Origin of the sequence: Paraburkholderia lacunae (assembly GCF_003353175.1) — a bacterium.
GTDB classification, from domain to species: domain Bacteria; phylum Pseudomonadota; class Gammaproteobacteria; order Burkholderiales; family Burkholderiaceae; genus Paraburkholderia; species Paraburkholderia lacunae.
On record NZ_QHKS01000001.1, the window covers coordinates 514,064 to 570,584 of the forward strand.

A 56,521-nucleotide genomic window follows, 5' to 3' on the forward strand; every position below is an offset into this window, starting at 1 on the left:
GATCGCGGCGATCGCGTTCATCCGGTTGTGCTCCCCCTGCACTTGCCACTCGACCACGCCGACGCGCTCGCTGTTGTGATACACCGCAAAACGTTCGTCGACCGGCACGCCGTCTTCCGCCGGCAAGGTTTCCCAGCCGCCTTGCACGCCGAACCGCTCGACTTCGCTCCAGCAACCGCGCGCCAGCACGCGTTCCAATGCGTCTTCACGGCCGTTCGTCACAATCCGGCCAAGGCGCGGCACCGTGCGGATCAGGTGATGGAATTGCGTTTCGATCGCAGCGAGATCCGGGAAGATGTCAGCGTGATCGTATTCGAGATTGTTCAGAACCGCGGTCTTGGGACGGTAGTGAACGAACTTCGAGCGCTTGTCGAAGAAGGCCGTGTCATACTCATCGGCCTCGATCACGAAGAAGCTGGAATCGGTCAGCCGCGCCGACACGCCGAAATTCAGCGGCACGCCGCCGATCAGGAAGCCCGGGTTCAGGCCGGCGTCTTCGAGCAGCCAGGTCAGCATCGAGCTGGTGGTGGTCTTGCCGTGCGTGCCCGCCACCGCCAGCACCCATTTGCCGTTCAGCACATGCTCGCCGAGCCATTGCGGGCCGGACACATACGGCAGGCCGCGGTCGAGAATCGCTTCCATCAGCGGATTGCCGCGCGAGACCACATTGCCGATCACGAACAGATCCGCGTTCAAGCCGTTCAGTTGCTCGGCGTCGTACCCTTCGATCAGACGAATGCCTTGCGCCTCGAGCTGCGTGCTCATGGGCGGATAGACGCCGGCATCGCAACCCGTCACGGTGTGGCCCGCGCCGCGCGCGAGTACCGCGAGACCGCCCATGAAGGTGCCGCAGATGCCGAGGATGTGGATGTGCATAAGCCTGTCGTGCCGCGCGGGCGTTTTTTTGCGTGGGATGGGAGAGCGCAGGAGCGGCCGGAAAGACCGTCTGCAAAGGACGCTATTGTAACCGACGCCTTCACATCGCCCTAAGCCGGGCCGCCCGCCTTGGCCTGCGCGGAACGGACGCCGGGAGCCGCCCACAAAGGCGTGTCATCAATCTCTAGTATGATTGAGAGATGGTTCGCAAATCACATTTCGATCCGCAGCGCGTGCGCGAGGAAATCGCCATTGCGGCTGCGCGGCTGGTCGCCGAAGACGGTCTGGACTACGCAACGGCCAAGCGTAAAGCGGCGCGGCAAGTGGTCGGCGAGAGCCGTGTTGCCGGCGAATGGCTACCGGATAACGACCAGATCGAAGAAGAAATCCGCGAATATCAGTCGCTGTTCCAGGGCGACAGCCAGCCGGCGTTGTTGCGCCGGCTCAGGCGCGTCGCGATCGACTGGATGCAGCGCCTCGCGCCGTTCAATCCCTATCTGACGGGCGCGGTGCTCGGCGGCACGGCCGGCGAACATTCGGACATTCATCTTCAGGCGTTCTGCGACAACCCGAAGGAAGTCGCGATCTACTTTCTGAACGCCAACATCCAGTACGACGTCTCGGAAACACGGCATTTCGCCGGACGCGGTTATGTCGAGACGCTGAGTTTCCTGTGGCGCCCGGCGAACGAAGGGCACGATGCGGAGCCGGTCGGCATCCACGTCGCGCTGTACGAGACGGACGACTTGCGCGGCGCGGTACGTGCCGACGCGCGTGGCCGCACGGCCCGCGCGAATCTGCAGGCGGTTCAGGCGCTGCTCGACGGCAGCGACGTCGCTCCTTCAACTAATTAGACAGACCCACGATGAACATGAGACGGATTCTGGCAGGGGCGCTGGTCGCGATCGTCGCGGCGGGCGGCGGGATGCTGGCCAATCATTGGCTGAACGGCGGCAACTCGGAACTCGCCCACGCCGCGCAGCCGGCATCCGCTGAAAGCGCCGTCAATCAGTTGTGGAGCGCGCCCGTCACGAACGTCGACGGCAAACCAGAATCGCTAAGTTTGCTTAAAGGCCACCCACTCGTCGTCAACTTCTGGGCCTCCTGGTGCGGTCCGTGCGTCGAAGAAATGCCGGCTCTGTCGCGACTTCAGCGCGAATACGCGAAGAAAGGCATCCAGTTCGTCGGACTTGGCGTCGATTCTGATAAAAACATCCAGGCGTTCCTGCAAAAGGTGAAGGTGGCGTACCCGATCTATGTGACCGGCTTCGGCGGCGCCGACCTTGCCCGCGCGTTCGGCAATACTGCGGGCGGGCTGCCTTTCACCGTCGTGATCGACGCCAAAGGCAACATTCGCTCGACAAAATTAGGCCAAATCGACCCGAAAGAGCTGAAACAGACGCTCGACACGCTGTAAATTTCACATTCTTTTGACGTTCAAATATCGGCGGAACGCACGATATTATGCGCAAATCGCGCAAATTTGAGAGAAGATGGGCGCCCGGAGCAGCGGCGAAGAGCCGCTGAAATCGATCCGAACGCGCGGGAAACTAGACAAGTTTCTCTAATCAGCGCTAAAGTGCGCCCAATTCCACGGAAAAAGAAGCGACCATGACGCGATTGCTGGTACTGCACGGCCCCAACCTCAACCTTCTCGGCACCCGGGAACCTGAGGTCTACGGCCGCGTGACGTTGCCGCAGATCGATCAGGCACTGGCGGACCGCGCTGCGGACGCCGGCGTCGAACTCGCGTCGTTCCAGAGCAATCACGAAGGCGCTCTGGTCGACCGCATCCAATCCGCCCGGACCGAGAAAACCGATTTCATTCTGATCAATCCCGCCGCGTACACGCACACCAGCGTGGCCATTCGGGACGCACTGGCGGGGGTCGGCATCCCGTTCGTCGAGATTCACCTGTCGAACGTGCATCGCCGCGAACCGTTCCGGCACCACTCGTATTTCTCCGACCAGGCTGAGGGCGTGATTTGCGGCCTCGGCTGGAAGGGCTATCTGTACGCGCTCGAATTCGCGCTCGACCGGCTGTCCGCCGGTTCGTCGCGCGGCTGATTCCAAACACGACTAATTTGAGCCGGCCGCGCACGCGCCGGCACTTCATGCATTGAAAGGGGCTGCCTGATGGATCTACGTAAACTGAAAACTCTGATCGACCTCGTCTCCGAGTCCGGTATTTCCGAACTCGAAGTGACCGAGGGCGAAGGCAAGGTCCGCATCGTCAAGAATGCGCCGCCGGTTTACGTGCAACCGTCCGCTTCGTACGCGCCGCAATACGCACAGCCGATGCCGGCACTGAGCGGCGAAGCGCCGGCCGCCGCGGCAGCAGGCGCGCCGGCTGTGCCGGCCGCAGCCGCGCCGCAAGGCCACGTGGTGACCTCGCCGATGGTCGGCACCTTCTACCGCGCGCCGTCCCCGGGCGCCGATCCGTTCGTCCAGGTGGGCGACACGGTCAAGGAAGGCCAGACCATCTGCATCATCGAAGCGATGAAGCTGCTCAACGAAATCGAGTCGGACAAGTCCGGCGTCGTCAAGGAAATCCTCGTCGAAAACGGCCAGGCGGTCGAGTACGGCCAACCGCTGTTCGTGGTCGGCTAACGCGGCACGCTTTGCGTTCGCCGCCCGCGCGCCTGCCCTACCCAAGGCGCGCGACCGATCCTCTGAGGCGACCCGCGTCGTAATCGACCGGGCGCCCATTGATGAGTCGAAAACCCGCTATGTTTGAAAAAATCCTCATTGCCAATCGCGGCGAGATCGCGCTGCGTATCCAGCGCGCCTGCCGCGAACTCGGCGTCAAGACGGTCGTCGTCTATTCGGAAGCCGACAAGGAAGCCAAGTACGTGAAGCTCGCCGACGAAGCGGTCTGCATCGGCCCGGCGCCTTCGAATCTGAGCTATCTGAACATGCCGGCGCTGATCAGCGCGGCCGAAGTCACGGACGCCGAAGCGATTCACCCCGGCTACGGCTTCCTGTCGGAGAACGCCGACTTTGCCGAGCGCGTCGAGCAGTCCGGCTTCACCTTCATCGGCCCGCGCCCGGAAACCATCCGCATGATGGGCGACAAGGTCACGGCCAAGCAGACCATGATCAAGACCGGCGTGCCCTGCGTGCCGGGTTCTGAAGGCGCGTTGCCGGAAGATCCGAAGGAGATCGTGAAAATTGCCCGCGCAGTCGGCTATCCGGTGATCATCAAGGCCGCCGGCGGCGGCGGTGGCCGCGGCATGCGCGTGGTGCACACGGAAGCGGCGCTGGTCAACGCGGTCAACATGACGCGCGAAGAAGCGGGCCGAGCCTTCGGCAACCCGCAGGTCTACATGGAGAAATTCCTGGAGAACCCGCGGCACATCGAAATCCAGGTGCTGTCCGATTCGTTCAAGAACGCGATCTGGCTGGGCGAGCGCGATTGCTCGATGCAGCGCCGCCATCAGAAAGTGATCGAAGAAGCGCCGGCGCCGGGTATCGCGCGTCGCCTGATCGACCGCATCGGCGATCGTTGCGCCGACGCCTGCAAGAAGATGGGCTATCTTGGCGCGGGTACGTTCGAGTTCCTGTACGAAAACGGCGAGTTCTACTTCATTGAAATGAACACGCGCGTGCAGGTCGAGCACCCGGTGACCGAACTGATCACCGGCGTCGACATCGTGCAGGAGCAGATCCGCATCGCGGCCGGCGAGAAGCTCGCTTACCGTCAGCGCGACATCGTGTTCAAGGGTCACGCGATCGAATGCCGGATCAACGCGGAAGATCCGTTCAAGTTCATCCCGTCGCCGGGACGCCTGACGTCGTGGCACATGCCGGGTGGCCCCGGCATCCGCGTCGATTCGCACGCCTACAATGGCTATTTCGTGCCGCCGAACTATGATTCGATGATCGGCAAGCTGATCGCTTACGGCGCCACGCGCGAACAGGCGATCAAGCGGATGCGCATTGCGTTGTCGGAGATGGTGGTCGAAGGCATCCAGACCAACATTCCGCTGCACCGCGAATTGATGCTGGACGCGAAGTTCGTCGAGGGCGGCACCAGCATTCACTACCTCGAAAACCGGTTGGCCGCGAAGCAGCAGGCCGCGCCGGAAGAAGCGTAAGTCATGAGCTACCGGGAACTGATCGCCGAGCTGGCACGCGAGCACGCAGAGGAATTCTCCGACGCGCTGCTCGAGTTGGGCGCGCTGTCCGTATCGGTCGAAGATGCGGACGCCGACACGCCCGACGAGCAGCCGCTGTTCGGCGAGCCCGGTCTCACGCCGGATCGCACGGCGTGGCAGCGTTCGCGCGTGATCGCGCTGCTGGCTCCCGAACACGAGCCGGCGGTGCTGCTCACCGCAGCGGCCAATGAGGTGGGGCTGGAAACCGCGCCCGCTTTCACCGTGCGTGAAGTCGAGGAACAGGATTGGGTGCGGCTCACGCAATCGCAATTCGATCCGATCCCGATCGGCGAGCGCATTTGGGTCGTGCCGTCGTGGCACGATGCACCGGACCCCGAAGCACTCGTGCTGGAACTCGATCCGGGCCTCGCATTCGGCACCGGCAGCCATCCGACTACCCGCCTGTGTATGGAATGGCTCGAGCAATCGGTCAAGCCGGAGCAATCGGTGCTCGACTATGGCTGCGGCTCCGGCATCCTCGCGATTCTCGCGAAAAAGTGCGGCGCCAACCCGGTGTACGGTATCGACATCGATCCGCAAGCGGTCGAATCGGCGCGCCACAACAGCGAGCGCAATCGTGCGGAGGTCACGTACGGTTTGCCTGACGAATGTCCCACCGGCGAGTTCGACATCGTGGTCGCCAATATTCTGTCGAATCCGCTCAAGCTGATGGCCTCGATGCTGTCGTCGAAGGTCAAGCCGGGCGGGCGGATCGCGCTGTCGGGCATTCTCGCTCGACAAGCGGACGAAGTGGCGCAGGTCTATGCGCGCTGGATCGATATCGGCGTATGGCGCGAACACGAAGGTTGGGTATGCCTGACGGGAACGCGCCGCGAAAGCCATTAGAATAAGGCGTATTGTCCAACCAACAGCCTTTCGGCTTACCGGCTCAATATGCTCCTGGCGACGCGTTGCCCTTTCTGCGAAACCGTCTTTCGCCTGCAGCCGGCGCAGCTCGCTCTGCGCCGCGGCCTCGTGCGCTGCGGGCATTGCAATGAAGTGTTCGACGCGTCGAGCAGCCTGTTCGAACTGGCCGAAGGCGGCGACTTCTCCACCGCCAAGCCGGTCGCCGCAGCAGCGGCGATCGAGGCGCTGTCGGGCGTTCGTTCCGGCGGTCCCGATTTCAGCGCCGAAGGATGGGATCCGTGGGCACCTGTGCCTGACGCCGTTATCGATAGCAGTCTGCGTCACAACGCGGGCAATGTGCCGCTCAATCCTGTCTCGACCGGCGCGGGCGTCGCGATCACGCCGCGCCACGCTACCGAGCCCGAATTGCCGTCCAGCGCCTTCACGGCGCCGCTCCCGCCCGATCACGAACCGGTGTTCGCCAGCCCACCGCCCGAACCCGCCGCCGACGAGATCGAGCCGCCGGCAGAGGACGCGCCGCGGGTGTGGCACAAGACTGAGCGCTCTTCCGAACATCCCGTCGACGAACCGGTTCTCAAGGAATCCGCCTGGCTGCACGGCATCCCCGACAGCGAGCCGTATATCGGCGCGGCCGGCTCCGGCGCGGCCGGCCCAGGTGCGGCCGGCTCCGGCGCGAGCGGATCGAACATGGCTGGCGGCGCCGCGGCTGCGTCCAGTGGCGAGCCCTTCACGGTCCACCCGGTGCATGACGGCATCGATCCGTTCCCCGTGGTACGCGAAACGCGCCCCACTGAGCCGCGCCGGCTCGGGTGGATCATTGTCGGATCCGTGGTGACGGGGCTGCTGGCCGTCGCGCTGCTCGCGCAACTCGCCTGGTGGCAGCGCGAGACGGTGATGGTCAACTTGCCGCGCTCGCAATCGCTATATGTGAAAGCCTGTGCGCAGCTCGGCTGCCAGGTTGCGCCGCCGCACGACATTGACGGCTTGCAGGTCGAGCCGTCCGATCTGCGGCAGATCGACGGTCCGCACAAGCTCGAACTGAAGATGCCGCTGCGCAACCGCTTCAATATTGCGCTAGCCTACCCGGCCATCGAACTCACTTTGCTCGACGACCAGAACAATGTCGCTGTGCGCCGCATACTGTGGCCGCAAGACTACGTCGCGCCGGGCACGCCGATCGCGGCCGGTCTGCCGCCGCACACGACTCAAACCATGATCGTGCACCTCGACACGGGCAATGCGGTCGCCTCCAATTTCCGCGTTCAGATTTTCTATCCGTAACGCGCACTCGTGCGCCCGGCATTGATCGGGCGCGTTCACCGTCATTTCTGACGAATTTTCGGAGCACAGCAACATGAGTCAAGTCACGCTGGGTGGTAACCCGATCGAAGTAGCCGGCACGTTCCCGTCGGTGGGCGACAAAGCGCCCGCCTTCTCGCTGGTCGGCAAGGATCTGAAGCCGGTCTCGCTCGCCGATTTCGCCGGCAAGCGCAAGGTGCTGAACATCGTCCCGAGCCTCGACACGCCGACCTGCGCGACGTCGACCCGCAAGTTCAACGAAGCCGCCGCCAAGCTGACCAACACGGCCGTGATCGTCGTGTCGGGCGACCTGCCGTTCGCCGCTTCGCGCTTCTGCACGACCGAAGGCATCGAGAACGTCGTGACGGCGTCCACGTTCCGCGGCCATGACTTCGCGCAAGCCTACGGCGTCGACGTGACGAGCGGCCCGCTGACGGGCCTGACGGCGCGCGCCGTGGTGGTGGTCGACGAGAACGACAAGGTCGTGCACGCCGAGCTGGTCGGCGAAATCAAGAACGAGCCGAACTACGACGCAGCACTTGCCGCGCTGAAGTAAAACCTTCGCGCACGAGCCCCCGGCGCCGCGCTTCATGCGCGGCGCTGTCACATCGTCGCGCCCTTTCTCTTTACCGATTTTTACAGGAACGCTCGCCTTGGCTACGCTGATTTGCGGCTCGCTCGCCTACGACAACATCATGACCTTCGAAGGCCGCTTCCGGGAGCACATCCTGCCGGAGCAGGTCCACATCCTGAACGTGAGCTTTCTCGTGCCGACCATGCGCCGCGAGTTCGGCGGCTGCGCGGGCAACATCGCCTACTCGCTGCATCTGCTGGGCGGCGACGCGCGCATCATGGGCACGCTCGGCGCGACCGATTCGCAGCTGTATATGGACCGCTTCGAGCAACTCGGCCTGTCGACGGAAAACGTACTCGTGGTGCCGGACACCTACTCGGCGCAGGCGATGATCACCACCGATCTGGAAAACAATCAGATCACGGCGTTCCACCCGGGCGCGATGCTGCAATCGCACCTGAACCGCGCCGATGAGGCCAAGGGCATTACGCTCGGCATCGTCGCGCCGGATGGCTACGACGGCATGATCCAGCATTCGGAGCACCTGGCCGCAGCGGGCGTGCCGTTCATCTTCGATCCGGGCCAAGGTTTGCCGCTCTTCGACGGCGCGGCGCTGCGGCGCATGATTGAACTTGCTACTTATGTAGCTGTCAACGATTACGAAGCTAAACTGGTGAGCAATAAAACGGGTTGGTCGATCGAAGAAATCGCCAGCAAGGTCGATGCGCTAATCGTCACGCTAGGCGAACACGGTGCACAGATCCATCACGCCGGCGGCGTCGAAGAGATTCCGGCGGTCAAGGCACAGCAAGTGCTCGACCCAACAGGCTGCGGTGACGCGTTTCGCGGCGGTTTGTTGTACGGTATCGAGAACAAGCTCGGCTGGGCCACCACCGGCCGTCTCGCGAGCCTGATGGGCGCGCTGAAGATCGAACACCAGGGCCCGCAAAACTACGCGCCCACCCGGGCGGAGATCAACGACCGGTTCAAGCAGGCGTTTGGTTACGACCTGCCGTAATACCGAGAGCTATTGGAGTGAGGGAATGAAAGCAATGAGTCGCCCGGTAGTGGCTGCCTTGATCGCCGGTTCGCTGGCCATGTCGGGGTGTGCCTACAACAGTAGTTCTGCTGACGTCTACACGGCGTCGCAGGCACAGCGCGAAGAAACGGTCCGCATGGGCACGGTCGACAGCGTTCGCGCAGTGAAGATCAGCTCGAACAACGGCCAGCCGAGCGGCTTGGGCGCCATCGGCGGCGGCGCACTGGGCGCGGTGGCCGGCAGCTCGATCGGCGGCGGCCGCGGCTCGATTGTGACGGGCATCATCGGCGGTCTGGCCGGTGCGGTGGCCGGCAATTCGATCGAGAACGGCGTCGCCGTGCGCAACGGCGTCGAGATCACGGTGCGACTCGATAACGGCGATATGCGTGCGATCACGCAAAGCGCCACCGGTGAATTCTTCCGCGCCGGCGACCGCGTGCGGCTGCTGTCCAGCGGCGGCGTGACGCGCGTCACCCACTAAGTTTTCCCCTCTCGCGCGGCAGCGCTTCACGCACCGCCGCGGCGACCTCACACGCATGCGCTCCCCTGTGCATGCGTTTTTTTCGTCCATGCACTTTGAAGCCGTGACGCGCACGCTTCCACCAGACGAAAAAAATCCCGCCGCCGGAAACCCGGCGACGGGACGCTGACCGAGTAGCGCTCGTCACACTGTTACTTAAGCACTACTCGATCATCGGACACGTCGTGCGACGTGTCGAAGTACTTCCACCTCTTACGGACGGCTGCCCGTCGGGAACGGCCATGCCGCTGCCGGGTTCAGCGCGGTCTTCACCGTCGCCGCCGGTGCGCTCGAGACAGAAGTCGCAGCGGGTGCAGGGGCAGCCTTCTTGGCGACAGCCTTCTTCGCAGGGGCAGCCTTCTTCGCAGGAGCTGCGGCCTTCTTCGCGGCAGCCTTCTTGGCAGGCGCAGCCTTTTTAGCAGCAGCCTTTTTCGCAGGCGCAGCTTTCTTGGCAGCAGCCTTCTTAGCAGGCGCAGCCTTCTTCGCAGCAGCCTTCTTAGCCGGTGCTGCCTTCTTTGCTGCGGCCTTCTTGGCCGGCGCTGCCTTCTTTGCTGCAACCTTCTTCACGGCGGCTTTCTTAGCCGGTGCTGCCTTCTTCGCTGCAACCTTCTTCACAGCGACTTTCTTGGCTGCAACCTTCTTGGCCGGTGCAGCTTTCTTCGCTGCAACCTTCTTGGCCGGTGCTGCCTTCTTCGCTGCAACCTTCTTCACTGCCACTTTCTTTGCAGCGACTTTCTTTGCCGGAGCGGCCTTCTTAGCCGGTGCAGCCTTCTTGGCTGCGGGTTTCTTCACGGCGGCTTTCTTTGCAGTTGCCATCATTTTCTCCTTCAGGTTTTCAGATGAGAGTCAGTTCAAACTACACCCTTCGTCAAAACCCGCTTCCCGCGGACGCTTCTCAGGGCGCGCGCTACGAAGCGGGCTATTCATCGGCGTACGCAGGTGCTGCGCGCTTACGCTAATGAATGCGGTAAGGCGCGCCGTGCCCTTGGGCACCGCGCGCCAGATCTGGTCGGCGCTGAAACTCAGCGCCGGCAATTGCTTGATCGAGCCGCCGGCGGTCGCGCCAGCGGCTTTTTCCGGGGGGAAGTTTGCCCATCCCACTGAAGGGTTCGCAAAGTGCCTGTCATGTTTGTGGGCCGCGAAGGCACGCGGCGCACCGGGCAAGCTTTGCATCAGGCGGTTCTGCTCCTAGCCAAATTTGCCGCGGCCCTTGCCGACGGCATCCCCATCGATGAATGCATCTGCGACACGAACCCGGATCACTCCCAGGTCAGCGCGCCGCCAGTTTGATATTCGATCACTCGCGTCTCGAAGAAGTTGCGTTCCTTCTTCAGGTCGATCATCTCGCTCATCCACGGGAACGGGTTTTCCTCGTTCGGGTACAGCGGATCGAGACCGATCTGCTGGCAACGGCGGTTGCAGATGAAGCGCAGATAGCTCTTGAACATCGACGCGTTGAGGCCGAGCACCCCGCGCGGCATCGTATCTTCTGCGTAACGATATTCAAGCTCGACCGCTTGCTGGAAGATCTCGCGGATTTCCGCGCGGAACTCAGCCGTCCAGAGTTGCGGGTTTTCGAGTTTGATCTGGTTGATCAGGTCGATGCCGAAGTTGCAGTGCATCGACTCGTCGCGCAGGATGTATTGGTACTGTTCCGCCGCGCCGGTCATCTTGTTCTGACGGCCGAGCGCCAGGATTTGTGTAAAGCCGACGTAGAAGAACAGTCCCTCCATCACACAGGCGAACACGATCAGCGAGCGCAGCAGGGTCTGGTCTGCCTCGAGCGTGCCGGTCTTGAAGGCCGGATCGGTCAGCACGTGGATGTACGGAATCAGGAATTCGTCTTTTGCGCGGATCGAGGAAACCTCGTGATACGCGTTGAAGATCTCGCCTTCGTCGAGGCCCAGCGATTCGACGATGTACTGGTAAGCGTGCGTGTGGATCGCCTCTTCGAACGCCTGGCGCAGCAGGAACTGGCGGCATTCGGGCGCCGTGATGTGGCGGTAGGTGCCCAGCACGATGTTGTTGGCGGCCAGCGAGTCAGCCGTCACGAAGAAGCCCAGGTTGCGCTTGACGATGCGGCGCTCGTCTTCGGTCAGACCGTTCGGGTCTTTCCAGAGGGCGATGTCGCGCGACATGTTCACTTCCTGCGGCATCCAGTGGTTGGCGCAACCAGCCAGATACTTTTCCCAAGCCCACTTGTACTTGAACGGCACCAACTGATTGACGTCGGTCTGGCCGTTGATGATGCGCTTGTCGGCGACATTGACCCGCGCTTCCGAAACGGCAGCCGCTTCAGCAGCATGGGCCACATGAGCGACGGGAGCGACAGCGATGTCGTTCGCGAAGATATCGTGAGCCGAGGGAGCATGAGGAGCGGAACGCGTTCCGACTTGCGAACCGACAGCCGATCCCGCAGCGTTGCGCAACACATTCTGTTGCGTAGCGCTCGAGGGAGTTACGGCAGTGATCTCGTCATCCCAGTTGAGCATAAATGTCACCATCAATTTAGAACGGTTTGTACCATCTTTTCACGAGCGATAAAAGAGTCCGCTGATGAAAAATCCTGTTTTCGATTCGCGTTGCTACGTTCATACAACACTTTGTTCAACAGACTGTGTGTGTCGCCTCATGTGAGGTGTGTTGAACGCGTGTCGTCGAGGCGCTTCGCGAGCTCGAAGAGCAACGTGTCGAAGCGACGTTTCGCTGCTCTATCTATCTGTATTGCGGAGCGTGCTTGCACCGTCTTGCGGTTGCTTCCTGCTGCCTCGCGCTGGCGTCGCGCTTTCGTCGCGCTTGCCTGGCGTTGGCCGCTTCGTCAGCGCTAGCGAGGTGAAGTTCAATGCAATGTCGAGCAATGCATAGGGCCGGCCGTGTCGCGATCGATCCATCGATCGAGCCGTTTGCTGAGCGCCCGACGTCGAGCGCTTCGTCTGTGCTGCCGACTGCTGACTGCTGATCTGATCTACCGCTTTGCTACTTCCTTCCGCGTCCTTCAGCTACTTCAATCTGCTGCCGCGGTTTCGACGAGCGGCGCGACTCCATCCTCATCGCCGCACCGCTCATCCGCTTCGCTACTGCTTCACTCACGCGAAGCTCGCTGCTCGCCGCATGCGGGTCATTACCTACGACCCGTCAGCAGGCAGCGATCCTGCTGCTTGCTTCCTGCTTACTGGCAAGCCTCGCACTCTTCAAAGCCAGGGTCGCCCGGACGCATCATGCACACCGGACCATCCGCTTCCGGCGCTGCTTCAACCGCGACTGCCGGCGCTACCGCTGCTGCCTGGATGCCGCCTGCCGTGCCACCCGCAGCACCGCCGCTCACGCTGAAACCACCGGCCGCGCCGCCGCCGCCCCCCCCCGAGCCTTCGCCGCCACCCGACGACACCGCGTTCAGCGCGCCGTGCGCCACCGTCGACTTCTCGACGTGGGTCGCCGCCATCGTGCGGAGGTAGTAAGTCGTCTTCAGGCCGCGCACCCAGGCGAGCTTGTAGATCTCGTCGAGCTTCTTACCCGACGCGCCGCCCATGTAAATGTTCAGCGACTGTGCCTGGTCGATCCACTTCTGACGGCGCGACGCCGCTTCGACCAGCCACTTCGGATCGACCTCGAACGCCGTAGCGTAGATCGCGCGCAGGTCGGCCGGGATGCGGTCGATGCGCGAGAGGGTGCCGTCGAAGTACTTCAGGTCGGCAACCATCACTTCGTCCCACAGGCCACGCGCCTTCAGGTCGCGCACCAGGTAGTCGTTGACCACCGTGAATTCGCCCGACAGATTCGACTTCACGTACAGGTTCTGGAAGGTCGGTTCGATGCAAGCCGACACGCCGATGATGTTCGAGATCGTCGCCGTCGGCGCGATCGCGACGCAGTTCGAGTTGCGCATGCCGTAGGTGGCGATGCGCGAACGCAATTCGGTCCAGTCCATCGACTCGCTCGAGTCGACTTCCACATAGCCGCCGCGCGCTTCGGCCAGCAGCTTCACCGAGTCTTGCGGGAGGATGCCGCGATCCCACAGCGAGCCGCGGTAGCTGGAGTAACGGCCGCGCTCCTGCGCCAGTTCGGTCGACGCGTAGTACGCGTAGTAGCAGACCGCTTCCATCGACGTGTCGGCGAACTTGACCGCCTCTTCCGACGCGTACGGCGTGCGCAGCAGGTGCAGGCAGTCCTGGAAGCCCATGATGCCCATGCCGACCGGACGATGCTTCAGGTTCGAGTTACGTGCCTTGGCGACCGCGTAGTAGTTGATGTCGATGACGTTGTCGAGCATGCGCATCGCCACGCTGACGGTGCGCTTCAGCTTGTCGTGGTCGAGCACCAGGGTGCCGTCGGCCTGTGCTTTCAAGTGGGCAACAAGATTCACCGAGCCCAGGTTGCAGACGGCGATTTCGGCGTCGCTGGTGTTCAGCGTGATTTCCGTGCACAGGTTCGACGAGTGGACGACGCCGACGTGCTGTTGCGGCGAGCGCACATTGCACGGATCCTTGAACGTGATCCACGGGTGACCGGTCTCGAACAGCATGCCCAGCATCTTGCGCCACAGCTGCGCCGCCGGGATCTTCTTGAACAGCTTGATCTCGCCGCGCGCGACCTTGTCTTCGTAAGCCGTGTAAGCCGTTTCGAACTCGGCGCCGAACTTGTCGTGCAGGTCCGGGCAGGTGGACGGCGAGAACAGCGTCCAGTCGCCGCCTTCGTGCACGCGCTTCATGAACAGGTCGGGAATCCAGTTCGCCGTGTTCATGTCGTGGGTGCGGCGACGGTCGTCGCCGGTGTTCTTACGCAGCTCGAGGAATTCCTCGATGTCCAGGTGCCACGTTTCCAGGTACGCGCACACCGCGCCTTTGCGCTTGCCGCCCTGGTTCACAGCGACCGCCGTGTCGTTGACGACCTTCAGGAACGGCACCACGCCTTGCGACTTGCCGTTGGTGCCTTTGATGTGCGAGCCGAGCGCACGCACGCGCGTCCAGTCGTTGCCCAGGCCGCCGGCGAACTTCGACAGCAGCGCGTTTTCCTTCAGCGCTTCGTAGATGCCGTCGAGGTCGTCGTCGACCGTCGTCAGGTAGCACGACGACAGTTGCGAGCGGCGCGTGCCCGAGTTGAACAAAGTGGGCGTGGACGACATGAAGTCGAAGCTCGACAGCACGTTGTAAAACTCGATCGCGCGCGCTTCGCGGTCGATCTCGTTCAGCGACAGACCCATCGCGACACGCATAAAGAATGCCTGGGGCATTTCGATACGCACGCCGTCGTGATGCAGGAAGTAACGGTCATACAGCGTTTGCAGGCCGAGGTAGCCGAATTGCAGATCGCGGTTGTTGTCGAGCGCGGCGCCGAGGCGCTTCAGGTCGAACTGCAGCAGCTTGTCGTCGAGCAGCTCGGCTTGCACGCCGCGCTTGATGAACTGCGGAAAGTATTCGGCATAGCGCTCGCCCATTTCCGCTTGCGTGACTTCGTCTTCGAGGATCTCGCGGCGGATCGTGTGCAGCAGGATGCGTGCGGTGACCTGGCTGTAGGCCGGGTCTTTTTCGATCATCGTGCGGGCGGCCAGGATCGCCGAGTCGTAGACCTGGGTCATCGGCACGCCGTCATACAGGTTCTTCACCGTTTCCGCGACGATCGGCTCGGCGCTCACGGCGTCGCCCAGGTTCGCGCAAGCGGATTCGATGATGCCGCGCAGCGCAGCCATATCCAGCGGACGCGTCACGCCGTTGTCGGTGACGTTCAGGCCCGGCGCGCCGCCGGCTGCCTGCTCGTCATGACCGCGCGCCTGAGTGCGCTTTTCGCGATACAGCACGTACGCACGCGCGACGTTGTGCTCGCCGCCGCGCATTAGCGCGAGTTCGACCTGATCCTGAATGTCTTCGATATGGAACGTGCCGCCGTTCGGGCGGCTGCGCAGCAATGCGCGCACCACGCTCTGCGTAAGTTGCTCGACCAGTTCGCGCACCCGTGCCGACGCCGCGCCTTGACCACCGTTGACGGCCAGAAATGCCTTCGTCACGGCGATGGCGATTTTCGACGGCTCGAACGACACCACGCTGCCGTTGCGGCGGATCACCTTGTAGTCGGCATACGTCGCTTGCGGCGCGAGCGCTTGTGCGCCTTGTGCCTGGCCAAAGGCCTGGCCAGTCGGTGAGCCCTCGTACCGGGTCGTCACGTTGTCGGTGGTTTGCATGTGCAAAGCTCCTGGTCTTGGAAATGTTGCGGTGAAAGCCGCGGATTAAAACGAACGCTGCGCCGCCGCGTGCGCAAGCGATGGGGTGCAGGAAAAAGGCCGGCTGAGCCGGGTGGCGGGATGCGATAGCGATGAAGCTGAATTTGATTTGAAAACGGTCTTCATCGTGTGTGTCGCGATCACTTGCTGTGCCCTTTTCCCGAATGCCTCTGGACGCTGCCGGTTCCCGTTACCAGCCGTGCCGCAGGGATTGTTTTTCGCTGCCTGGAATGCTTGCGGCGCCATGCTCAGGGAGCGGGGCGCCGCTTGTCAGCACGCTTGTCAATACACTCAGCAACACAATATGTAGTGCGGAACTGAATTTCTGGCACCAAGTATAGTGGAGTTTCAGGACAGATCAAATCGATTTATTTGCGCCTTCGGGGTTGACTTTTAGATCCCGCGGCGCGAAGCCGACTCCCCGGAGAGCAAGGCCGCGCCTAGCTCTGCTCGCATCACGCGAACTCGCGCGAAGGGTCGTTACGGCGTTTTGGAAAACTTGAGATAGGGGAAATACCGATCCGCGAGCGCGGTGTCGCGCTGCAGACGCTGCCACTCGAAATGCGGCCCTGGATCGGTCTTGCGACCGGGCGCGATGTCCGAGTGACCGGCGAGCGCTTCGACCGGATAGCGGGCCTCGAGCGCCCTCACGAGCGCGCCGAGCGTGTGGTATTGCGCCGCTTCGAAGGCCGTCGTGTCGCTGCCTTCCAGCTCGATGCCGATGGAGAAATCATTGCAGCGCTCGCGGCCGAAAAAATTCGACGGCCCGGCGTGCCAGGCGCGCTCGTCGCACGACACATATTGTTCGAGCACGCCGTCGCGGTGAATGACGAAATGCGCCGACACCCGCACGCCTCGCAGGTGCGTGTCGTAGTACGGATGGGCATCGCAGTCGAGGCGATTCTGGAACAGTTCGGCGATCGCCGTGCCGCCGAACTCGTTGGGCGGCAGGCTGATGTTATGGATGACGATCAGCGTCGGCGCGGCACCGGCGGGCCGCGCCTCGAAATTCGGCGATGGCAGTTTGTGTGCGGCGGCAACCCAACCGTCTGCATCGACGGTGAACTCGACGCTCATCGAGCGTCGCGGCCCGTCGGCCGCGCGCTGTGACGCTGCGCGTGCGCGGTGCTGCAGAACGGCTGCCCGTTCACCACGACCGAATCGCTCTTCGGCGCATGCACGCCGCACTCGACGCAACGGATCATCGGCTCGGCGAGTTGCGGCTGCGCTCCAGCGGACCCATGCGCGCCGCCATTCGAGCCTTTTGCACCCGCGGCACCATTCGCGCCAGCGCCGGCGCGCTGCGCCGAGTGCGCTTCATGACGACGCAGCGCCTTCACCAGCCACTGGCCGACGATGAACAACAGGATCAGCAAGAAAATTTGTCGCATAGGACACTCACACTACGGCACGGTGCAAAAGCACCTCGAAAACGAAACGGCTGCCGACATACGCCAGCAACAGCGCGACGAACGACGCCAGCACCCAGCGCAACGCCGCACGGCCGCGCCAGCCGGACACCTTGCGCGCGGTCAGCAGCGCGCCGAACATCACCCAGGAAAGAATCGCGAAGACGGTCTTGTGATCGAGCCGCAATGCGCGGTCGACCAGTTGCTCGCTGAACAGGATGCCCGAGACCAGGGTGAGCGTAAGCAGCACGAAGCCCGCGCCGATCAGACGGAACAGCAGCTTCTCCAGCGTCAGCAGCGGCGGCAAGGTATCGAGCCAACTGGATAGCCAGCCGTTCCCCGCTGCGGCCGCATGCCGCTGCGCGAGGCCGCCGCGCATCGCGTGCAGCCGGCGCTCGACCATCAGCATCAGAATCGCGTGCAGCGCCGCGATCGCGAACAAACCGTACGCGATGTTGGCGATCAGGAAGTGCAGCTTGAACATCGGCGCGGCCGAATACGGCAGTACACGCACGCCGCTGAACGCGAGCGGCAATAAAGACGCCACGCAGGCGAGCGGCAGCACCAGCAGGCGCAGCCCGTCGAGCGGAAAGAAAAAGCTCTCGATCCAATAGATGCCGGCGCCGAGCCAGAACATCGCCGACAGCGCGAACGCGAAGCCGAACACCATCGCGTTCTGAGGAAAGATGGTGGTATGCAGCAGCACGCCGTGCGCGAGCAGCGCGACGAACAGCAGCGCGCGGCCCGACGTGCTCATGCCTGAGGCGGCCGATGAAGCCGCTGAAGCCGGCATGCCCGCGCCGGCCGGCAGCGGCGGCACGCTCCCGAGCATGGGGCGCACGGCGGCGTGCCGGTGCGAGCGCCAGCCGGCGACGGCGAGACCGCCGTACAGGAGCGCGGTGAGGGCATACAGTACAATATCCATATTCGAAGTTTACACTAGGCCCCTGCTCCGCGACGTCTTCCACTTCGCGCGCTGCCCGGGCCGCACTGTTCATCGCTCCCCATGCTCGACAATCTCACTCAACGGATGGCGCGCGTCGTCAAGACGCTGCGCGGCGAAGCCCGGCTCACCGAGGCGAACACCCAGGAAATGCTGCGCGAAGTGCGCCTGGCGCTGCTCGAGGCGGACGTGGCGCTGCCCGTCGTGCGCGAGTTCATCGCCAAGGTGAAGGAAAAAGCGCTCGGCGAGGAAGTCATCAGCAGCCTGTCGCCGGGTCAGGCGCTGGTCGGCGTGGTGCAGCGCGAGCTGACCGCGGTGATCGGCGGCGACTACGAAGGCAAGGCTGCCGAACTCAATCTCGCCGTCACGCCGCCGGCCGTCATCCTGATGGCGGGTCTGCAAGGCGCCGGTAAGACCACCACGGTCGGCAAGCTCGCCAAGTTGCTGCGCGAGAAGTACAAGAAGAAAGTGCTGACCGTTTCGTGCGACGTCTACCGCCCGGCCGCTATCGCGCAGTTGAAGACGGTGACCGAGCAGGTCGGCGCGGAGTTCTTCCCGTCCGAACCGGATCAGAAGCCGGTCGATATCGCGCGCGCCGCGGTCGATTGGGCCAAGCGCCACTACCATGACGTGCTGCTGGTCGACACAGCCGGCCGTCTCGGTATCGACGAAGCGATGATGCAGGAAATCGCGGCGCTGCACAGCACGCTGAAGCCGGCGGAAACGCTGTTCGTGGTCGACGCGATGCTGGGTCAGGATGCGGTGAACACCGCCAAGGCCTTCAGCGACGCGCTGCCGCTCACCGGCGTTGTGCTTACCAAGCTCGACGGCGATTCGCGCGGCGGCGCGGCGCTCTCCGTGCGTCATGTAACAGGCAAGCCGATCAAGTTCGTCGGCGTCGCCGAAAAGCTCGATGGCCTCGAAGTCTTCTATCCGGACCGTATGGCGAACCGGATTCTCGGCATGGGCGACATTCTCGCCCTTGTCGAAGAAGCGCAGCGCGGTGTGGACGTGCAAGCCGCGCAGAAACTCGCGGACAAGGTCAAGAAAGGCGGCGACTTCGACCTTAACGACTTCCGCGCGCAACTCTCGCAGATGAAGAATATGGGCGGCCTGTCCACGCTGATGGACAAGCTGCCCGCGCAGTTCCAGCAGGCCGCCGCGGGCGCCGACATGGGCCAGGCCGAGAAGCAGATGCGCCGCATGGAAGGCATCATCAATTCGATGACACCGCAGGAGCGCGCCAAACCCGAACTCATCAAGGCCACCCGCAAGCGCCGCATCGCCGCGGGCGCGGGCGTGCAGGTGCAGGAAGTCAACCGCATGCTGAATCAATACGACCAGATGCGCACGATGATGAAGAAGCTCAAGGGCGGCAATCTGCAGAAGATGATGCGCGGAATGAAGGGCATGTTGCCCGGCATGCGCTAAGCTTTACCAAGACGGCGGCGCCCGCGATGCCGTACATGAACGGCTCGCGCGGCTGACTCCAGGTTTGTGCGGGTTTATTCTGTACCGCGTACCGCCGTTCTCACCCACACTATATATACAGTTATCGCCCGTCAGACGTCATGAACCGCGAAGAAGCTCTCCACATTTTTAGCCACTCCGAAGAAATCGTTTCGGCCGACGACGTCAACGCGTCGATCAGCGGCATGGCGGCCGCCATCCGCGACGAAATGAGCGAGGACTTCCCGCTCGTGCTGTCGGTGATGGGCGGCGCGGCGGTGTTCACCGGCATGCTGCTGCCGCACCTCGATTTTCCGCTCGAGTTCGACTACATCCACCTGACCCGCTACCGCAACACCACCAAGGGCGGCAACGAGATGCAGTGGCGCGTGGCGCCGGCCGAGTCGGTGAAGGATCGCGTGGTGCTGGTGCTCGACGACATTCTCGACGAAGGCGAGACGATGGCCGCGATCCGCGACCGCATCCTCGAAATGGGCGCGAAGCGCTTCCTGAGCGCGGTGCTGTGCGAGAAGATCATTCCGAAGGCCAAGCCGCTGCGCCCGGATTACTGCGGCTTCGAAGTGCCGGACCGCTATGTGTTCGGCTGCGGAATGGATGCCAAAGGCTATTGGCGCAACCTGCCGACCATCCGCGCGTTGACCGAAGGGGCGTGAGTTTCCAGTTTGTACATGCTTGCGGCTGAAGTCGCGGCGACAAAAAAAGCGGCCTTTTTGAACTGCACCCCAAAGGTTGGATCGGTGTCAAACTTTTGGGGTGCAGTTCATTTGCAGGCCGCTTTTTTTTATTGGCTGTGTGACGGTGACGCGCGTTTCATAGCTGGTGCACGAAGGTTCGAATCCCGCCGAGTATCATCTCGACCGAGATGGCCACCAGCACGAGCCCCATCAGCCGCTCGAACGCCATCATCGCGCGCTCGCCCAGCCAGTTCTGAATCCGCTCGGCGAGCATCAGCACGATCGCGCAGACGATCATCGTGACGGTCAAGGCACCGATCCACTCGAACATCTTGCCAGGCGCCTGCGACGTCAGCAGCATCACCGTCGCCAGCGCCGACGGACCCGCCAGAGCCGGAATGGCGAGCGGGACGATCAGCGGTTCGCCGCCGCGCGTGTCGCCGCCAAGCGGACCGTCCGGATGCGGAAACACCATCCGGAGCGCGATTAGAAACAGCACGATCCCGCCGCCGATGCGCAACGACTGATCCGTCAGGTTCATCATGCGCAGGAACCGGTCGCCGACCACCATGAAGACCAGCAGGATCGCGAAGGCGATCGCCACCTCACGGAGAATGACGACCGTGCGCCGCTTCGGCGCCACGCCACGCAGACAACTGATGAAGATCGGAATATTGCCGAGCGGGTCGGTGATCAGCAGCAGCAGGACCGTGGCGGACAGGAAGGTGTACTCCACCGTCCGCTCCGCTTAATGCGTCAACGCGTCGCGGATCTTCCCGATCACCGTTTGCGCGGCGTCTTCGACCGGCAGCAGCGTCGCTTCGACATCGCGACGCCCCTGGTATTCGAGCTTGCCTTCCTTCAGACCGCGATCGCCAATCACCAGGCGATGCGGCACGCCGATCAGCTCCCAGTCGGCGAACATCACGCCCGGTCGCTCGCCGCGATCGTCGAGGATCACGTCGATGCCCGCTTCAACCAAGGCCGCGTACAGCTTGTCGGCCTGCTCGCGCACGGCGTCGCTGCGGTCATATCCCATCGGACACAACACGACTTCAAACGGGGCGATCGATTCCGGCCAGATGATGCCCTTGTCGTCGAAATTCTGTTCAATCGCCGCGCCGAGAATACGCGTGATGCCAATGCCGTAGCAGCCCATTTCCATTGGCTGCGGCTTGCCGGTTTCGTCGAGGCACGTCGCGTTCATTGCTTCCGAATACTTCGTTCCGAGCTGGAACACGTGGCCGACTTCAATGCCACGGCAGATGTCGATCACGCCCTTGCCGTCCGGCGACGGATCGCCCTTCTGCACGTTGCGGATATCGGCGACCACCGGTTCCGGCAGATCGCGGCCCCAGTTCACGCCGGTTGTGTGGTAATCGATCTCGTTCGAGCCGACCACGAAGTCGCTCATGTTCGCGACCGTGCGATCCGCAACCACCTTGACCGGCTTCTTCGTGTTGATCGGGCCGAGGTAACCCGGCGGCGTGCCGAAGGTCTCGACGATCTCGGCTTCAGTGGCCATGCGGAATTCGGCCAGACCCGGCAGCTTGCTCGCCTTGATCTCGTTCAGATCGTGATCGCCGCGCAGCATCAGCAGCCAGATAGTCGGCTCGGCGCCTTCGTTTTCCGTGGCGAGGACGATCGACTTGATGGTGCGCTCGAGCGGAATGTTCAGCAGTTCAGCCACGGCCTCGCACTTGGCCTTGCCGGGCGTTGCGGTCTTCTTCATTTCCTCGGCGGGCGCTGCGCGCTCCTTGTAGAGCGGCAGTGCTTCAGCAGCTTCGACGTTCGCCGCGAAGTCGGAAGTCGGGCAGTAGGCGATCGCGTCTTCGCCGGTCTCGGCGATCACGTGGAATTCATGCGAGCCGCTGCCGCCGATCGAACCGTTGTCCGCCGCCACCGCGCGAAAGTCCAGACCGAGGCGCGTGAAGATGCGCACGTAGGCGTTGTACATCTTGCGATAAGTCTCGCGCAGGCCTTCTGGGTCCTTGTCGAACGAATACGCGTCTTTCATGATGAACTCGCGGCCGCGCATCACGCCGAAACGCGGACGGATTTCGTCGCGGAACTTCGTCTGGATCTGGTAGAAGTTCACCGGCAACTGGCGGTAGCTCTTGATCTGGTTACGCGCAATGTCCGTCACCACTTCTTCGTGGGTCGGTCCGATCACGAAATCGGATTGCTTGCGGTCCTTGATGCGCAGCAGTTCGGGGCCGTACTTTTCCCAGCGGCCCGACTCCTGCCACAGTTCAGCCGGCTGCACCGCCGGCATCAACAACTCGATCGCGCCTGCCCGGTTCATTTCTTCGCGCACGATGGCTTCCACCTTGCGGATCGAGCGCAGGCCGACCGGCAGGTAGTTATAGATGCCGCCGGCGACGCGGCGGATCATGCCGGCGCGCACCATGAGCTTGTGACTGACGATCTCGGCGTCGGCGGGCGCTTCTTTCAGGGTGCCGATAAAGAAACGGGAAGCTTTCATTCAGATTTTCCAAAAGCGGCGGCTCCGGAGGGACCGCCCGAAAGGTGAAAACGGTGGGGAATCAACGCAGACCCGGCGCAGGCCCGCCAGACCACGGCGCCGACGCTGCCGCGCAAAGCCCTTGTAGCAAGGGGTAAGGCACGGAAAGACTGACAGGCTACCGCAAACGCGGCCCTTTTGCGGCGAATCGTTCCATTCTGGTGCGAATCGGTGCGTCGGGACCGTTATCTGTTTATAATCAAAGCAATTTTAAAGGATTCGAAGGTGGTTGTATGCTGGATCGTGAAGGCTTTCGCCCGAACGTCGGCATCATCCTCTTGAACGCGCACAACGAGGTGTTTTGGGGCAAGCGGCTCCGTGAACATTCCTGGCAGTTTCCGCAAGGGGGCATCAAGTACGGTGAGACCCCCGTGCAAGCGATGTATCGGGAGTTACACGAAGAAACCGGCCTGCTTCCTGAGCACGTCAAGGTGATCGGTCGCACGCGCGACTGGTTGCGTTATGAGGTGCCTGACAAGTTCATCAAGCGCGAAGTACGCGGTCATTACCGCGGCCAGAAACAAATCTGGTTTTTGCTCCGGATGGTTGGACGCGATTGCGACATCTGCTTGCGTGCCACCGACCACCCTGAGTTCGATGCGTGGCGCTGGAACGAGTACTGGGTGCCGCTCGACTGTGTGATCGAGTTCAAGCGGGATGTGTATCAGTTGGCGCTGACGGAGCTATCCCGTTTCATGCGCCGGACTGCGCCGCGTGCGGAAAAACCTGGCGGGCACCATGGGCCGCGTTATCCCCGGATAGCGTCGTCGATGGAAGGTCCGCCGGATTCGACGGTGATGACGGTAACGTCCGTTAGCATCGAAACATCGATTCACACGACGTCGATCGTGTCCGATTGCGTGCCGGGCTCCGGGTCGGAAACCGAAGTGGGTGCCGCGTCGGGTCAAGAAGACGAACCGGAGCGCGAAACCGCCGGCTCGCTCTTTCGAAGAGGCGTGCGCAGTTAACAATCTATGCGGCTGTCCATGCCGCCTCTGCTGGCGCGGCTCGACAGCCGCGCCGGTGTTTCGAGGAAATCATATTGAAAGCACTTGCTCTCGTCGTGGCGTGCGTCGCCACCGGCGCTCTGCTGGCTGGCTGTTCGAGCGCCGGTAAATCAACCAATAAAGACGACAGCGCGTTCACCTATCTGCTGGACCGGCAGACTACCTGGGTTGAAAACAAGGTGGACACCTTGCCGCCGCTGCCGCAAGACTCGAACCTGCTGCCCTTCGAGGTTTCCGGCAACACGCCGCTGCAGTTCTCGGTCGACAAAAACGCGCTTAGCGTCGGCACCGACGGCGTGGTGCGCTATACCGTGGTCGTGACGAGCCCCAGCGGCGCGCGCAATGTGAATTACGAGGGGATTCGCTGCGATACCTACGAATGGCGTCTATATGCGGGCCTGAACGCGGATCACGACGGCTGGGACAGAGCTGTCGCGAATGACTTCACGCGCATCGAGAACGGCGCGCTGAACGCCTATCAGGCGGCGCTGTACCAGGATTATATGTGCGCGAACAAGATACCCACGGGCAGCGCGAAGCAGATCGTCGAGAACATCCGCAACAAGCGCACGGCGACCTCAACGATCCGCTGAGACGTTTTTTCGAGCGTTCTTCACATCTGAGCGACGCTTCGCAGAAGTAAAAAGGCCGTTCCGGCTCACGCTGGAACGGCTTTTTTGTATGCAGAGCAGGCCCTGCGGCGGCGGTGGATCAGATCAGCACGAGGTTGTCGCGGTGAATCAACTCCGGCTCCAGCATGTAGCCGAGTACCGATTCGATATCGCCGCTCGGACGCCGCTGGATCAGCTTGGTTTCCGCGCTGCTGTAGTTCGTCAGACCACGCGCGACTTCCCGCCCGGCGACGCTCAGACACGCGATCACTTCGCCGCGCGCAAACGCGCCCTGCACGCCGACGATGCCGATCGGCAGCAAGCTCTTGCCGCCCTCGGTCAACTTCTCGACCGCGCCGTCGTCGATCACGACGTGGCCGCGCACCTGCAGGTGATCCGCCATCCATTGCTTGCGCGCCGCCATCCGCGCGGTGCGCGCAATCAGCTGCGTGCCGATCGCTTCGCCCGAGGCGAGTCGCGACAACACATCCGCTTCGCGACCGCTCGCGATCACCGTGTCGGCGCCGCTGTGCGCCGCGCGCTTGGCGGCGAGAATCTTGGTCAGCATGCCGCCACGGCCGAGGCTCGAGCCCGCGCCGCCGGCCATCGCTTCGAGTTCCGGCGCGCCGGCGTCGGCTTGCTGGACAAGCGTGGCACTCGGATCCTTGCGCGGGTCAGCGGTGAAAAGACCTTGCTGATCAGTGAGGATAACGAGCGCGTCCCCTTCGATCAGGTTCGCGACAAGCGCACCCAAGGTGTCGTTGTCGCCGAACTTGATTTCGTCGGTCACGACAGTGTCGTTCTCGTTGATGATCGGCACGACGCCCAAGCGCAGCAGGGTCAGCAACGTGGAGCGCGCGTTCAGATAGCGTTCGCGGTCGGCCAGATCGGCATGCGTCAGCAGAATCTGTGCGGTCTGGATCGAATGCTCGGCAAAGCGGCTCTCGTAGACCTGCGCCAAGCCCATTTGACCGACGGCCGCGGCCGCCTGCAGTTCGTCGATTTCGCGTGGCCGCCGGGTCCAGCCGAGCCGCTGCATCCCTTCAGCGATGGCGCCCGAGCTGACCAGCACGACTTCCTTGCCCTGCGCGCGCAGCGCCGCAATCTGCGCGGCCCAGCGGCCGATAGCAGCATGATCGAGGCCGCGCCCGTCGTTGGTGACGAGGCTCGAGCCGACTTTCACTACCAATCGCCGTGAATCTGCGATGACGGAACGCATTGTGCGCGGTCTCCCAAGATAACGCGTGGTGTCTGCCGGCAGCCTCTTTGACGTACCGCCGGCGCTCAGGCTTGTTATTCCTGCGGGTCGACGCTGTCAGGCGCCGCAGCGGCCGGTGCTTCCGGCTTGTCGCGAAAACGCACGTCGGCGGCGAGGTCTTCGGCTTCGGCCGCGCGCTGCGCGTCCGAATGCGCGGCGATGTGGTCGAACACCGCATAGCAAAGATTCTCGCAACCCTGGCCAGTCAACGCCGAAATCTCGAACACCGGACCGTCCCAGCCGAAGCCTTCGAGGAATGCCGCGACGCGCGCTTCGCGCTCGTCTTCAGGCACCATGTCGAGCTTGTTCAGCACCAGCCAGCGCGGCTTCTCATACAGCAGCTCGTCATACTTGCGCAGCTCGTTGACGATTGCCTTGGCTTCCGCGACCGGATCGACCGCCTCGTCAAATGGCGCAAGGTCGACGATGTGCAGCAGCAAACCGGTGCGCTGCAAATGGCGCAGGAACTGATGACCGAGGCCAGCGCCTTCCGCCGCGCCCTCGATCAGCCCAGGAATATCGGCGATCACGAAGCTGCGGCTCGGTCCGACGCGCACCACGCCGAGATTCGGCGCGAGCGTGGTGAACGGGTAATCGGCGATTTTCGGCTTCGCGTTCGACACCGACGAAATGAAGGTCGACTTGCCGGCGTTCGGCATGCCGAGCAGGCCGACGTCGGCCAGCACCTTCAATTCGAGGCGAACCATGCGGCGCTCGCCGGGCTTGCCGTCGGTCTTTTGACGCGGTGCGCGGTTCGTACTGGATTTGAAATGCAGGTTGCCGAGGCCGCCTGCGCCGCCTTGCGCGATCTGCACGCTCTGATTGTGCTCGGTCAGGTCGGCGATCAGCTCGCCGGTTTCCATGTCCGTAATGGTAGTGCCGACCGGCATGCGCAACGTGATGTCGTCGCCGCCCTTGCCGTAGCAGTCCGCGCCGCGGCCGTTTTCGCCGTTGCGGGCCATATGTTTTTTCGCGTAGCGGTAGTCGATCAGCGTGTTGATGTTGCGGTCTGCCACCGCGATCACGCTGCCGCCCCGGCCGCCGTCGCCGCCATCCGGGCCGCCGAACGGAACGAATTTCTCGCGGCGCATCGACGCGCTGCCATCCCCTCCGTCGCCGGCGATGACTTCAATCCTCGCTTCGTCAATGAACTTCATGCGTAACTCCGTCCCGTGGTGTACTGCCAGATGGTGCTGCCAGGTTTGATACTGTTGGATACTGCCATTTTGCCGTGCCCGCCGCGGGCTGATCAATCAGCTGTTCGGCTAGCCGCACCGCCATGGCCGACTCAATCTCGCGAACTCGTCCGGCGTATTCGTCCGGCGAAAAGCGCTGCAATAAAAAAAGCCCCGCTAACTTCGCGGGGCCTTTTTCCGGTCCTGAAGCCCGTGCCTGATTAAACTCAGACTGCTGCCGGGACGACGTTGACCATGTGCTTCTTCGCTGCGCCTTTCGTCGAGAACTGGACGTGGCCGTCCGTCAACGCGAACAAGGTGTGATCCTTGCCGATACCGACGTTTTCACCAGCGTGCATACGCGTGCCACGTTGACGCACGATGATGCCGCCAGCGTTGATGGCCTGACCGCCGTAAACCTTCACGCCGAGACGCTTCGATTCAGAGTCGCGGCCGTTCCGGGACGATCCGCCTGCCTTTTTGTGTGCCATTTGATTTGCTCCTTAACCGGTGCGCTTACGCGTTGATCGCGTCGATGCGCAGTTCGGTATAGTTCTGGCGGTGGCCGCCATGCTTCTGGTAGTGCTTCCGGCGACGCATCTTGAAGATGGTCACTTTGGCGTGACGACCTTGCGACACGACGGTAGCCTTGACGGAAGCCCCACTGACCAGCGGCGTACCGAACTTAATCGATTCGCCTTCGCCCACTGCGAGAACCTGGTCGAGCGTGATTTCAGCGTCAATGTCTGCCGGTATCTGTTCTACTTTAAGTTTTTCGCCGACGGCAACTTTATACTGCTTGCCACCGGTTTTTATGACCGCGTACATTGAGAACCTCACTCTGTGTTCATTTTTCCCACGCACCGCGCGCGGAAACCCGTGATTATACATAGAGTTAGCTGCGCGGTCAAAACTCGTTGAAAGGCGCCGAACCCGCCGCCCAGCCGCCGTACGGCACCGGCGCACGCCCTTGCCGTGGCCCGCGTTACGGCGCGCCACAGCCTGCGACCCGGAACTGTCGCGATTCGCCTTATAATTCGCGGCACTACCCAATTCAGCCATCATGTCGTCGACTGCCACCCCCTCCTCCAACGCCGCCAGCCTGCTCGCTCCGATCGCCGAAGACATGCAGCAGGTCAATCGCGTCATACGGCACCGTCTGGCGTCCGACGTGATGCTGATCAATCAGATCTCCGAGTACATCATCAGCGCCGGCGGCAAGCGGCTGCGGCCCGCGTTGCTGCTGCTGGTGGCGGGCGCGCTGGGTGAAACCACCGGACATCGGCATGAACTGGCCGCAGTGGTCGAATTCATCCATACGGCCACGCTGCTGCACGACGACGTAGTCGACGAATCCGATCTGCGGCGCGGCCGGCAGACCGCCAACGCGCTGTTCGGCAATGCGGCGAGTGTGCTGGTCGGCGACTTTCTGTACTCGCGCTCGTTCCAGATGATGGTCGGCGTAGGCAAGATGCGCGTGATGGAAATCCTGTCGGAGGCGACCAACATCATCTCCGAAGGCGAAGTGCTACAACTGCTGAACATGCACGACGCCGACGTGGACGAAGGGCGCTACATGCAGGTGATCCGCTACAAAACGGCCAAACTGTTCGAAGCCGCCGCCCAGCTCGGCGCGGTGCTGGCCGGCTCGGATGCGAAAACCGAAGCCGCGGCGGCAGAATTCGGCCGGCGCATCGGCACAGCGTTCCAGATCATGGACGACTGGCTCGACTACACGGGTACGGCGGAATCGATGGGCAAGAACGCGGGCGACGACCTGCGCGAAGGTAAACCCACGCTCCCGCTGATCTATCTGATCGAACGCGGCACGCCGGAGCAGTCGGCGCTAGCACGCGAGGCGATCGAACACGGCGGAACCGACCGTTTCGACACGATTTTCGAGGCCATCACACGTTCCGGCGCGCTGGATCACACGCTCGAATGCGCGAAACAGGAAGCCCAGGCGGCCGCCGCCGCAATTTCTTCGTTTCCCGATTCCATTTACAAAGAAAGCCTGCTAGAATTATGTTCTTACTCGACGGCAAGACAGTCTTGAACGAGACTGAAACGCCGGAATAGTCTGAATCGAGTCCGCAGTACAAATCGGGGTGTAGCTTAGCCTGGTAGAGCGCTACGTTCGGGACGTAGAGGCCGGAGGTTCGAATCCTCTCACCCCGACCAGATTTGCCTTGTTAGCTCAAGGCTCAAAAAAACCGCCCAGCTTGCTCGGCGGTTTTTTGTTTTGGGTCGTACTTTTCTGTGCCTCTTTTCGCTTTTCATGCGAGACCCGCGCTGAAGTGTCATGTGCGTCAAGCCATCCGGCCAGGCGGCTCGCACGGCCCCCTCTGCTATATTCTCTCCATCCTGTCCCCTATCCTTCACGACGCGTGGAACAACTTCCCTTATGGGCGCAGATTGGCGCTGTCTTTCTGCTGCTCGTCTGCTCCAGTTTCTTTTCGATTTCCGAAACGGCGATGATGGCGATCAACCGCCATCGCCTGAAACATCTTGCCAATCAGAACGTGCTCGGCGCAAAGACCACGCAAGGTCTGCTCGCGCGCACCGACCAGCTGTTGAGCGTCGTCCTGATCGGCAACAATCTGTTCAACACGATCATCCCGGTGCTCACCACCTCGATCGCGCTGCACACATTCGGCCGTAACAACCTGGTGCTGTCGATCGCGACCGGCATCGTTGCGTTTCTGATCATTGTGTTCGCGGAGATCACGCCGAAAATCGTCGGCGCGACGTTCCCGGAAAAGATAGCGCTGCCGGCCAGCCTGCTGATCGCGCCGATGATGCGCGTCACGAGGCCGCTCGTCTGGTTCGTCAATCTGATCGCAAACGGCATGCTGCAGGTGCTGCATATCAACACCAAGGGCGCGCACGACCAGCGTCTTTCCACCGAAGAGCTTCGCACCATCGTGCTCGAATCGGGCAGCTTCATGCCCACCAAACACCGCAGCATTCTGCTGAACCTGTTCGACCTCGAAAACATTTCCGTCGACGACGTGATGATCCCGCGCCGCCGGATTGAAGCGCTCGACTTCGACGCGCCATTCGAGCAGATCCTGCATCAGCTCGAAACCTGCTATCACAACAAGCTGATCGTCTATCAGGGCGATATTGACCGGGTACTTGGCGTATTGCACGTACGCAAGACGCTGGCAGCGCTGCACAACCAGGAACTGGAGCGCGAAACGCTGCGCGAATTGCTGGCCGAGCCGTATTTCGTGCCGACCGGCACGCCAGTGTTCCAGCAGCTGCAGTACTTCCAGGAAAGCCGTCATCGCACGGCGCTGGTCGTCAACGAGTACGGCGAGCTACAGGGGCTGATCACGCCGGAAGACATCATCGAAGAACTGATCGGCGAATTCACCACGTCGATTCCGCGTGGCGCCAATTCGCGCGGCGGCTGGAACGAGACCGGCGAATGCATCGTCGCGGGCAGCATGCCGCTGCGCGAACTGAACCGCTGGCTGCATCTCACGCTGCCCACCGACGGACCGAAAACGCTCAACGGCCTGATCCTCGAAATTCTCGAAGACATCCCCGACGGCGACATGTGCGTGCAGATCGGCGACGTGAAACTCGAAGTGATGCGCAGCGACGATCAGGCGATCCGCACCGTCAAGCTGTTCAGGCCACCCACGCGCGCGGGCGCGAAAGCCACGAAAGCGGCGCGCAGCTGAGTCCTGCACGCTGCAGCATCGCACACGGGCACAACGCGCGCCATTAGCCGATCGGCTGAATGGCGGCGAGCGCCGCCTTACCGGATGATGAAGTCGTCGTGTTCTACAGGCGGCTCATCACCGGTCCCTCATGCAAGATTCTTTTCAAGCTGCGGCGCCGGCGTTGCGGCCCATCGCGTTCAATAGCGATATCGCCGCCAAACCGAAGCCCAACGCGTTCGCGGCGCAAGCCGGCACAAACCTCCCCGATCCCGGCGACGCTCCTGCCGTCCGGCTGCTGGCCGACACGTTGCAGGAAGCGATCCGCCGCAACGCGTCGGACCTGCACATCGAACCGGCGGAGCACGGCTGGCGCGTGCGTTTGCGGATCGACGGCGTGCTGCACGAGATCCCCGCGCCTGCAGCGCATTTGCGCGACGCGTTCATCACGCGCGTGAAAGTGCTGGCGCGCATGGACATCGCCGAGAGGCGGGTGCCGCAGGACGGCCGGCTGCGTATCGCCGCGTCGCCCGGCCGGACGGAAGACTATCGCGTCAACTCGCTGCCTACCCTGTTCGGTGAAAAGCTGGTGTTACGCAGGCTCGACGCGCTGCCCGCCGACCTTTCGCTCGACTCTCTCGGCCTCGATCCGCAACAGCGCAAAGCGGTGGACGCCGCAATCCGCGCGCCGCACGGCCTCGTGCTCGTCACCGGCCCGACTGGCAGCGGCAAAACGCTGTCGCTGTATTGCTTTCTGCAACTGCTCAATGTCGAGGCGCGCAATCTCTGTTCGGTCGAAGATCCGGCTGAGATTCAATTGGCGGGAATCAATCAGGTCAGCGTGCGCGAAAAGGCGGGACTGACCTTCGCGGTGGCGTTGCGCGCGTTTCTGCGTCAGGACCCGGACGTGATCATGGTCGGTGAAATCCGCGACGACGAAACCGCCGACGTCGCCGTAAAGGCCGCGCAAACCGGCCACCTGGTGCTGTCCACCCTGCATACGAACGACGCCCCTGCTGCCGTCGCGCGCCTGATCGACATCGGCGTCGAGCCGTACAACCTCGCCGCCGCGCTGCGGATGGTGACGGCGCAGCGGCTCGTGCGGCGGCTTTGTCCGGCGTGCCGCGCACCGGCGCCGCAATCGGCGGCGGCGCTGCGAGCAGCAGGTTTTGCCGGCCACCAGCTCGACGGCTGGCAGCCGTATGCCGCGAGCGGATGCGCGGCCTGCCACGGCATCGGCTACCGGGGCCGCGTCGGGGTTCACCAGGTGATGCCAATCTCCGATGCAATGCGCGAGCTGATCGTGACAAGCGCGAGCACGCACGAGCTTGCCCGCCTCGCGCAGGCCGAACGGGTGCCCACGCTACGCGACGCGGCGTTGGCCCGCGTCCGCGACGGCACCACGAGTCTCGCCGAAGCGCTTGCCGCAACCGAAGTCGCATGATCGCCGCCACACCTCCTCAGCCCGCGTCGGCCGATCTGCGTTTCCGATGGCGCGGCGTCGACGCCGACGGCGTCCAGAAAAACGGCGCTCTCATTGCGCCGGACGCCGATGCCGCGCGAGCGCTGCTCAAGCGCGACAAACTGTTCATCGTCGAACTGACGGCCCGCGGGCCCGCGCCGCGCCCCAAAACGCGCGCCGCCGACGTCACGATCTTCACCCGCCAGCTTGCCAGTCTGCTGCGCGCCGGTTTGCCGCTCGCGCCCGCGCTCGACCTTCTCGCCCAGACGCAGAGTTCACGTCAGCCCGGCATGCCGCGGATCGTCGGCACGCTGGCGCGTGATATCACCGCCGGCCTGCGTTTTTCGGCGGCGTTGCAGCGGCATCCGGCGCAATTCAATGCGTTGTACTGCCAGCTCGTCGAGGTCGGCGAAGCGGCCGGCGCATTGGCAACGGTCCTCGCCCGGCTCGCCGACGACCGCGAACGCGCCGCCGCGCAGCGTGCCAAGGTGCGAGCGGCGCTGACCTATCCGGTGGCGATTCTGCTGCTCGCGATTGTGATTACCGCAGCGTTGCTGATATGGGTCGTCCCCACCTTCAAGCAGATCTTCGACGGCTTCGGCGCGAAGCTGCCCGCACCGACGCAGTTCGTGCTGGCGCTCTCATCCGCTGCAGCGCGCTGGAGCCTACCCGTGGTGGTCATGTGTTTCGCTGCGGCCTGGGCCGTGACGCTGCTGCAACGGCGTTCCGAAGCGGTACGCATCTCCTTCGCCCGCCTGTCGCTGAGGATACCGGTCGCCGGTCCGTTGCTGGGCACGTTATGCGCCGCCCGCTGGAGCCGCGCGCTCGGCACGCTGCTGTCGGCCGGCACGCCGCTCGCCGACGCATTCGATTCATTGACGCACGCTACCGGCAACGCATTCTTCGACCGCGCCACCGCGGATATTGCCGCGCGGCTGCGGCGCGGCGAACGGCTCGCCGCGGCGATGCGCGCGGCGCTCTGTTTTCCGCCGGAGGTCGTCCAGCCGGTGGCGGTTGCCGAAGAATCCGGCGCGCTCGATACGATGCTGATCGACATAGCATCTCTAAGCGATCGTCAGGTAGACGAAAAGATCGGCACGCTGTCGAGCCTGTGCGAGCCGCTCGTCATCATCGTGCTCGGTACACTGGTCGGCGGCCTTGTAATCGCGATGTATCTTCCCATTATTCAACTCGGCAACGTGGTGTAGCATCGCAGCCGAATCCAACTCTTTCGCCATGCAGGCTACCGCCCAACTCGTGTCAGAAACTTCTTCCAGCGTGCTTTCGGGCTTGCTGCCCGGCCACTTCGCAGCCGGACTCAGCCTCGCGTTCGGCAGTCTGCCGGCCGGACTGCAGATTGCATTCGCCATCGTGTTCGGCCTCGTGATCGGCAGTTTCCTCAACGTGGTCGTGCATCGCGTGCCGATCATGCTCGAGCGTGCATGGCGCGAGGAAGTCAGCGAGGCAACCGACAAACCGCTCGAGGAAGACGGCCTGCCCGCGCGCTACAACCTGTGGGTGCCGCGCAGCGCCTGCCCGCACTGCGGCCACGTGCTGAGCGCCTGGGAGAACCTGCCGGTGCTGAGTTATCTGCTCCTGCGCGGGCGCTGCTCCGCATGCAAGAGACGCGTGAACCTGCGCTACCCGTTGCTCGAAATCGCCAGCGCCGCCTGCGCGGCAGGCGCGCTCGCGCTGTATGGCCCGACCGGCATGGCGCTCGCCGCTTTCGGCCTGTGCGCTGCGTTGCTGGCGATGAGCGCGATCGACATCGACACCCATCTGCTGCCGGACTCCATGACACTGCCGCTGTTGTGGGCAGGTCTGATCGTCAACTTCAACGGCATGTTCGCGAGCCTGCACGATGCGGTGCTGGGCGCGATCTTCGGCTACCTGGTACTGTGGGTCGTGCACTGGCTGTTCCGGTTGGTGCGCGGAGTCGAAGGCATGGGCTATGGCGATTTCAAACTGCTGGCCGCGCTCGGCGCGTGGCTTGGCTGGGCCGCGCTGCCGCAGATCGTGCTGATCGCGGCAGTCGCCGGCGCGGTGGTCGGTCTCGCGGCAACGTGGCGTGGACGCATGCGCTTTGAAGAACCGCTGCCGTTCGGCCCGTTTCTAGCCGCGGGCGGTGCTGTTACGCTGTTTCTAGGCACACCGCTTTATCTGGCTCTGGGAGGCTGAGGCATGTTCGCTGTGGGACTGACCGGCGGCATCGGCAGCGGCAAATCGACCGTGGCGGATCTGTTCGCCGTGCGCGGCGTGCCGCTCGTCGATACGGACCTGATCGCGCACCGCATCACCGCGCCGCAAGGCATTGCGATGCCGCAGATCGCCGCCGAGTTCGGCGACTCGTTCGTCGCGTCGGACGGCTCGCTCGACCGCGCCCGCATGCGCACCCTGGTGTTCAGCGACGACGGCGCGCGCAAGCGCCTCGAAGGCATCACGCACCCGTTGATTCGCGCGGAGACCGAGCGCGAGCAGCGCGAGGCGCACGGGCCGTATGTGATCGTGGTCGTCCCGCTGCTGGTCGAGTCGGGTAGCTGGACGAGCCGTGTGAATCGCGTGCTGACAGTCGATTGCAGTGTCGAAACGCAAATCTCGCGCGTGATGCGCCGCAACGCGTTCAGCCGCGAACAGGTGCTGGCGATCATCGCCCGGCAGGCCACGCGCGAAGCGCGCCTCGCCGCAGCCGACGACGTGATCGACAACGACAACGTGCCGCTCGATGCGCTCGTGGCGCAGGTCGACGCGCAGCATCGCGCGTATTTGGCGCTCGCAGGCGCTTGAGCAGCGAGCGCGCATGAGCGGCACGCAACATGCGCACTTTGGTGCGCACTCCGCGTTGAACCATTGAACTTTGCAGCACGGCGAGATCCGAAGCACGCAGAAAACTGCCTGACACACGTGAAAAAAGTTGCGAGTGCGTGCTGAAAAAGTGCGAGATTGCTAGGGTAGTCTCACGGCATTAGAATGTTTTACATTCCCGTCACCGACCACGCCCGAGGCGAGCCCGCTTGATCCTTTACGAGTATCCCTTCAACGAGCGAATCCGGACGCTATTGCGCCTCGAAGATCTGTTCGAGCGCTTCACGTTCTTTCTGACTCAGGAAGATGCCAGGGAACATCACGTCGCACTGACCACGTTGTTCGAAATCTCTGAAGTCGCGGGGCGCGCGGATCTGAAGTCGGATCTGATGAAGGAACTCGAGCGGCAACGGCAAACGCTGGCGCCGTTCCGCGGCAATCCGGGCATCGAACAGAATGCGCTCGAAGCCGTGCTCGGCGAAATCGAACAGACCTTGGCGGGGCTTGCGCAGATGCAGGGCAAAACCGGCCAGCATCTTGCAGACAACGAGTGGCTCGCCAGCATCCGCAGCCGCGCGATCATCCCGGGCGGCACCTGCAAGTTCGATTTGCCTTCGTACTACGCGTGGCAGCAAACGCATCCCGATCAGCGCCGCCAGGACATCGCCAAGTGGGTCACACCGCTGCTGCCGCTGCGCGACGCAGCCACAATCGTCTTGCGTCTCGCGCGCGAATCGGGCCAGGCGTCCAAAGTGATGGCGATGCAGGGCAGCTATCAGCAGATGCTGTCAGGCCGTTCCTATCAATTGATGCAGGTGCGGGTGGCACCCGAATTGCGTGTCATCCCCGAGGCAAGTGCCAACAAGTACATGCTGTGGGTGCGTTTCACGGTGCAGGACGGCGATTTGCGCCCGCGCGCAGTGGATGTCGACGTGCCATTTCAGCTCACCTTGTGCAGCCTGTAATGTCCGCCTTGTAAAACCGAAGCACGGGGCGCGCCTTTAACGCGGCGCGAAATCCCCTATATTCGAAACATGTTCCATTTGCAATTGACTGCCTGACCGTATGCCTACTGTCGTCAAATGTCCCACTTGCGGAAAGGATGTCCGCTGGACCCCTGAGAGCCGCTTCCGCCCGTTCTGCTCGGATCGTTGCAAGCAGATCGACCTCGGCGCCTGGGCCGCCGAGAAGTACAAGATCGGCGGCACGGATAAAGAAGCTTCATCCGATGAATCGCCTGGCGGGGACTACAACCCGCACTGAGTGCAACAGCGCTACGTTGGGTCACGCGGCCCAACGTAGCTAATGCAGCGCCCGCAACCGCGCTCCATTCTTCTACTTTTTCTCAGCCGCGAGCCATTCCAGCACCGGAATCGTCGCCGGCAATAACGGTGCAACATCCGCGGGCAGTGCCTGCCAGACGAACGCCTGGCCCTCACGCCCGTGCGGCTCACCGGTCCAGTGCGTCACTTTGCAGAAAAACAGCCGCACATAAGCATGCGGGTAATCGTGCTCGAGGGTGTGCCAAAGGTGGCTCGCCTTGACGTCGATCCCCAGCTCCTCGTGCAACTCGCGAGCGAGCGCTGCCTCGACCGACTCGCCCGCTTCCAGCTTGCCGCCCGGAAACTCCCAGTAGCCCTCGTACGGCTTGCCAGCCGGGCGCTGCGCCAGCAAATAGCGTCCGTCCGGCTGAATCAGCACGCCAACGGCGACTTCCGTCACCGGCCGCCCGTCAGCATTCTTTTGCGCGTCGCTCATACCGGGGTCTTCCGGCCCGACCAGTCGCGAGCGAACTGCCACGCGACGCGCCCCGAGCGCGAACCGCGCTCCAGCGCCCACACCAGCGCGTCGCCGCGCGCCGCTTCGACTTCCGCGTCGTCACAGCCGAAATGGCGAAGCCAGTGGCCGATGATCGACAGGTAGTCGTCCTGCTTGAACGGATAGAAGCTGACCCACAGCCCGAAACGCTCGGACAGCGAGATCTTTTCTTCGACCAGTTCGCCCGGATGGATCTCTCCGTCGGCCATGTGCTTGTACGTCTCGTTGTCGCTCATGTACTCGGGCAGCAGATGGCGGCGGTTCGACGTCGCGTAGATCAGCACGTTGTCCGACTGCGCGGCGATCGAACCGTCGAGCGCCACCTTCAGCGCCTTGTAGCCCGATTCGCCATCTTCGAACGACAGGTCGTCGCAGAACACCACGAAGCGCTCCGGCCGCTGCGCGATCAGATCGACGATATCGCCGAGATCGTGCAGATCGTCTTTATCCACCTCGATCAGACGCAGGCCGTCTTTCGCGTACGCGTTCAGACAAGCCTTGATCAGCGACGACTTGCCAGTGCCGCGTGCGCCCGTCAGCAACACGTTGTTGGCCGGCTGCTTGTGCACAAATTGACGCGTGTTCTGCTCGATCAGCCCTTTCTGGCGATCGATGTTTTGCAGGTCGTCGAGCGTGATCGCCGAGATGGCGGGCACCGGCTGCAGATAGCCGCGCCCCTGACGCTTGCGCCAGCGAAAGGCGAGCGCGGCTGACCAGTCGATATCCGGTGCGGTAGGCGGAAGCATCGCTTCGAGACGGCCGAGCACGGCTTCGGCCCGGCTCAGAAACTGTTCGAGTTTGTCCATGGCGGTGAAATAAGCGGTTGGAAACCGCGTAATGAACCTGGTTACGAACGATAGTCGGCGTTGATGCTCACATAGTCGTGCGACAGATCGCACGTCCAGATCGTGGCTTGCGCGTCACCGCGACCGAGCACGACACGAATGCCGATCTCACTCTTTTTCATGACGCGCTGGCCGTCTTCTTCACGGTAGGCCGGATTGCGGCCGCCGGCCGTCGCGACCAGAACGTCGTCCAGATACAGATCGATCTTGCCGACATCGAGATCGTCGACGCCGGCATAGCCGATGGCCGCGAGAATGCGGCCGAGATTCGGGTCCGACGCATAGAAGGCCGTTTTCACGAGCGGCGAATGGCCGATCGCGTACGCGATCTGTCGGCATTCGACGACGCTCGAACCTCCTTCCACGTGCACCGTCATGAATTTCGTCGCGCCTTCGCCATCGCGCACGATCAGCTGCGCGAGGGTTTGGGCGACTTCGGTCACCGCGTCGCGCAGCGCTGCATAAGCGGGCGAATCGATGGAGGTGACCGCCGGCAGGCTCGATTTGCCCGACGCGATCAGGATGAAGGAATCATTGGTCGACGTGTCGCCGTCGATCGTGATGCAGTTGAAAGAGCGGTCCGCGACGTGCTTGACCAGCGCGTCGAGCACCGGTTGCGCGACAGCGGCGTCGAACGCGAGGAAGCCGAGCATGGTTGCCATGTTCGGCTTGATCATGCCCGCACCCTTGCTGATGCCCGTGAGCGTGACCGTATGGCCGTCGATCGTCACCTGGCGCGAGGTGGCTTTGGGCAGCGTGTCCGTGGTCATGATCGCCTGCGCGGCGTCGTACCAGTTGGCTTCCTTGCGGTTTGCCAGCGCGGCAGGCAGGCCTGCCTTAAGACGATCGACCGGCAGCGGTTCCAGAATCACGCCCGTCGAAAACGGCAGCACCTGCTCCGGCGCGATATCGGCCAGACGTGCGAGTTCGGCGCAGGTTTCGCGCGCATGCGCGAGCCCCGGTTCGCCCGTACCCGCGTTCGCGTTGCCGGTGTTGATCACCAGTGCGCGAATCGGCTTTCCGCCTGCGCGCACGCGCTCCAGATTCTCGCGGCACACCGTCACCGGCGCGGCGCAAAAGCGGTTTTGCGTGAACGCGCCGGCCACCGTCGCGCCATCGGGAACGGAAATGACCAGCACGTCCTTGCGGTTCGGCTTGCGGATATTCGCCTCCGCCCAGCCCAGCGTAACGCCGGCGACAGGATGGAGTTGAGCGGGATCGATCGAAGGGAAATTGACAGCCATGGTCGCGACCTGTCGAAGAAAATGCCGGCAGGCGCCGGCATCGAGGGATCGGAAACTGATGGCCCGGGGGTGTTGCCGGGTCACCGCGAAATCACCAGCAAAGCACCGCAAAAAACGACGCGGCGCGCATGAAGCGCGCCGCCTTCGCCTTTACGCGATCTTGCCGTGGCACTGCTTGTACTTCTTGCCGCTGCCGCACGGGCACGGGTCGTTGCGGCCGACCTTCGGCACATTCTCCATGCTAACGTCCGATGCTGCGGCATGCGACGAGCCGTGGCTCATTGCCTCGCCGATCATTGCGGCGGTGGCCGCTTCCGCCGCGGCAGGCGCTGCTGCCGCTTCGGCAAATTCTGCGTGACGAAACTCGACGTTTTCGAGGTGGCTGCCCTGCTCTTCGTACTGCTCGGCAGCCTGCTCCAGCTGTTCCGGCGACTGGATCTGCACGTTCATCACCACGCGTGTGACTTCGAGCTTCACAGCGTCGAGCATCGCCGCGAATAATTCGAATGCCTCGCGCTTGTACTCCTGCTTCGGATTCTTCTGCGCATAGCCGCGCAGATGGATACCCTGACGCAGGTGATCGAGCGCCGCCAGATGTTCGCGCCAGCTGCGGTCAAGCGTTTGAAGCATGATCGAGCGCTCGAACGCGCTGAACGATTCGCGGCCGACGAGTTCGACCTTCGATTCGTACGCTTCGTCCGCCGCGACCTGCACCGCGTCGAGAATCTCGTCCGAGCTGATCGAGTTCGACTCGTTGATCATTTCCTGAACCGCCAGGTCGAGCTGCCATTCGTTACGCAGCACTTCCTCCAACTCGGGCACGTCCCATTGCTCTTCAATGCTGCCGGCCGGCACGAACTGGTGAACGATATCGCCGATCACGCCATGACGCATTGCGCCGATGGTTTCCGTGATGTCATTCGCCTCGAGCAATTCATTGCGTTGCTGATAGATCACCTTGCGCTGATCATTCGACACATCGTCGTATTCGAGCAATTGCTTGCGAATGTCGAAGTTGCGCGCTTCGACCTTGCGCTGCGCCGATTCAATCGAGCGCGAAACGATGCCTGCTTCGATCGCTTCGCCTTCCGGCATCTTCAGGCGGTCCATGATCGCGCGCACGCGGTCGCCGGCAAAAATGCGCAGCAGCGGATCTTCCAGCGACAGATAGAAGCGCGACGAGCCCGGGTCGCCCTGACGGCCGGCACGGCCGCGCAACTGGTTGTCGATCCGGCGCGATTCGTGACGCTCGGTGCCGATGATGTGCAGGCCGCCCGCGGCCTTCACCTGATCGTGCAGCGCCTGCCACTCGTCGTGCAGCTTCTGGATGCGGCGCTGTTTTTCGTCCGCAGGGACCGTTTCGTCCCGTTCGATGAAGGACGCCTGCTTTTCCGCATTGCCGCCCAGGACGATGTCGGTACCGCGACCGGCCATGTTGGTGGCGATCGTGATGCGCTTGGGACGGCCCGCTTCTGCGACGATCTCCGCTTCACGCGCGTGCTGCTTGGCGTTCAGCACTTCGTGCGGCAAACCGGTCTGCTTCAGCAGATGCGACAGCAGCTCGGAGTTTTCGATCGACGTGGTGCCGACCAGCACCGGCTGATCGCGCTCGTAACAATCGCGGATATCGCGAATCACCGCGTCGTAGCGTTCCTTCGCGGTTTTGTAGATCTGATCCTGCTTGTCGATCCGCTTCGGCGCACGGTTGGTCGGGATCACGACCGTCTCGAGACCGTAGATCTCGTTGAATTCATACGCTTCGGTGTCGGCCGTGCCGGTCATACCGGCCAGCTTCGCGTACATACGGAAATAGTTCTGGAACGTGATCGACGCGAGCGTCTGGTTCTCGCTCTGGATCTTGACGTGTTCCTTCGCCTCGACGGCCTGGTGCAGACCGTCGGACCAGCGGCGGCCGGACATCAGACGGCCGGTGAATTCGTCGACGATAATCACTTCGCCGTTTTGCACCACGTAGTGCTGGTCTTTGTAGAACAGCGTATGCGCGCGCAACGCGGCGTACACGTGGTGCATCAGCGTGATGTTCTGCGGCGCGTACAGGCTCTCGCCCTCGCCGATCAAACCCCACTCGCCGAGCAAGCGCTCGGCCTTTTCATGGCCCGATTCCGTCAGGAACACTTGACGGCCTTTCTCGTCCAGCGTGTAGTCGCCTGGCTTTTCGACGCCGGTGCCATCCGCTTTCTCTTCACCGATCTGGCGTTCGAGCAGCGGCGGCAGCGCGTTCATGCGCACGTACAGTTCGGTGTGATCTTCGGCCTGGCCGGAGATGATCAGCGGCGTACGGGCTTCGTCGATCAGGATCGAGTCGACCTCGTCGACCACCGCGAAATTCAACGCCCGCTGCACACGCGCATCGGTCTCGTAGACCATGTTGTCGCGCAGGTAGTCGAAGCCGAATTCGTTGTTGGTGCCGTACGTGATGTCCGCAGCGTACGCTTCCTGCTTCGCGGCGTGATCCATCTGCGACAAATTGATGCCGACCGACAGACCGAGGAAGTTGTAAAGGCGCCCCATCCATTCGGCGTCGCGCTGTGCAAGGTAATCGTTCACCGTGACGACGTGCACGCCACGCCCAGACAGCGCATTCAGATAGACCGGCAGCGTGGCGACCAGCGTCTTGCCTTCGCCAGTACGCATTTCGCCGATCTTGCCGTAGTGCAGAACCATGCCGCCAATCAGCTGCACGTCGAAGTGGCGCATTTTCAGCACCCGCTTGCTGGCCTCGCGGCAGACCGCGAAAGCCTCCGGCAGGAGCTTGTCGAGCGACTCGCCGCTCGCGATGCGCTGGCGGAATTCACCCGTTTTGGCGCGCAGTTGATCGTCCGTCAATTGCTCGATCTGCGGCTCGAGCGCATTGATCGCCGCGACGGTCTTTTGATATTGCTTGACCAACCGCTGGTTGCGGCTGCCAAAAATCTTCTGTAGGAAACCGGTGGTCATCGGATCGGTGTCTGCGTCGCGGCTTCGGCTGGTTCGCGGCGTGCAGTTCATGCACGTGCGCTCCGGGGTCGGAAATGCCTCGGCGGCTTAGTCCAAGAGTGAATTCGAATCGGGCATTTTAGCACGCGCCCCCGCCCGCGCTTGTGTCAGCGGTGCGACGGCGACATGGATCCAAAGCCCGCCGCAGTGCCCTTCGACGGCACCCATCGGGGCGGGTTCGCGTGCATCCTGCGCGGTACAATCGCGGCGTGAACGCGCATTGGGCGCGAACCCGCCGTCACTATCAAACATGAGCCGTTTTCCGTCCTTTTCAAGGCCGCCGCCCAAGCAGTTCAACGCGCGCCGCCCGCAGCCCGTCGCCGAAGTGCTCAATCGCACCGACGCGTTCGCGGCCCTGCGCGCGGGCGTCGAGCAGATTGCCGCGCTCGAAAAGGATCTGCGCGAATTGCTGCCCGACTATCTGGCAACCAGCGTCGAGCCGGGCTTCATTAAGGAAGGCGTACTGGCCCTGTTTGCCGGACACAACGCATTGGCGGCACGCCTGCGGCATCTCGAGCCACGGCTGTTGTCCGATCTGCAGCAGCGCGGCTGGCCGGTTAATGCGTTGCGGATTCGCGTGCGGCCGCAGCCCGCCAAGGGACCGCCGCCGGTCAAGCAGGCACGCATGACGCCTGCTGGCGCGGACGCCTTGCACGCACTCTCCGAATCGCTCGCCCCGTCGCCATTGCAGGAGGCGTTGGCGAAAATGGCCGCGCGGCATCGGAGAAATCGCTGAACAAAAAATAAGCGGCCCAGAGGGGCCGCTTATTTTTCATCCGTTCGCTTCGGACAATCCGCGCCGAAGACCAGAGACGTCAGGCAAACGCTGTCTGCGTCTCGTACGCAAAGCCGCGCGGGGCCTTCTGGGTGTCGTCGAACGTGACAATTTCGTACGCATCTTCATGCGCCAGCAGCTCGCGCAGCAGCGCATTGTTCAGCCCGTGGCCCGACTTGTATGCCGTGTACGAAGCCAGCAGCGGATGGCCGACCACGTACAGATCGCCGATTGCGTCGAGCATCTTGTGCTTCACGAATTCGTCGTCGTAACGCAGGCCGTCGTTGTTCAGAATGCGGTATTCGTCCAGCACGATCGCGTTATCCATGCTGCCGCCGCGCGCCAAACCGAGTTCACGCATCGTTTCCACTTCATGCGCAAAGCCAAACGTGCGCGCCCGGGCAATTTCCCGCACGTACGACGTATTGGCGAAATCCACTTCCAGCGCCTGGCCGGTCTTATCGACAGCCGGGTGACGGAAATCGATCGTGAATTTGAGCTTGAAACCGAAATACGGGTCGAGGCGCGCGAACTTGTCGCCGTCGCGAATTTCGACCGGCTTGGTGACCTTGATGAATTTCTTCGCCGCGTTCTGTTCTTCGATGCCGGCCGATTGAATCAGAAACACGAAGGACCCTGCACTGCCGTCCATGATCGGGATTTCTTCGGCGGTGACATCGACATACAGATTGTCGATGCCAAGACCCGCGCACGCGGACATCAAATGCTCGACCGTCGATACGCGCGCGCCGTCTTTCTGCAAAACGGAAGCGAGGCGGGTGTCGCCGATCGCCAACGCCGACGCGGGAATATCCACCGGCGTGGGCAAATCCACGCGCGAAAACACGATGCCGGTATCCGGCACCGCCGGGCGAAGCGTCAGGTCGACTTTACGGCCGGAGTGCAGCCCGATGCCGACTGTCTTGACGATCGATTTGATAGTGCGCTGCTTCAGCATGGTGATCTTCTATTCGATTGAAAATCCCAATCGGGACTTTTTATTCCATAGCGCGCATTATACTCCAATACCCTAAGGAGCGTCGTAACACGGTACGTTTCAATCTGTTTCGTTGCATTACTCGACGGGCGCCCGTCAGGGAAAGCGTGACGGGCCGATGTCCGGAACGGAGGCGTTCCCGGTCATCGGCCCGCGTAACGGCCTGTCACAAAAGCGTCTTATTCTCCGTTGCCCTGCTACAACGCGCTTACAGCGCAGGTCCAGGGCGCAGGCCTCGACGCACAGCAACTAGCTCAACGTAGCGAGAATACTACCTGCATCGCTGACTTCGAATTTGCCGGCAGCCTCGACGTTCAACGTCTTGACCACGCCATCGTCGACCACCATCGCGTAGCGCTGGGAACGGATTCCCATGCCACGCGCCGACAAATCCTGCTCGAGACCGAGCGCTCGTGTAAAAGCCGCACTGCCGTCCGCCATCATGCGCACCTTGCCCGAGGCGTGCAGATCGCGTCCCCACACGCCCATTACGAACGCGTCGTTGACGGACACGCACCAGATTTCGTCGATGCCGAGAGCGCGCAACTGCTCGGCGTGCTCGACGTAACCCGGTACATGCTTGGCCGAACAGGTCGGCGTGAACGCGCCCGGCAATCCGAAGATCACCACACGCTTGCCCGCCGTCTGCTCGCGCACGTCGAAGCTGTTAGGTCCGATCGTGCAACCCGCCCGCTCGTCTTCGACCAACTCGAAGAGCGTCGCGTCGGGCAGCTTTTCACCCACTTGAATCATGCTCAGTCCTTTGCATCGATGCGAAGCACGCTCGCACGTTGTCGTGTCGCAGTGAAATGCAGCGATTGCCCGATTGAAGGCTCCGCCGTCCGGCGACAGTCGCCCAATCCGCTTCGCGAATCCGAAGAGGGCACTTGTCCTTGCCGCGAATCTGACGATACGCGACCTGTTTGCCGTTCACCCGCCACGCTCGTGCATTCGTCTGCCGGCGCTGGAAGACCGCGCCGCAGCGAAAGCCTGCTCGCGCGCTCAGTCCGCCTGCTTGCGCAGGAACGCCGGAATGTCGTACGTATCGACGCCTTTTTCCTGCAGCGCCTGCACGTGCGAAGCCGCCGTGTCGCGCGACGTGCGCCACACTGCCGGCGTATCCAGCGCGCCGTAATCGGCGGTGCTGGCGTGCGCCGGTGCGTAGGCAGCGTGTTGCATCGTGCTGATCGGCTGGTTGTCCGTGCCGGTGCGCAGCAGCGTCATCGGTGCCGATTGCTGCTTCTTCGCCGCACGGCCCAGACCCGTTGCCACGACTGTCACGCGCAGCGCGTCGCCCATGGCATCGTCGTACACCGCGCCGAAGATCACGGTTGCATCTTCTGCAGCGTAGCTCTTGATGGTGTTCATCACTTCGCGCGTTTCCGACAGACGCAGCGAACGGCTCGACGTGATGTTGACCAGCACGCCACGCGCGCCCGACAGATCCACACCTTCCAGCAGCGGGCTGGCGACAGCCTGCTCGGCGGCCAGACGCGCGCGATCGACGCCGGCAACCGTCGCCGTGCCCATCATCGCCTTGCCCTGCTCGCCCATCACCGTCTTCACGTCTTCGAAGTCGACGTTCACCAGACCGTCGACGTTGATGATTTCAGCGATACCGGCTACTGCGTTGTTCAGAACGTCGTCGGCGCACTGGAAGCACTTGTCCATTTCGGCGTCATCGCCCATCACCTCGAACAGCTTGTCGTTCAGAACGACGATCAGCGAGTCGACGTGATCCTCCAGTTGCTGCGAACCAGCTTCTGCCACACGCATGCGCTTGCCGCCTTCGAATTCGAACGGCTTGCTGACCACGCCAACAGTCAAGATACCCATTTCCTTGGCGATCTGCGCGACCACCGGCGCGGCTCCCGTACCCGTGCCGCCACCCATGCCCGCGGTGATGAACACCATGTGCGCGCCAAGCAGTGCATCGGCGATGCGCTCACGTGCTTCTTCTGCTGCCGCGCGGCCCATTTCCGGCTTGGCACCAGCGCCAAGACCCGTATTGCCGAGCTGGATCACCGCAGTTGCGCGCGAACGCGACAGTGCCTGGGCGTCCGTGTTCATCACGATGAAGTCGACGCCTTGTACGCCCTTGTTGATCATGTGCTGAACGGCATTGCCGCCAGCGCCACCTACTCCGACCACCTTGATGATGGTGCCGTTCGTTTCGGTTTCCAGCATCTGGAATTCCATGTTGCCTCCGTCAAGATAAAAAATTGCAGCCACTCGGCCGTTATTCGGCAGGAGATCGGGCAACCCCCTGTCGCGCGCCGGCCGCCGGCACCAGCGCGTATTTCGTCAACTGATTCGTAATCTTTAGAAGTTGCCGAGGAACCAGTCCTTCATTCTCGAGAAGACCTGTCCCATCGACCCCGACTGCACCGCGACCTTGCGGCCGCGCATCCGTTGCGAGCGTCCTTCGAAGAGCAGACCCATCGCCGTCGAATAACGCGGGTTGCGTACCACGTCCGCAAGACCGCCTGCGTATTCCGGCACGCCGATGCGCACCGGCTTCAGGAAAATGTCCTCGCCGAGCTCGACCATGCCGAGCATCATCGACGCGCCGCCGGTCAGCACTACGCCGGAGCTCAGCAGTTCCTCGTAACCCGACTCGCGCACCACCTGCTGCACGAGCGAAAACAGTTCTTCGACGCGCGGCTCGATCACCGCTGCGAGTGCCTGGCGCGACAGCGTGCGCGGACCGCGCTCGCCAAGACCCGGCACTTCGATCATCTCGTCCGGATCGGCCAACGCCTGCTTGGCAATGCCGTAATCGACCTTGATGTCTTCCGCGTCCGGCGTCGGCGTGCGCAAGGCCATCGCGATGTCGCTCGTGATCTGGTCGCCGGCGATGGGAATCACCGCCGTGTGGCGAATCGCGCCTTCGCTGAAAATCGCGATGTCCGTCGTGCCGCCGCCGATATCGACCAGCACCACGCCGAGTTCTTTTTCGTCTTCCGTCAGCACCGCCAGCGACGACGCCAGCGGCTGCAAGATCAGATCGTTCACTTCGAGCCCGCAGCGGCGCACGCACTTCACGATGTTCTGCGCCGCGCTCACCGCGCCGGTCACGATGTGCACCTTCACTTCCAGACGAATGCCGCTCATGCCGATCGGCTCGCGCACGTCCTCCTGGCCGTCAATGATGAATTCCTGCGTCAGGATGTGCAGGACCTGCTGATCGGTCGGGATGTTGATCGCCTTGGCCGTCTCGATCACGCGCGCCACGTCGGTCTGCGTGACTTCCTTCTCCTTGATCGCCACCATGCCGCTCGAATTGAAACTGCGGATATGACTGCCGGCGATCCCGGTAAATACGTTGGTGATCTTGCAGTCGGCCATCAGTTCGGCCTCTTCGAGCGCACGCTGAATGGACTGCACGGTGGCTTCGATGTTCACCACCACGCCCTTCTTGAGCCCTTTCGATTCGCTCTGGCCGAGACCGATCACCTCGTAGTGACCCTCGCCCTTCAACTCGGCGACGATGGCCACCACCTTCGACGTCCCAATGTCGAGGGCGACCAGCAGATCTTTATAGTCTTTACTCATAGCGTGCTCATTGCGTGTGATGTCCGTTTACTTCTTGCCCTTGTCGGGTTCGCTGATAAAGCGCATGCCAGCGGCACGAATCGCGAAACCGTTCGGATAGCGCAAGTCCGCATACTCGATAGCCTTTCCCCAACGTTGCGTCACCGCGTTCCACGCCGCAGTCAGGCGCCGGCTGCGATCGAGCAGCGTGTCCTGATTGCGTTCGCGCCCCAGTTCCACTTGCGTGCCGTTCGACAGTTTCACCGTCCACGCGTAGCGCGGCGACAGCGTCACTTCATCCGGCGTCGCGCCCAAAGGCGCAAACCACTTCTTGAAGTCGCGATATCGCGCGACGACTTCCTTTGCCGTGCCGTCCGGGCCGTCGAATGCGGGCAGTTCCTGGTCGAGCTCGCCCTGATTCGCGGTGAACAGCTCGCCGTCGACGCTCACCAGTTGATCGCTGCCCCACGTCCCAAGCGGTTTGTACTCCTCGAGCGTGACAGCCAGCGCATTGGGCCAGACGCGCCGCACGCTCGCGTGACGCACCCACGGCATCTGTTCGAACGCCTGACGCGCGACGTCGAGATCCACCGTGAAAAAGTTGCCCTTCAAGCGTCCGACTACGCCGGCGCGCACCGTCGGCGAATTGATGTGCTCGGTGTCGCCGTCGATCTTGATTTCGCGCAGCGCGAAATTCGGGCGCTGGATCAGCCAGTAACCGCCTGCCGCCAGCAGCGCGAGCACCAGCAACGCATGCAAGGCGTTGGCGGCGAGATTGAGCTGGCGAACGTTGTTCCACATGGTGTTGCTTTCGGGTCGCCCCGGTTAGTCCTTAAGCGTCAGCGCCAACACGCCGACAACCAGTTCCTGATAGCTGATGCCCACCGCACGCGCTGCCTTCGGCGGCAGTGAGTGATCGGTCATGCCGGGCGCTGTGTTCACTTCGAGGAAATACGGGTTGCCGTCCGCGTCCAGCATGAAATCGGCGCGCCCCCAATCGGTGCAGCCGAGCACGTCGAATGCGCGGCGCGCCAGTGCCTTCAAACGCTGCTCCTCGTCCGACGCGAGACCGCAAGGAATCAGGTACTGCGTGTCGTTGGCGATGTACTTCGCGTGGTAGTCGTAGAACTCGCCGGCCGGCACGATACGGATCACCGGCAGATCGAGATCGCCGGCGATGCACGCGGTGTACTCGCCGCCGCCTTCGATGCTCTTTTCGACCACGACGATCCTGTCGTACTTGACCGCTTCGATCAGCGCCGCGGGCAGTGCATCGACGCTCTTCACCTTGATGACCGCGACGCTCGAACCTTCACTCGCCGGCTTCACGAAGAGCGGCAAGCCAAGTTTCGCGACGATGTCTTTCGCACGCGCGTCGTAGTCGTCGCCACGCAGCACGGCTTCGAACGGCGGTGTCGGAATACCGAGTTGCTGCCACACGAGCTTGGTGCGGAATTTGTCCAGACCGAGCGCCGAACCGAGCACGCCGCTCCCCGTGTAGCGGATGCCGTAAAAATCGAGCGCGCCCTGGATCTGGCCGTTTTCGCCATAGCCGCCATGCAGCGCATTGAACGCTCGCACGAAGCCTTCATCCTTCAACGCGGCGAGCGGACGCTCGGCCGGGTCGAACGGATGCGCGTCGATACCGGCGTCGCGCAGACCTTGCAGCACGAGCCGCCCGGAATTGAGCGACACCTCACGCTCGGCGGAATCGCCACCGAGCAGCACTGCCACCTTGCCGAAATGTTTGGGGTCGATACCGCTCATCTCACACCTTCGTTTCTTGCGCAAGGCGAACCGGCACACCGCCGATCGAACCTGCGCCCATCGTGATCACCACATCGCCGTCGCGCACTACTGCCGAGAGCGCATCCGGCACTTCATCCACCGTATCGACAAACACCGGCTCGACCTTGCCCGCCACGCGCAACGCCCGCGCCAACGCGCGGCCGTCCGCCGCGACGATCGGCGCTTCGCCGGCCGAATAGACTTCGGTCAGCACGAGTGCATCGACCGTCGACAGCACCTTCACAAAATCTTCGAAGCAATCGCGCGTGCGCGTAAAACGGTGTGGCTGGAACGCCAGCACCAGACGCCGCCCCGGAAACGCGCCGCGCGCCGCCGCCACCGTGGCCGCCATTTCGACCGGGTGGTGGCCGTAGTCGTCGACCAGCGTGTACGCGCCGGCGGCCTTGCCTTCCGACACGACCGGCACTTCGCCGTAGCGCTGGAAGCGCCGGCCCACGCCGTTGAAATCCGCCAGCGCTCGCTGGATATCGGCATCTTTCACTTCAAGTTCAGTCGCAATGGCAATGGCGGCCAAGGCGTTCTGCACGTTGTGCTCGCCCGGCAGGTTCAGCACGATGTCGATCGGCGGAGCGTCTTCGCGCATTGCCGTGAAATGCATCTTGCCGCCGCGCGCTTCGACGTTGACCGCGCGCACTTGCGCATCCGGCGCGAAGCCGTAGCGGATGATCGGCTTCGACACGAACGGCAGGATTTCCTTCACGTTCGGATCATCGACGCACAGCACCGCGATTCCGTAGAACGGCAGGCGGTGCGTGAATTCGATGAACGCCTGCTTGAGCCGCGCGAAGTCGTGGCCGTAGGTGTCCATGTGATCGGCGTCGATGTTCGTGATGACTTCGATCACCGGGAACAAGTTCAGGAACGATGCATCCGACTCGTCCGCTTCGGCGACAATGAAGTCGCCCGTACCGAGCCGCGCATTCGCGCCCGCGCTGATCAGGCGGCCGCCGATCACGAAAGTCGGATCGAGGCCGCCGGCCGCCAGCACGCTCGCCACCAGCGAGGTGGTCGTAGTCTTGCCGTGCGTGCCGGCAATCGCGATGCCTTGCTTCAGGCGCATCAGTTCCGCGAGCATTACGGCGCGCGGCACGATCGGAATCCGTCGATGGCGCGCGGCCAGCACCTCCGGGTTGTCGCTGCGCACCGCGGTCGAGACGACCACCGCGTTCGCGCCTTCGATGTTCTCGGCTGCGTGGCCAATAGCGGTCCGCGCGCCGAGCGCGGCGAGGCGATCGGTGACCGGGTTGCTCGCGAGATCCGAGCCGCTCACCTGATAGCCGAGATTGACCAGCACCTCTGCGATGCCGCTCATGCCGACACCGCCGATGCCGACAAAGTGAATGTGTTTGACGATGTGTTTCATTGCTTTCCTTCCAGGCTCGGGCTCGGGGTCCAACCCGCCACGGTCGCGCAAATCTGCGCAACCTGTTCCGTGGCGTCGGGTTTCGCGAGCGAGCGCGAACGCTCCGCCATCTCCGCGAGGGTCTCTCGCGTCTGGCTGCGCAACCAGTCGGCGAGCGTTTCCGCCGACAAATCGCGTTGCTGCACGAGCAGCGCCGCGCCGTGGTCGGCGAGGAACGCTGCATTTGTTGTTTGGTGATCGTCTACTGCAAACGGGAATGGCACGAAGAACGCCGCCACGCCCACCGCTGAAATCTCCGACACCGTCATCGCGCCCGAACGGCAGATCACCAGATCCGCGTTCGCGTAAGCGCTCGCCATGTCGTCGATGAACGGCACGAGCTGCACGTCGGTACCGGTTTGCAAACCGGCCGACGCATAGTGCTCGCGCAGCGCGTCGATATGCTTCGCGCCCGCCTGATGCACGATGCGCGGACGTTCGTTCGGCGCGAGCCGAGCAACCGCTCGCGGCACCACTTCGTTCAATGCCGCCGCGCCCAGACTGCCGCCCACCACCAGCACATTCAGCGGACCGCTGCGCTGCGCGTAGCGTGCTTTGGGTGCGATTGCGCGCGCAAGTTCCGCACGAATCGGGTTTCCGGTCCACTCGCCGTGCGGCAGCGCGTTCGGGAACGCAACCAGCACGCGTTTGGCGAGTTTCGCGAGCACCTTGTTCGCGAGACCCGCAATCGAATTCTGTTCATGCAGTACGAGCGGGCAGCCGCTCAACGCGGTCATCAGGCCCGCCGGAAACGTGATGTAACCGCCCATGCCGAGCACGACGTCGGGCTTCACGCGACGCAGCACGCTCAGGCTCTGCATACAGGCGCGCAGCAGATTCAGCGGCAGCATCAGCTTGGTCTTCATGCCCTTGCCGCGCAGACCGCCGAAGCGCACGTATTCCATCGGGATGCCGTGTTTCGGTACCAGCGTCGCTTCCATGCCTGCGGGGTTGCCGAGCCAGACCACCTTCCAACCCCACGCCTGCATCAGGTGCGCGACCGCGAGCCCCGGGAACACGTGTCCCCCGGTGCCGCCGGCCATCACCATCAGCGTGCGTTGCGGCAGAGCGGTCATACCTTCCCCCCACGCATCAACACGAATGACAACGACGCGTTTTGGCTCCGGCCGCTGCGCTTAACTTCGCGCGCGCTGCGCACGAAGTTAGCCTTCGCCGAAATCGTGTGTTGCTGCGCGGGGGTCATACCTTCCCCCCACGCATCAACACACGATTTTCATAATCCACCCGCATCAGCACCGCCACCGCGACGCAGTTCAGCACGATGCCCGAGCCGCCGTAGCTGACGAGCGGCAATGTGAGACCCTTGGTCGGCAGCAGGCCGAGATTCACACCCATGTTGATGAAGGTCTGCGCGCCGAACCAGATGCCGACGCCCTTCGCCACCAAGCCCGCAAACGTGCGGTCGAGTGCGAGCGCCTGACGGCCGATCTCGAATGAACGGCGCACGATCCAATAGAACATCAGGATCACCACCAGCACGCCGACAAAACCCAGCTCCTCGCCGATCACCGCGAGGATGAAGTCGGTGTGCGCCTCCGGCAGGTAGTTGAGCTTCTCTACACTGCCGCCGAGACCCACGCCGAACCACTCGCCGCGGCCGAACGCGATCAGCGAGTGCGTCAATTGATAAGCCTTGCCTTGCGCGTAACGGTCGTCCCACGGATCGAGGTAGGCGAAGATCCGCTCTCGACGCCACGGCGATGCCCACACCAGCAAGCTGAACGTGCCCACCGCCGTCGCTACGAGCCCGCCGAACAGCTTGCCGTTCACGCCGCCCAGAAACAGCAGGCCCATCGCGATCGCGGCGATCACCATGAACGCCCCCATATCCGGCTCGAGCAGCAGCAACGCGCCGACGAGCCCCACCGCCACCGCCATCGGCAAAAAGCCCTTGGCGAGACTGTGCATGTACTCCTGTTTGCGCACGGTGTAGTTCGCTGCGTAGATCGTCACGGCGAGCTTCATGATTTCCGACGGCTGCATGTTCGTGATGCCGAGCGGAATCCAGCGGCGCGCGCCGTTCACGCCCTTGCCGACATGCGGAATCAGCACGATCACCAGCGCGACCAGCGAAATCAGGAAGAGCTTCGGCGCGTATTTGTCCCACGTCGAGATCGGGATGCGGAACGACACGACACCGATCACCGAGCCCATCACCACGAAAATGATCTGCCGCACGAGGAACGCGTAATCGCGATACGACGCGTACTTCGGCGAATCGGGCATCGCGATCGACGCCGAATACACCATCACGACACCGAGGCCGAGCAACGCGACGACCACCCACAGCAGCGAGTGATCGTAGTCCAACATCCGCGAGCGCAGCGGACGCACGCCGTTGACGGCGCTCGCGAGACCGCTGCCGCCGGTGCGGCCGGACGTGCGGCCCGTGTGGCCTGAACTGCCTGCATCGCCTTGACCGGCCCGTGACCCGGCGAGGCGCGACCCGAAGCGTTCCGACCAGCTCATATCATCGTCCCCCGTTCGGCAGCGATGTCTTCCACCGTGCTGCGGAACACCGCCGCACGATGCGCGTAACCCTTGAACATGTCGAAACTCGCGCAAGCCGGCGACAGCAGCACGGCGTCGCCCGGTTGCGCCAATGCCGTTGCGGCGCGCGTGGCTTCTTCGAGCGTGGCGTGATCGCTCAGCGCGATGCCGGTATGTTCGAGCGCGGTACGAATCTGCGGCGCGTCGCGGCCGATCAGCATCACGGCGCGGCACCAGCGCGTCACCGGCTCGGCGAGCGGCTCGAAATCCTGGCCCTTGCCGTCGCCGCCGGCGATCAGCACGGCGCGTTGCGCGAGGCCATCGAGCGCGGCAACCGTCGCGCCGACATTCGTGCCCTTGCTGTCGTCGACGTAATCGATGCCTTCGATCGATGCGATCAACTCCACCCGATGCGGCTCGCCGCGGTATTCACGCAGACCGTGCAGCAGCGGCGCGCCCGGCAGACCGATCGCACGCGCCAACGCATACGCGGCGAGCGCATTCGCGGCGTTGTGCAGACCGCGAATCCGCAAGGCGTCGGCGGGCATCAAACGCTTGAGCGCGATGCTCGGCGGCGCGACCGTTTCGTTCTTGCGACGGCGCTTCGGCTGCGGCTCGTCGCTCGCGTCGCGATCGTGCGCTTCGACCAGCCACACGATGCCGTTGTCGCGCAGCAGACCGTAGTCGCCGTCGCTCTTCGGCTCGGTGACGCCGAAGGTGATCACCTCAGCGTCGCTGTCCGCAGAAGGCGCGAGCGCCATCACGCGCGTGTCGTCGCGATTCAGCACGCGCACGGTTTGTGTACCAAAGATTCGGCCCTTCGCAGCGGCATACGCGTCGAGGCCGCCGTGCCAGTCCAGGTGATCCTGGGTGATGTTCAGAATGACCGCGGCGTCGGGACTAAACGTGTGCGCGGTTTCCAGCTGGAAGCTGGACAACTCGAGTACCCACACGTCGGGCAACGCGGTGTTGTCGATCGCTTCGGTCAGCTTGTCCAGCGCGGCCGGGCTGATGTTGCCCGCCACGGCGACCCGCTTGCCAGCGCGTTCGCACAGCAGGCCGGTCAGGCTCGTCGTGGTGGTCTTGCCGTTGGTGCCGGTGATCGCGATCACCTTCGGCGCGTAGCCGCTCTCGCCGAGCGTCTTCAGCGCTTGCGAAAAGAACTCGAGTTCGCCCCACACGGGAATGTCCCGCTCACGCGCCGCCGTGATCAGCGGCAGCAGATCGTCGGCGAGCGGCGACAACCCCGGGCTGATCGCAAGCAGTTCAACGCCTTCGAGCAGCACCGGCGCAAACGGGCCGCCGACGAAATCGGCGTCGACGCCGTGCGCTTCGAGCGCGGACAGGTTCGGCGGCACCTCGCGCGTATCGGCCACACGCAGCCGACAGCCGTGCCGCGCGCACCAGCGCGCCATCGCGAGACCGGATTCACCCAGTCCCAGCACGAGCACCATCGGCTTTTGCCGATCCCGAAACTTCTCGCCAAACATCGCCTGCTTCCCCTAAATACCGCTTAACGCAACTTGAGCGTGGACAAACCGAACAGACACAACATCAGCGTGATGATCCAGAAACGCACGACCACCTGCGTTTCCTTCCAACCCGACAATTCAAAATGGTGATGCAGCGGCGCCATCTTGAAGAGCCGCCGCCCTTCGCCGAAACGCCGCTTGGTGAACTTGAACCACGCAACCTGCAACATCACGGAGAGCGTCTCCGCGACGAAAATGCCGCCCATGATGAACAGCACGATTTCCTGACGCACGATCACCGCGACCGTGCCAAGCGCGCCGCCGAGCGCCAGCGCGCCGACGTCGCCCATGAACATCTGCGCCGGGTGCGTGTTGAACCACAGAAACGCGAGCCCCGCTCCGCCCATCGCCGAGCAGAAAATCAGCAGTTCGCCCGCGCCGGCGATATGCGGAAACAGCAGGTACTTCGAGTAGACCGAACTGCCCATCACATACGCGAACACGCCGAGCGACGCGCCGACCAGCACGACCGGCATGATCACGAGGCCGTCGAGACCGTCGGTGAGATTCACCGCATTGCTCGCGCCGACGATCACCAGATACGTCAGCACGATGAAGCCCCACACGCCGAGCGGATAGCTGATCGATTTGACGAACGGCAGCATCAGGTCGGCACGCGCCGGCAAGCCCATTGACAAGCCGCTGCGCACCCACGCCATGAACAGGTCGAACACACGCACATTGCTGGCTTCGGACACGCTGAAGGCCAGATAAACAGCGGCAAACAGACCGATCACCGACTGCCAGAAATACTTTTCACGCGACGACATGCCGCGCGGATCCTTGTAGACCACCTTGCGGTAATCGTCGACCCAGCCGATCACGCCGAAACCGAACGTGACGAGCATCACGATCCAGATGAAGCGGTTGGTCAGATCGGCCCACAACAGCGTCGCCACGGCGATACCGAGCAGAATCAGCACGCCGCCCATGGTCGGCGTACCGGATTTGACGAGGTGCGTTTGCGGGCCGTCCTTGCGCACGGCCTGGCCGACCTTCATCGCGGTCAGCTTGCGAATCACCCACGGGCCACAGACGAGCCCGATCAGCAGTGCGGTGATGGTTGCCATCACCGCACGGAAAGTCAGATAACTGAACACGCGCAAGAAGCTTGCGTCATTCTGCAGCCATTGCGCCAGCGCCAGTAGCATGCTTCGGTCCTTCTATTTCAATGTGCGGCGGGCGCATTGCCCGCTGCGTTGGGTTGTGGACTCGTTACGGCGTCCACCACGCGCTCCATTTGCATGAAGCGCGAGCCTTTCACGAGAAGCGTTGCAGCGGAACCGAAACCGGCCTGCTGCAATTGCGCGATCAGCGTGCCGACATCGGCGACGTGATGCGCATTGGCGCCGTACGCGGCGCAGGCGTCGCGCGAGGCGTCGCCCAATGCGTACAGCGCGTCGATACCGCGTTCTTTCGCGTATGCACCGATCTCGCGGTGAAACGCCGGACCGCTATCGCCGACTTCACCCATATCGCCCATCACCAGCACGCGCGGCGAGGCTTGCGACGCGAGCACGTCGATCGCGGCGCGCATCGAGTCGGGGTTCGCGTTATAGGTGTCGTCAATCACGGTTGCGCCGGCGAGCGTGCCGAGCGCGGCGCGCTTCACCTGCAACCGGCCCTTCACCGCGCCGAACGATTCGAGGCCACGCTTGATCGCGTCGAGCGAAACGCCTGCGGCAAGCGCCGCTGCGGTCGCGGCCAGCGCGTTGTGGGCGTTGTGGTTGCCGAGCACCTGCAACGTGACGTCGATATGGCCTTCCGGTGTATCGACGCTCAGAAGATTGCCGGCGAACGTGCCTGTTACCGCGGCCTCGGTCGTCCGGTCATCCGAGTTCAACGCGAAATCGAAGATCCGGTTGCCGGTTGCGGCGACGCTCCAGATGCTCGCGTAGGCGTCGTCAGCCGGGAACACGGCAACGCCTTCCGGGGACAGCGCGTGAATCACGCTTGCGTGTTCAAGCGCGACCGCTTCGACCGTCGCCATGAATTCCTGATGCTCGCGCTGCGCGTTGTTCACGACCGCGACGGTCGGCTCAGCGATCTTCGCGAGCACCGAGGTTTCACCCGGATGGTTCATGCCGAGCTCGACCACCGCCAGTCGATGCGCGGCGTTCAGGCGGAACAGCGTCAGCGGCAGGCCGACGTCGTTATTGAAATTGCCCGCGGTCGCGAGGCGAGCGTCCGCGCCGACCGCAGCGGCGAAAATCGCCGCGATCATTTCCTTGACCGTCGTCTTGCCGTTGCTGCCCGTCACCGCGACGAGCGGCGCGCTGAACCTGCGACGCCAGCCGCGTGCAAGCGCGCCCAACGCAACGCGGGTATCGGCCACGTGCAAGGCGGGGATACGCCAGTCGCTGGGACTGCGCGCGACCAATGCGGCCGTGACGTTGCGCGACGCGACATCCGGCAGGAAGTCGTGCGCATCGAAACGCTCACCCTTCAACGCGACGAACAGATCGCCCGGACCGGCGCTGCGGCTATCGGTCGACACGCGCTCGA

The 56,521-nt window shown here is 63.1% G+C and carries 53 protein-coding genes and 1 tRNA gene (2 of these 54 cut by a window edge); 24 read left to right on the forward strand and 30 right to left on the reverse strand.

All coding sequences use genetic code 11. From position 1 onward, the window contains the following. A protein-coding gene (gene mpl / locus DLM46_RS02495; protein ID WP_115099109.1) for a UDP-N-acetylmuramate:L-alanyl-gamma-D-glutamyl-meso-diaminopimelate ligase crosses the window boundary here: on the reverse strand, positions 1 to 876 show its 5' portion. It extends 519 nt beyond the left edge of the window; only the first 876 of its 1,395 coding nucleotides appear in the window; the start codon lies at positions 874 to 876; its stop codon lies beyond the left edge, outside the window. Positions 877 to 1,076: 200 nt separating this feature from the next. On the opposite strand from mpl, the gene DLM46_RS02500 reads away from it, so the two are divergent. From DLM46_RS02500 to DLM46_RS02545, 10 genes are all read left to right on the forward strand, one after another. Then, on the forward strand, positions 1,077 to 1,730 hold the full coding sequence (locus DLM46_RS02500; RefSeq protein WP_115099111.1) for a UDP-N-acetylmuramate--alanine ligase: 654 nt from the start codon (positions 1,077 to 1,079) through the stop codon (positions 1,728 to 1,730). An 11-nt stretch (positions 1,731 to 1,741) separates the two neighbouring features. Beyond that, entirely contained in the window at positions 1,742 to 2,293 is a 552-nt protein-coding gene (locus tag DLM46_RS02505; RefSeq protein ID WP_165847897.1) for a TlpA family protein disulfide reductase, read from the forward strand. Positions 2,294 to 2,487: 194 nt separating this feature from the next. Then, on the forward strand, positions 2,488 to 2,943 hold the full coding sequence (aroQ, locus tag DLM46_RS02510) for a type II 3-dehydroquinate dehydratase (protein WP_063497372.1): 456 nt from the start codon (positions 2,488 to 2,490) through the stop codon (positions 2,941 to 2,943). A gap of 69 nt (positions 2,944 to 3,012) precedes the next feature. Next, positions 3,013 to 3,486 carry an acetyl-CoA carboxylase biotin carboxyl carrier protein gene (gene accB, locus DLM46_RS02515; RefSeq protein WP_115099113.1) on the forward strand — a complete coding sequence of 158 codons (474 nt, stop codon included), beginning with the start codon at positions 3,013 to 3,015 and terminating at the stop codon, positions 3,484 to 3,486. Between the two features lie 119 nt (positions 3,487 to 3,605). After that, the gene (gene accC, locus DLM46_RS02520) at positions 3,606 to 4,973 is read left to right on the forward strand and encodes an acetyl-CoA carboxylase biotin carboxylase subunit (protein WP_115099115.1); all 1,368 of its coding nucleotides are present in this window, start codon (positions 3,606 to 3,608) and stop codon (positions 4,971 to 4,973) included. Between the two features lie 3 nt (positions 4,974 to 4,976). Continuing rightward, a complete protein-coding gene (gene prmA, locus DLM46_RS02525; protein ID WP_115099117.1) occupies positions 4,977 to 5,879 on the forward strand; it encodes a 50S ribosomal protein L11 methyltransferase in 903 nt (300 codons plus the stop codon). Positions 5,880 to 5,927: 48 nt separating this feature from the next. Next, positions 5,928 to 7,181: a zinc-ribbon and DUF3426 domain-containing protein gene (locus DLM46_RS02530; protein ID WP_115099119.1), complete on the forward strand. Its 1,254-nt coding sequence runs from the start codon at positions 5,928 to 5,930 to the stop codon at positions 7,179 to 7,181. Between the two features lie 73 nt (positions 7,182 to 7,254). Then, positions 7,255 to 7,755: a thiol peroxidase gene (gene tpx, locus DLM46_RS02535; RefSeq protein WP_115099122.1), complete on the forward strand. Its 501-nt coding sequence runs from the start codon at positions 7,255 to 7,257 to the stop codon at positions 7,753 to 7,755. 97 nt (positions 7,756 to 7,852) lie between these two features. Further along, positions 7,853 to 8,791 (forward strand): carbohydrate kinase family protein, encoded by a 939-nt coding sequence (locus tag DLM46_RS02540; protein WP_115099124.1) that lies wholly within the window; start codon positions 7,853 to 7,855, stop codon positions 8,789 to 8,791. 25 nt (positions 8,792 to 8,816) lie between these two features. Then, complete coding sequence (locus tag DLM46_RS02545) at positions 8,817 to 9,293, forward strand: outer membrane lipoprotein (protein WP_115099127.1); 477 nt, start codon at positions 8,817 to 8,819, stop codon at positions 9,291 to 9,293. A 252-nt stretch (positions 9,294 to 9,545) separates the two neighbouring features. Here DLM46_RS02545 and DLM46_RS02550 read toward each other — a convergent pair whose 3' ends face one another. From DLM46_RS02550 to DLM46_RS02580, 7 genes are all read right to left on the reverse strand, one after another. After that, entirely contained in the window at positions 9,546 to 10,148 is a 603-nt protein-coding gene (locus DLM46_RS02550) for a histone H1-like DNA-binding protein (RefSeq protein ID WP_115099281.1), read from the reverse strand. Between the two features lie 30 nt (positions 10,149 to 10,178). Next, the gene (locus DLM46_RS02555; protein ID WP_115099129.1) at positions 10,179 to 10,505 is read right to left on the reverse strand and encodes a hypothetical protein; all 327 of its coding nucleotides are present in this window, start codon (positions 10,503 to 10,505) and stop codon (positions 10,179 to 10,181) included. Between the two features lie 86 nt (positions 10,506 to 10,591). Then, the gene (locus DLM46_RS02560) at positions 10,592 to 11,824 is read right to left on the reverse strand and encodes a ribonucleotide-diphosphate reductase subunit beta (protein ID WP_115099131.1); all 1,233 of its coding nucleotides are present in this window, start codon (positions 11,822 to 11,824) and stop codon (positions 10,592 to 10,594) included. A 677-nt stretch (positions 11,825 to 12,501) separates the two neighbouring features. After that, the gene (locus tag DLM46_RS02565) at positions 12,502 to 15,507 is read right to left on the reverse strand and encodes a ribonucleoside-diphosphate reductase subunit alpha (protein ID WP_115099133.1); all 3,006 of its coding nucleotides are present in this window, start codon (positions 15,505 to 15,507) and stop codon (positions 12,502 to 12,504) included. Between the two features lie 519 nt (positions 15,508 to 16,026). Continuing rightward, positions 16,027 to 16,623, reverse strand: a complete 597-nt coding sequence (gene ampD / locus DLM46_RS02570; protein WP_115099136.1) for a 1,6-anhydro-N-acetylmuramyl-L-alanine amidase AmpD — start codon at positions 16,621 to 16,623, stop codon at positions 16,027 to 16,029. After that, complete coding sequence (locus DLM46_RS02575) at positions 16,620 to 16,937, reverse strand: PP0621 family protein (RefSeq protein ID WP_115099137.1); 318 nt, start codon at positions 16,935 to 16,937, stop codon at positions 16,620 to 16,622. Before DLM46_RS02575 ends, ampD begins: the two co-directional genes overlap by 4 nt. A 7-nt stretch (positions 16,938 to 16,944) precedes the next feature. After that, a complete protein-coding gene (locus DLM46_RS02580) occupies positions 16,945 to 17,880 on the reverse strand; it encodes a cytochrome C assembly family protein (RefSeq protein ID WP_115099140.1) in 936 nt (311 codons plus the stop codon). A gap of 81 nt (positions 17,881 to 17,961) precedes the next feature. Between DLM46_RS02580 and ffh the strand changes: the two genes are divergently transcribed. After that, entirely contained in the window at positions 17,962 to 19,329 is a 1,368-nt protein-coding gene (gene ffh, locus DLM46_RS02585) for a signal recognition particle protein (RefSeq protein WP_115099142.1), read from the forward strand. 140 nt (positions 19,330 to 19,469) lie between these two features. Next, entirely contained in the window at positions 19,470 to 20,021 is a 552-nt protein-coding gene (locus DLM46_RS02590; protein ID WP_115099144.1) for a hypoxanthine-guanine phosphoribosyltransferase, read from the forward strand. 157 nt (positions 20,022 to 20,178) lie between these two features. Here the strand turns inward: DLM46_RS02590 and DLM46_RS02595 are convergent, their stop codons facing one another. Then, a complete protein-coding gene (locus DLM46_RS02595; protein WP_115099146.1) occupies positions 20,179 to 20,778 on the reverse strand; it encodes a MarC family protein in 600 nt (199 codons plus the stop codon). Between the two features lie 12 nt (positions 20,779 to 20,790). After that, positions 20,791 to 22,527, reverse strand: coding sequence for a proline--tRNA ligase (locus DLM46_RS02600; RefSeq protein ID WP_115099148.1), 1,737 nt, complete (start codon positions 22,525 to 22,527; stop codon positions 20,791 to 20,793). Positions 22,528 to 22,799: 272 nt separating this feature from the next. Between DLM46_RS02600 and DLM46_RS02605 the strand changes: the two genes are divergently transcribed. Together DLM46_RS02605 and DLM46_RS02610 are read left to right on the forward strand one after the other, a co-directional pair. Next, a complete protein-coding gene (locus DLM46_RS02605) occupies positions 22,800 to 23,534 on the forward strand; it encodes an RNA pyrophosphohydrolase (protein ID WP_115099150.1) in 735 nt (244 codons plus the stop codon). 74 nt (positions 23,535 to 23,608) lie between these two features. Next, a complete protein-coding gene (locus DLM46_RS02610) occupies positions 23,609 to 24,166 on the forward strand; it encodes a CNP1-like family protein (protein WP_115099152.1) in 558 nt (185 codons plus the stop codon). Between the two features lie 118 nt (positions 24,167 to 24,284). Here DLM46_RS02610 and proB read toward each other — a convergent pair whose 3' ends face one another. The 4 genes from proB to rplU all read right to left on the reverse strand — a co-directional run bounded on the left by proB (position 24,285) and on the right by rplU (position 27,445). Continuing rightward, positions 24,285 to 25,403: a glutamate 5-kinase gene (gene proB, locus DLM46_RS02615; protein ID WP_115099155.1), complete on the reverse strand. Its 1,119-nt coding sequence runs from the start codon at positions 25,401 to 25,403 to the stop codon at positions 24,285 to 24,287. Positions 25,404 to 25,477: 74 nt separating this feature from the next. Then, positions 25,478 to 26,599 carry an Obg family GTPase CgtA gene (gene cgtA / locus DLM46_RS02620; RefSeq protein ID WP_115099158.1) on the reverse strand — a complete coding sequence of 374 codons (1,122 nt, stop codon included), beginning with the start codon at positions 26,597 to 26,599 and terminating at the stop codon, positions 25,478 to 25,480. Between the two features lie 245 nt (positions 26,600 to 26,844). Continuing rightward, the gene (gene rpmA / locus DLM46_RS02625; RefSeq protein WP_020071242.1) at positions 26,845 to 27,108 is read right to left on the reverse strand and encodes a 50S ribosomal protein L27; all 264 of its coding nucleotides are present in this window, start codon (positions 27,106 to 27,108) and stop codon (positions 26,845 to 26,847) included. Positions 27,109 to 27,133: 25 nt separating this feature from the next. Further along, complete coding sequence (gene rplU / locus DLM46_RS02630) at positions 27,134 to 27,445, reverse strand: 50S ribosomal protein L21 (RefSeq protein WP_007180329.1); 312 nt, start codon at positions 27,443 to 27,445, stop codon at positions 27,134 to 27,136. Between the two features lie 235 nt (positions 27,446 to 27,680). Between rplU and DLM46_RS02635 the strand changes: the two genes are divergently transcribed. The 9 genes from DLM46_RS02635 (at position 27,681) to yacG (ending at position 35,815) form a co-directional block, all read left to right on the forward strand. After that, complete coding sequence (locus DLM46_RS02635; RefSeq protein WP_115099161.1) at positions 27,681 to 28,673, forward strand: polyprenyl synthetase family protein; 993 nt, start codon at positions 27,681 to 27,683, stop codon at positions 28,671 to 28,673. Positions 28,674 to 28,721: 48 nt separating this feature from the next. Beyond that, positions 28,722 to 28,798 (forward strand) — tRNA-Pro (locus tag DLM46_RS02640). Positions 28,799 to 29,004: 206 nt separating this feature from the next. Beyond that, positions 29,005 to 30,309, forward strand: a complete 1,305-nt coding sequence (locus DLM46_RS02645) for an HlyC/CorC family transporter (protein WP_208866226.1) — start codon at positions 29,005 to 29,007, stop codon at positions 30,307 to 30,309. Positions 30,310 to 30,439: 130 nt separating this feature from the next. Beyond that, positions 30,440 to 31,732: a GspE/PulE family protein gene (locus tag DLM46_RS02650; protein WP_115099165.1), complete on the forward strand. Its 1,293-nt coding sequence runs from the start codon at positions 30,440 to 30,442 to the stop codon at positions 31,730 to 31,732. After that, the gene (locus DLM46_RS02655) at positions 31,729 to 32,958 is read left to right on the forward strand and encodes a type II secretion system F family protein (protein WP_115099167.1); all 1,230 of its coding nucleotides are present in this window, start codon (positions 31,729 to 31,731) and stop codon (positions 32,956 to 32,958) included. Before DLM46_RS02650 ends, DLM46_RS02655 begins: the two co-directional genes overlap by 4 nt. A gap of 28 nt (positions 32,959 to 32,986) precedes the next feature. Then, complete coding sequence (locus DLM46_RS02660) at positions 32,987 to 33,928, forward strand: prepilin peptidase (protein WP_115099169.1); 942 nt, start codon at positions 32,987 to 32,989, stop codon at positions 33,926 to 33,928. 3 nt (positions 33,929 to 33,931) lie between these two features. Beyond that, entirely contained in the window at positions 33,932 to 34,534 is a 603-nt protein-coding gene (coaE, locus tag DLM46_RS02665; protein ID WP_115099171.1) for a dephospho-CoA kinase, read from the forward strand. 227 nt (positions 34,535 to 34,761) lie between these two features. Beyond that, positions 34,762 to 35,517 (forward strand): cell division protein ZapD, encoded by a 756-nt coding sequence (zapD, locus tag DLM46_RS02670; RefSeq protein WP_115099173.1) that lies wholly within the window; start codon positions 34,762 to 34,764, stop codon positions 35,515 to 35,517. Between the two features lie 100 nt (positions 35,518 to 35,617). Continuing rightward, positions 35,618 to 35,815, forward strand: coding sequence for a DNA gyrase inhibitor YacG (gene yacG / locus DLM46_RS02675; RefSeq protein ID WP_115099175.1), 198 nt, complete (start codon positions 35,618 to 35,620; stop codon positions 35,813 to 35,815). Between the two features lie 72 nt (positions 35,816 to 35,887). On the opposite strand, the gene DLM46_RS02680 is transcribed toward yacG, so the two are convergent. The 4 genes from DLM46_RS02680 to secA form a co-directional block, all read right to left on the reverse strand. Beyond that, positions 35,888 to 36,310 carry an NUDIX domain-containing protein gene (locus DLM46_RS02680; protein ID WP_115099177.1) on the reverse strand — a complete coding sequence of 141 codons (423 nt, stop codon included), beginning with the start codon at positions 36,308 to 36,310 and terminating at the stop codon, positions 35,888 to 35,890. Further along, a complete protein-coding gene (locus DLM46_RS02685) occupies positions 36,307 to 37,176 on the reverse strand; it encodes an ATP-binding protein (protein WP_115099179.1) in 870 nt (289 codons plus the stop codon). Before DLM46_RS02685 ends, DLM46_RS02680 begins: the two co-directional genes overlap by 4 nt. 41 nt (positions 37,177 to 37,217) lie before the next feature. Continuing rightward, positions 37,218 to 38,459: a bifunctional glutamate N-acetyltransferase/amino-acid acetyltransferase ArgJ gene (gene argJ, locus DLM46_RS02690; RefSeq protein WP_115099181.1), complete on the reverse strand. Its 1,242-nt coding sequence runs from the start codon at positions 38,457 to 38,459 to the stop codon at positions 37,218 to 37,220. Positions 38,460 to 38,609: 150 nt separating this feature from the next. Then, positions 38,610 to 41,417: a preprotein translocase subunit SecA gene (gene secA / locus DLM46_RS02695; protein WP_115099282.1), complete on the reverse strand. Its 2,808-nt coding sequence runs from the start codon at positions 41,415 to 41,417 to the stop codon at positions 38,610 to 38,612. 289 nt (positions 41,418 to 41,706) lie between these two features. Between secA and DLM46_RS02700 the strand changes: the two genes are divergently transcribed. Beyond that, positions 41,707 to 42,192, forward strand: a complete 486-nt coding sequence (locus tag DLM46_RS02700) for a DciA family protein (protein WP_115099183.1) — start codon at positions 41,707 to 41,709, stop codon at positions 42,190 to 42,192. Positions 42,193 to 42,271: 79 nt separating this feature from the next. On the opposite strand, the gene lpxC is transcribed toward DLM46_RS02700, so the two are convergent. From lpxC to DLM46_RS02760, 12 genes are all read right to left on the reverse strand, one after another. After that, complete coding sequence (lpxC, locus tag DLM46_RS02705) at positions 42,272 to 43,189, reverse strand: UDP-3-O-acyl-N-acetylglucosamine deacetylase (RefSeq protein ID WP_115099184.1); 918 nt, start codon at positions 43,187 to 43,189, stop codon at positions 42,272 to 42,274. Positions 43,190 to 43,477: 288 nt separating this feature from the next. Further along, positions 43,478 to 43,981 (reverse strand): peroxiredoxin, encoded by a 504-nt coding sequence (locus tag DLM46_RS02710; protein WP_115099186.1) that lies wholly within the window; start codon positions 43,979 to 43,981, stop codon positions 43,478 to 43,480. 249 nt (positions 43,982 to 44,230) lie between these two features. Beyond that, positions 44,231 to 45,427, reverse strand: a complete 1,197-nt coding sequence (gene ftsZ, locus DLM46_RS02715) for a cell division protein FtsZ (RefSeq protein ID WP_115099188.1) — start codon at positions 45,425 to 45,427, stop codon at positions 44,231 to 44,233. 123 nt (positions 45,428 to 45,550) lie between these two features. Next, positions 45,551 to 46,783, reverse strand: coding sequence for a cell division protein FtsA (gene ftsA / locus DLM46_RS02720; RefSeq protein ID WP_115099190.1), 1,233 nt, complete (start codon positions 46,781 to 46,783; stop codon positions 45,551 to 45,553). Positions 46,784 to 46,810: 27 nt separating this feature from the next. After that, the gene (locus DLM46_RS02725; RefSeq protein WP_115099192.1) at positions 46,811 to 47,563 is read right to left on the reverse strand and encodes a cell division protein FtsQ/DivIB; all 753 of its coding nucleotides are present in this window, start codon (positions 47,561 to 47,563) and stop codon (positions 46,811 to 46,813) included. 24 nt (positions 47,564 to 47,587) lie between these two features. Further along, the gene (locus DLM46_RS02730; RefSeq protein ID WP_115099194.1) at positions 47,588 to 48,529 is read right to left on the reverse strand and encodes a D-alanine--D-alanine ligase; all 942 of its coding nucleotides are present in this window, start codon (positions 48,527 to 48,529) and stop codon (positions 47,588 to 47,590) included. Between the two features lies 1 nt (position 48,530). Further along, positions 48,531 to 49,934, reverse strand: a complete 1,404-nt coding sequence (gene murC, locus DLM46_RS02735) for a UDP-N-acetylmuramate--L-alanine ligase (protein WP_115099196.1) — start codon at positions 49,932 to 49,934, stop codon at positions 48,531 to 48,533. Further along, positions 49,931 to 51,049 (reverse strand): undecaprenyldiphospho-muramoylpentapeptide beta-N-acetylglucosaminyltransferase, encoded by a 1,119-nt coding sequence (gene murG, locus DLM46_RS02740; protein WP_115099198.1) that lies wholly within the window; start codon positions 51,047 to 51,049, stop codon positions 49,931 to 49,933. Before murG ends, murC begins: the two co-directional genes overlap by 4 nt. A gap of 124 nt (positions 51,050 to 51,173) precedes the next feature. Beyond that, a complete protein-coding gene (ftsW, locus tag DLM46_RS02745; protein WP_115099200.1) occupies positions 51,174 to 52,463 on the reverse strand; it encodes a putative lipid II flippase FtsW in 1,290 nt (429 codons plus the stop codon). Further along, positions 52,460 to 53,974, reverse strand: a complete 1,515-nt coding sequence (murD, locus tag DLM46_RS02750) for a UDP-N-acetylmuramoyl-L-alanine--D-glutamate ligase (protein WP_115099201.1) — start codon at positions 53,972 to 53,974, stop codon at positions 52,460 to 52,462. Before murD ends, ftsW begins: the two co-directional genes overlap by 4 nt. Positions 53,975 to 53,997: 23 nt before the next feature. Then, positions 53,998 to 55,167: a phospho-N-acetylmuramoyl-pentapeptide-transferase gene (mraY, locus tag DLM46_RS02755; protein WP_115099203.1), complete on the reverse strand. Its 1,170-nt coding sequence runs from the start codon at positions 55,165 to 55,167 to the stop codon at positions 53,998 to 54,000. A 17-nt stretch (positions 55,168 to 55,184) separates the two neighbouring features. Next, positions 55,185 to 56,521: the 3' portion of a UDP-N-acetylmuramoyl-tripeptide--D-alanyl-D-alanine ligase gene (locus DLM46_RS02760; RefSeq protein WP_115099205.1), read on the reverse strand. 91 nt of this gene lie beyond the right edge of the window; 1,337 of the gene's 1,428 nt are visible here — the last part of the coding sequence; its start codon lies beyond the right edge, outside the window; it ends in the stop codon at positions 55,185 to 55,187.

Bases quoted from the DNA above. Each gene is read 5' to 3' on its own strand.
- DLM46_RS02500 (WP_115099111.1), top strand. From the start codon at position 1,077: ATGGTTCGCAAATCACATTTCGATCCGCAGCGCGTGCGCGAGGAAATC.
- DLM46_RS02505 (WP_165847897.1), top strand. From the start codon at position 1,742: ATGAACATGAGACGGATTCTGGCAGGGGCGCTGGTCGCGATCGTCGCG.
- aroQ (WP_063497372.1), top strand. From the start codon at position 2,488: ATGACGCGATTGCTGGTACTGCACGGCCCCAACCTCAACCTTCTCGGC.
- accB (WP_115099113.1), top strand. From the start codon at position 3,013: ATGGATCTACGTAAACTGAAAACTCTGATCGACCTCGTCTCCGAGTCC.
- accC (WP_115099115.1), top strand. From the start codon at position 3,606: ATGTTTGAAAAAATCCTCATTGCCAATCGCGGCGAGATCGCGCTGCGT.
- prmA (WP_115099117.1), top strand. From the start codon at position 4,977: ATGAGCTACCGGGAACTGATCGCCGAGCTGGCACGCGAGCACGCAGAG.
- DLM46_RS02530 (WP_115099119.1), top strand. From the start codon at position 5,928: ATGCTCCTGGCGACGCGTTGCCCTTTCTGCGAAACCGTCTTTCGCCTG.
- tpx (WP_115099122.1), top strand. From the start codon at position 7,255: ATGAGTCAAGTCACGCTGGGTGGTAACCCGATCGAAGTAGCCGGCACG.
- DLM46_RS02545 (WP_115099127.1), top strand. From the start codon at position 8,817: ATGAAAGCAATGAGTCGCCCGGTAGTGGCTGCCTTGATCGCCGGTTCG.
- DLM46_RS02550 (WP_115099281.1), bottom strand. From the start codon at position 10,148: ATGGCAACTGCAAAGAAAGCCGCCGTGAAGAAACCCGCAGCCAAGAAG.
- DLM46_RS02555 (WP_115099129.1), bottom strand. From the start codon at position 10,505: ATGCAAAGCTTGCCCGGTGCGCCGCGTGCCTTCGCGGCCCACAAACAT.
- DLM46_RS02560 (WP_115099131.1), bottom strand. From the start codon at position 11,824: ATGCTCAACTGGGATGACGAGATCACTGCCGTAACTCCCTCGAGCGCT.
- DLM46_RS02565 (WP_115099133.1), bottom strand. From the start codon at position 15,507: ATGCAAACCACCGACAACGTGACGACCCGGTACGAGGGCTCACCGACT.
- ampD (WP_115099136.1), bottom strand. From the start codon at position 16,623: ATGAGCGTCGAGTTCACCGTCGATGCAGACGGTTGGGTTGCCGCCGCA.
- DLM46_RS02575 (WP_115099137.1), bottom strand. From the start codon at position 16,937: ATGCGACAAATTTTCTTGCTGATCCTGTTGTTCATCGTCGGCCAGTGG.
- DLM46_RS02580 (WP_115099140.1), bottom strand. From the start codon at position 17,880: ATGGATATTGTACTGTATGCCCTCACCGCGCTCCTGTACGGCGGTCTC.
- ffh (WP_115099142.1), top strand. From the start codon at position 17,962: ATGCTCGACAATCTCACTCAACGGATGGCGCGCGTCGTCAAGACGCTG.
- DLM46_RS02590 (WP_115099144.1), top strand. From the start codon at position 19,470: ATGAACCGCGAAGAAGCTCTCCACATTTTTAGCCACTCCGAAGAAATC.
- DLM46_RS02600 (WP_115099148.1), bottom strand. From the start codon at position 22,527: ATGAAAGCTTCCCGTTTCTTTATCGGCACCCTGAAAGAAGCGCCCGCC.
- DLM46_RS02605 (WP_115099150.1), top strand. From the start codon at position 22,800: ATGCTGGATCGTGAAGGCTTTCGCCCGAACGTCGGCATCATCCTCTTG.
- proB (WP_115099155.1), bottom strand. From the start codon at position 25,403: ATGCGTTCCGTCATCGCAGATTCACGGCGATTGGTAGTGAAAGTCGGC.
- cgtA (WP_115099158.1), bottom strand. From the start codon at position 26,599: ATGAAGTTCATTGACGAAGCGAGGATTGAAGTCATCGCCGGCGACGGA.
- rpmA (WP_020071242.1), bottom strand. From the start codon at position 27,108: ATGGCACACAAAAAGGCAGGCGGATCGTCCCGGAACGGCCGCGACTCT.
- rplU (WP_007180329.1), bottom strand. From the start codon at position 27,445: ATGTACGCGGTCATAAAAACCGGTGGCAAGCAGTATAAAGTTGCCGTC.
- DLM46_RS02635 (WP_115099161.1), top strand. From the start codon at position 27,681: ATGTCGTCGACTGCCACCCCCTCCTCCAACGCCGCCAGCCTGCTCGCT.
- DLM46_RS02650 (WP_115099165.1), top strand. From the start codon at position 30,440: ATGCAAGATTCTTTTCAAGCTGCGGCGCCGGCGTTGCGGCCCATCGCG.
- DLM46_RS02655 (WP_115099167.1), top strand. From the start codon at position 31,729: ATGATCGCCGCCACACCTCCTCAGCCCGCGTCGGCCGATCTGCGTTTC.
- DLM46_RS02660 (WP_115099169.1), top strand. From the start codon at position 32,987: ATGCAGGCTACCGCCCAACTCGTGTCAGAAACTTCTTCCAGCGTGCTT.
- coaE (WP_115099171.1), top strand. From the start codon at position 33,932: ATGTTCGCTGTGGGACTGACCGGCGGCATCGGCAGCGGCAAATCGACC.
- yacG (WP_115099175.1), top strand. From the start codon at position 35,618: ATGCCTACTGTCGTCAAATGTCCCACTTGCGGAAAGGATGTCCGCTGG.
- DLM46_RS02680 (WP_115099177.1), bottom strand. From the start codon at position 36,310: ATGAGCGACGCGCAAAAGAATGCTGACGGGCGGCCGGTGACGGAAGTC.
- DLM46_RS02685 (WP_115099179.1), bottom strand. From the start codon at position 37,176: ATGGACAAACTCGAACAGTTTCTGAGCCGGGCCGAAGCCGTGCTCGGC.
- argJ (WP_115099181.1), bottom strand. From the start codon at position 38,459: ATGGCTGTCAATTTCCCTTCGATCGATCCCGCTCAACTCCATCCTGTC.
- secA (WP_115099282.1), bottom strand. From the start codon at position 41,417: ATGACCACCGGTTTCCTACAGAAGATTTTTGGCAGCCGCAACCAGCGG.
- DLM46_RS02700 (WP_115099183.1), top strand. From the start codon at position 41,707: ATGAGCCGTTTTCCGTCCTTTTCAAGGCCGCCGCCCAAGCAGTTCAAC.
- lpxC (WP_115099184.1), bottom strand. From the start codon at position 43,189: ATGCTGAAGCAGCGCACTATCAAATCGATCGTCAAGACAGTCGGCATC.
- DLM46_RS02710 (WP_115099186.1), bottom strand. From the start codon at position 43,981: ATGATTCAAGTGGGTGAAAAGCTGCCCGACGCGACGCTCTTCGAGTTG.
- ftsZ (WP_115099188.1), bottom strand. From the start codon at position 45,427: ATGGAATTCCAGATGCTGGAAACCGAAACGAACGGCACCATCATCAAG.
- ftsA (WP_115099190.1), bottom strand. From the start codon at position 46,783: ATGAGTAAAGACTATAAAGATCTGCTGGTCGCCCTCGACATTGGGACG.
- DLM46_RS02725 (WP_115099192.1), bottom strand. From the start codon at position 47,563: ATGTGGAACAACGTTCGCCAGCTCAATCTCGCCGCCAACGCCTTGCAT.
- DLM46_RS02730 (WP_115099194.1), bottom strand. From the start codon at position 48,529: ATGAGCGGTATCGACCCCAAACATTTCGGCAAGGTGGCAGTGCTGCTC.
- murC (WP_115099196.1), bottom strand. From the start codon at position 49,934: ATGAAACACATCGTCAAACACATTCACTTTGTCGGCATCGGCGGTGTC.
- murG (WP_115099198.1), bottom strand. From the start codon at position 51,049: ATGACCGCTCTGCCGCAACGCACGCTGATGGTGATGGCCGGCGGCACC.
- ftsW (WP_115099200.1), bottom strand. From the start codon at position 52,463: ATGAGCTGGTCGGAACGCTTCGGGTCGCGCCTCGCCGGGTCACGGGCC.
- murD (WP_115099201.1), bottom strand. From the start codon at position 53,974: ATGTTTGGCGAGAAGTTTCGGGATCGGCAAAAGCCGATGGTGCTCGTG.
- mraY (WP_115099203.1), bottom strand. From the start codon at position 55,167: ATGCTACTGGCGCTGGCGCAATGGCTGCAGAATGACGCAAGCTTCTTG.